Genomic DNA, 41,656 nt, shown 5'->3' on the forward strand with positions numbered 1-41,656 from the left:
ATGATTCTTAAGCAGTATCTTGAATTGGAAGATTTTGAAGTCAGCTGGTTTCAGAATCCGGAAGATATCGTACCATTGGTTCAGGCTGATTTTCCCTTTCAGATAGGAATTCTGGATGTGATGATGCCCAATATCGATGGCTTCTCACTGGCGAAAATGATCATTAAGGAAAGAAGTAATTTCCCTTTATTATTTTTAACGGCTAAAAATCAAAAAATAGACCGATTGACCGGATTGAAAATAGGTGCCGACGATTATATTTCCAAGCCTTGCGACCCTGAAGAACTTGTTTTACGAATTAAAAATATTCTGAAAAGAACACTTCCCGCCGTGATAGAAAGTCAGATAAAAATCGGAGAGTTTTCACTGGACACCACCAAACTTCTGTTGTCACATCCTAACGGAAATAATCGGTTGACTATACGGGAACAGGAACTTTTATTATATCTTCTGAAGCATAACCGGACGATCATCACCAGAGATAATATCCTGGATAATCTCTGGGAAACCAATGATTATTTTACCGGAAGAAGCCTGGATGTGTTTATCAGCAGACTTCGTAAATATTTCATCCATGATCCCCAAATAAAAATCCAATCCCTGAGAGGAATTGGATTTGAAATTGATTTTCCAACCAATTGATTTTTATAGAGAAAGATTCACAATCACCGGAAAATGGTCTGAAGGATACAAAAGATTTTCTCTTCTGTCATTGATGTGTCGGTGAGATCTTATTTTAAAGCCTTGTGTAAAAATATAATCTATTCTGTCTTTTGGAACTTCATTCACATTGAAGCCTGTGAAAGTTCCTACCGGGCCGTAATGCTTCGTCTCTGAATGATAGAAAGTATCTTTCATATTCTGGGAAAGGATTTTAATCGGTTCTGAATCATCTGTAAGGTTAAAATCTCCGCTCAGCGTTACCGGAAGATTTTTTGGATTCAGTTCTTTGATCTTTTTCAGAATCAATTCGGAAGATTTTACTCTTGCCACATTTCCTACATGATCAAAATGAAGATTCATGGCCAGGAATTCTTTCTTCGATTTTTTATCTTTAAATATGGCGTAAGTACAGATCCTGTTCAGTGCCGCATCCCAGCCTTTTGACGGTTTTTCCGGAGTTTCAGATAACCAGAACGTCCCGGATTTTACAATTTCTAGTTTGTTTGTGTCATAAAAGATAGCGGAAAATTCTCCTTTTTCTTTGCCGTCATCTCTTCCTACTCCTATATAATCATAGTTTTTTAATCCTGATTTAATATCTTTCATCTGTTCCGGAAGCGCTTCCTGTACTCCGAAATAATCAGGATAATAATACGTCAGTAAATCGGCAACGTCCTGCTTTCTTTTTGGCCAGGCATTGTCTTTATCCGACTCTACATTCAGTCTGATATTAAAACTCATTACGGTAAGGTCCTGTGAAAATCCCAATGCAAAAAACATCAGAAACACCATTGAAAATCTGAAATTCATATGTTATTTTATCATTAAGAGACAAAAATAAAACTTCTCTGTGACAGAAAAGCCTTATTGATGTGATTATATTGTTAAATTATCTTTTTCTTCTTCTATAGATATAAAATACTCCTGAAATTCAGACTCCAAAATGGAAATGTTACTTTCTAGCTTTACAACACCAATGGTTTTGTAGTGAGCAGCCAGTTTTATGCCTTTATTTTTGAGGAAAACTTCAAGCTTTTTTAAATTTATATCTTTCTTTAAAACTGCGAGATAAGTGATCATAAGTATATCTGTATTAAACCGTTTCCAATATCTCTGTATTTTATACCTTCAATAGGTCTTGCTTTGTTTTCAATCAGTTCCCAGATCTCTTTTGCTGATTTGTTAGGAAACTGTTCCATATACAAAGCGGCAAGTCCGGAAACATGTGGTGCAGCCATACTTGTACCGCTCATGCTGTAGTACAAATTACTTTTATTTTTTGCATTTTTAGGATACGAACTGATAATATCGACTCCGGGAGCACAGACATTGATACTTCCTCCTGTAGACGGGTTGAGGCCTGCATTTGAAAATCTTGCAATCTTCATCTGAGCGTCAATAGCTCCTACGGCCATAATTGATTTTGAATTGGCCGGCATTGAAACAGGTTGTGGAATCTGCGGTCTGTTGCTGTCATTTCCAGCCGCTGCGATAATAAGGCAGTTATTTTCCAGTGCTCTTTCTCCAATGGTTTCAAAAAGAACAGACGGCTGATCATCAAACTTCACCGGAGAAGCTAGTGAAAGAGACAATATTCTGAAATTCTTCGAAATGGCCCAGTCTATCGCATCAATGACACTGCTGGTAGTTCCTCTTCCATTATCTGCGAGTACTTTTGCTATTTTCAGGTTGCAATCCTTAGCTATTCCGTAACGTCTTCCGGTATCACTTCTTGTATTTCCTGTAGCTACACCTGCGCAGTGTGTACCGTGACCATTCGGATCTCTGTTCCAGTCTTCACCATCTATGAAAGATTTCCCTTCAATTTCTTCAGCGGAAAAATCGGGATGGGACGTTTCAAGGCCGGTATCAAGAATACAGATATCAATTCCTTTTCCTGTATAATTTGCATTTTCCAGTCCGATTGCTTTTAATCCCCATTCCATTTCAATGAATGATTTTTGAGGCAAAGGTTTATTTGTGATATATTTTTCAAGTTCTGAAATTTTTTCTGCAAGCCCAGCCGACTGCTTTTTAAGCTCATTAATCAATTGCAATTCATCTGCAGGAAAAAACTCTCTTTCTTTTTCGTAGTATACAATAGAATTGGATTCATCTTTCACAGCACTTTTCAATTGATCTTCATCCATATTTTCCACCACCAAAACCCCAAGATTTTTGTAAAGTACGCCATTGTCCTTATTAATGATTTCAAAAGAACGGTTTTCTTTAGACAGCAATTCTGAAGAGGTGATACTCACTTCCAGCTCTTTTTCAATTTTTTTAAGTGCATTTTTCTGCTGGTTCTGCAGCAGAACAATATATCTTCCGGTTTCCATAATGATCTTTTTTAAATTAATTTCAGAAATATCTTTTCGAGAATAAGAAAGATATCCTCCGGAATAATGGTCAGTCTGAGTTTCTTATTAATCCCGGATATCGCTGTATTCTGTTCAGCCAGTGAAGTCCAGAAACGTTCAATTTTAGGAACGGAATTCATATCTTTCAGCTTTTCATCGTCCAGAATTCCATTCTGATATAATGAGACAATGATTCCTGAAATAAGTTCTTCCGCATCCTCAAGTTTTTTGTTTTCCCTGGCATATATTTCCATGAGAATATCATAAATACTTTCCATCCCGTTAAATGAGAATCCTGCGAGCATTTCTCTTCTTCCCGTTATTATTTTTTCCATTTTAATAGGATTAAAGCCTCTTTTAACGGTAGAAATCATATTCATTACCTTCAGCACTTCAGATTCATGACTGGTGTTTCCTTTGGTACGGAAATACTCCAGAACCTCGTTGAGAAAAGCATCGAACCGGGCATCAAAGTCAAATGATTTTGACAGGTATAAAGCCTGAACTTCATTGAACTGTTCCAGCAGTTCTTTGATTTTCTGTACCGTAAAGTGAATAAGTTCCTGCATTACTCAAAAGTTATCTGTTCTATTTCGTTGCCGTCTTTATCTTTGTAAGACACAATTCTGATTCCTTCCTCCTCCATTTCCACATGAAGATTGATGAATAGTTTATCTTTATCTTCTGCTGCGCTTGTATTGGGATCTATGTAAATGCTGTTCAGCTTTGCATTCACCAGCGTATATTTATTCAGCAGAACTTTTGAAAAAATTTCTTTCAGTTCATCAGTTTCTTCTTCTGTTCCTTCCTGAGGTCTAAATATTCCGGAATTAAGAAGCTGCATTTTATTTCTGAGATCCAGTTTGAGCACTTCATTGGCTGGGAGCTGCCCGAATTTCTGATCATTTTTTTCCAGTTTACTGAACAGGGTTTTAAACTCTTCAGTTTGAATCTGTCTTTTATTTATTTCAGGAATATTAAATTTCTTCTCCTTATTCACCAGACGGATTCTTTCATTTATTTCTGTTACAAACTGATCTTCATTCAGTTTAAAATTATATTTGGAATCCGAATCGATATCAGTGATTTTAATCGGAATATCCATCTTTACACTAGGCAGAGCATAGCGCGGAACCTTAAAATACTTAAGATATTCATGTCGGGCATATTCTTTGGCAATAAGAACGGCATTCTCATCTGCTTTTTTACGAGCCTGAATTATCTCGTTATTGAGATAATCCAGGTAATCTGATAGTTTTATCATCTTTCGTAAAATCTTTTATTGTGAAAGAAGTCCAAGCACTTTTTCAAGCCCTGCAGGCATTTCGTCATTGGTGGCACGCACTTTTACCCCAAGAGAATATTCTTTTTCCACTTTGATTCCTGTACTGGAAGTTCTCTTATAGGATACGTCCACTTTGAATTTCACAGGTCCCCATCCACCGGATACTCCGGCATTGATCCCGAATTCATCACTTACGTCTTTTGTGTATGTAGAATTAAGTTTAACATTAAAGTCTACTTCACAGGTCTCAATTCTGAAGCTCGGAACATTCAGCAATGCAATAAAAGGCACTGAAATTTCCACGTCGTTCGGAATCGTTTTTGGGTTACTAGCACTTACCGGCTCATCTTCTTTAAAATCGGGATTCGGAATATTTTTTTTGTACTTGAATTCTGCCATTCTCAGTTTTTTAGGGCTGGCAGCATTGGCTGGATCTGTAAGCTCAAACCCGACTTCATTGATAAAATTAACGGTGGCAATAGAGGCATTAGACTGTGCTTTTACACAAGCATCCAAAGGTCCGCCAATAATAGTCGCAAAGTCGATGCTTCCCAATTCTGCTGCAAAATCTGCATTGGCAGCATCTGAAGTTCTGAAGATCTCCTCATCGGCAGCCATTCTACCGGCAATCAGTTTCATGATCTCAGAAGAGGCACCGGAAAAAGATTTTTCCCACTTTTCATCATAATTCTTTTTGAACTCGTCTACGATGGCTAATAATTCTTTATTCGTCAATGAACTCAGTTCTGAGGTTTCAATTCCTGACACTTTTTCATAGACTGCCGGAGTCAGTACTTTTTCTACTCCCGATAAAAGGTCGATTAACTCATTTTTTGTTTTTTTGGCGTGACTTGCTTCAAGCACTGATTTTAATGTTTCCATGTTTTTTGTTTTGATTAATATTGTGGGACAAAATTATATCACTGACTACCAAAACATTGTAGGGAAACCCCTCTACTTATCCCGGAAAAACACCCTAAAAATAAAAAGCCTGAACTTACTGTTGTAAGTTCAGGCTTTTATACTGCACAATTTTATCTTATATGAACTATGCAGGTCTTCTACTATTATTTTCCAGATTGACATCCGGAACAACAGAATTCGGATCCAGTTTCACCTCATCAATTTCCTTGCTGGATTCTACCTTGAATGTCCATTCAGTATTTCTTTTCCAAACTTCAACAGGAATTTTTACCATCTGTGTTGTTCCGTCTTTGAATTTGATTTGTACGGTTGTAGGCATTGGCAACTGTCCAATATTTTCAACCGTAATCTGAACGCCGTTTTTAAAGTTTCCGTTTACATATTGTACGTTCTTAACCGCCTGATCAATTTTCCATTTATTAAAGAACCATCCTCTCCAGAACCAGTTCAGTTCTTCTCCGGAAACGTTTTCCATCGTATGGAAGAAATCCCATGGCGTCGGATGTTTGAATGCCCAACGGTCAATATAGGTTCTGAATGCTTTGTCAAACTTTTCAGGTCCCAGAATTGCTTCTCTTAAAACTTCCAATCCTGTTCCCGGCTTATAGTAAGCCAATGCTCCGATACTTCTTTCTTTCATATTATCCGGACCTACCATTACAGGCTCCAGGCTGTCGGTTAGCAGATACGTTCCTGATCTTGCTAGATTCGGTTTACGGTAATATTCTCCTTTATTGAAAGCTTCCGTTGAAAGCCCGTTAATGAATGTATTGAACCCTTCATCCATCCATGCAAAAAGTCTTTCATTAGATCCAACGATCATAGGAAACCAGTTGTGTCCGAACTCATGGTCTGTAACCCCCCAAAGATCTTCTCCTTTGGAATCCATATGACAGAAAACAATTCCCGGATATTCCATTCCACCTTCGTTTCCTGTTACATTGGTGGCAGCCGGATAGGTATATTCATACCACTTTTTTGAATAATGCTCTATGGCCGCTTTAGTATACTCTGTAGATCTTCCCCACGCTTTATCACCGGCACTTTCTACTGGATAAGCAGAAATAGCTAAAGATTTCTTTCCACTGGGTAAATTGATTTTTGCAGCATCTAAAATAAATCCCGCAGATGATGCCCATGCAAAATCTCTTGTCTGATTAATTTTAAATTTCCAGGTCTTTGTTCCTGAAGTTTTATTTTTACCGATTTCAGACTCAGGGCGGATCATTACCGTTTTATCACTGTTTCTTGCCTCATTCCATCTGTTGATTTCTTCTTTGCTGTACACTTCTTTCTCATTCAGAAGTTCTCCGGATGCTACGACATAATGATTAGCCGGAACGGTAATATTGGCTGTGATATTTCCATATTCCAGATAAAACTCCGAAGCACCAAGGTAAGGAAGCGTATTCCATCCCATGACATCATCATATACGCACATTCTCGGATACCACTGTGCGATGGTAAATATTTTACCGTTTTTAGTATCCTGAACTCCCATTCTGTCTGAACCATACTCAGGAGAAATAAAAGAATATTCTATTTCTATCTTTGCCACACCTCCATTGGCTTTCAGCTCTTTGGGAAGATCAATCTGCATCCTTGTATCGGTAATGGTGTATTTTACATCTTTCTTACCATCCAGTTTAACTGATTTAATGGTATATCCACCGTTAAATTCTTCACCATGAGCTCCGTTTCTGCTCCCGGATAGCGGCACTACACCATTTCCTCTGGAATCTTTTGCAAACAGATTCTGATCCAGCTGCAGCCAGAGAAAACCTAATTTATCAGGACTGTTGTTGGTATAGGTAATCTGCGCTGTACCAGTAATTTCTTTTTTATCTTCATTCAGGCTGACGTTCAAATGATAATCTGCTGAATTCTGCCAGTAAGCATGTCCCGGCTGTCCGCTTGCAGAACGGGTAGCTGTACCTGTCTGCGGATAAAAGAACGGCTTAAATGCTTCTACATAATCATATTTCGGAGTCTGCTGTGCATATGCAGATCCTGAAAAGAGGACAACTGCAAGCGTCGAAACAAGGGTTGGAAGTTTAAATTTCATTTGAAAAAGTATTATTTAGTGTATAGGTAAAAAAAAATCCCGGATTTGTTACATATCCGGGAACTTTTTTAATATAAGTTTAATTTAATTTGACTTTTTTGCTTTAATCATGGCTTCCAAAGCATCCCACATTTCACGAGGAATCGCCTCAAGCATATTAAATTCTCCAGCTCCCTGAAGCCATTCTCCACCATCAATGGTTACCACTTCCCCATTCATATACGCTGAATAATCGGAAACCAGATAAGCCGCAAGGTTTGCAAGCTCCTGATGTTCCCCCACTCTTCTCAACGGAACTTTTTTCTTCATATCAAATTTCTCCTGCAGATCTCCCGGAAGAAGTCTGTCCCAAGCTCCTTTGGTTGGGAAAGGTCCTGGTGCAATGGCATTGAAACGGATTCCATATTTTGCCCATTCTACAGCCAGTGATCTGGTCATCGCCAGAACTCCTGCTTTTGCACAGGCTGATGGCACTACATAGGCAGAACCTGTCCATGCATAAGTAGTTACGATATTCAGTACTGTTCCCGGAGTTTTAGAATCGATCCAGTGTTTTCCTACTGAAAGGGTACAGTTTTTTGTTCCTTTTAAAACAATATCAAGGATAGAGTCAAACGCAGAGTGAGTCAGTTTTTCTGTGGGAGAGATAAAGTTTCCCGCAGCATTATTCAATAAAATATCAATCTTTCCGAATTCTTTCAGAGTTGCTTCTTTCATGGCTTCCACCTCATCCCAGTTTCTTACATCACAAGCTACACAAAGCACTTTCCCTCCTGTTTCCTCTTCCAGTTCCTTGGCTGTTCCCTGTAATTTTTCCAGGTTTCTGGAAGTAATCACTACTTTGGCACCCAGTTCAAGAAAGTATTTGGTCATTGCTTTTCCAAGGCCGCTTCCGCCTCCTGTTACAATCGCTACTTTATCTTTTAGTGCACCTTCGCGCAGCATAGGTTGTGTATATAGACTCATAAAATATTTTTTCTTAAAAATACTAAATATTGAAATGCAATCCTTTAAAATGGGTTGATAAATAATGCTACAAATAATTGTTCCTTATATTATTCTTAAATATAGATCAACCATTTTAAAAAAAAATAGCCTGATAATAATTACCCGGCTATTTTTTCATTTGTTAAAACAATATATTAAGAAGCTACCACTCCTTTGAAAGAAAGTGTCTTAGGAGTTTTGCTGTCACTAGTAGTAACGTTTACAGTCTTCATAAATGGTCCTACCGCTGCTGCGTTATAGCTGGCTTCTACAAATCCTTTTTTCCCTGGCTGAATAGGTGTTTTTGTATAATCCGCAGTGGTACATCCGCAAGAAGGAGCTACATTCTGGATAATGATTGGTTTTGAACTTGTATTCGTAAATTCAAATCTGATCAATTTCGGTTTTCCCTGAGGAATATTTCCTACATCGATAGATTCTGATTTCCATTTAATAGCATCTGCTACCATTTTCACAATGGATGGAGCGTCTGCAGTAAGTACATTAGCATAAAAAGGAGAGAATGCCAACACTGCCAAAAGAGCTGTAATTTTTAGTTTTTTCATGAGTATAAATTTTAATATTTGAAACTAATTATTTTCTTTCGATATAGCAAATGTAAAGCAGACTGTGATTACAACTTGTTAACCGTTATCTAACATTTGTTAACGAGTTGTTAATAATAAAAGATAAATAGATATTTTTGGATAATATTGTTTCAGGAAATGAAAATAAAAAGACTCAATATTATTATAACGCTTGGATTCGTTGCTATTATCGGAATTTTAATAGCACAATTGATGTGGACGATACAGGCTTATAATCTTGAAGATAAAAAGTTTAACCAAAAGGTCAATATTGCCTTAATGGAAGTCGCAGAAAAACTCTCAGGAGGAAAGACATCCTACACCGAAAATCCTGTACAGAATATTGCCAATGACTATTATGTGGTTAATATCAACAATGAATTTCACCCTGTTGTGCTTGAATATTATCTGAAAACAGAGTTTACCCGCTTCCAGATCAATACAGATTACGTGTATGCATTATACAATTGCCACAGCGATAAAATGATCTATGGAAAATACATGACCTCTCATCAGGAAAGTCCCGGCAGCAAGGTGATCAATTTTCCGAAGCATAAAAATCTGATCTATTACTTTTCCATACGCTTCCCGGACAAAACTACTTACCTGATCAGTTCATTACGGTTCTGGTATCTGCTTACATTTGCTCTTATTATCATACTTCTGGTATATGTATATTCTATCTATACCATTATTCAGCAGAAGAAGTTCTCGGAACTGCAGCGTGATTTTATCAATAATATGACTCATGAGTTTAAAACACCTTTATCCTCCATCCTGTTAGCATCAGAAGCGCTTAATAAACAGGAACTGGTACAGGATAATTCCAAACTGCAGACCTATACATCCATTATCATCAATCAAAGCCACAAGCTCAATAGCCACATTGAGAAAATTTTGAATATTGCGAAGAACGATGCAGCCGGACTATCATTAAAACCTCAAAAAATCCTGTTACAACCTTTTATTCAAGAGATTGCAGATAATATACAGCACAAAAATAAAGATCTCAGCATCGAAATCAATATTGAAAACAGTACTTCGGTAATGGCAGATGAATTTCACTTTACCAACATCATTTATAACCTGTTGGATAACTCCATTAAGTATTGTGAAATAAAACCTGTCATTAAAATTTCAGCTCACAAAGATTCAAAAGGATTATATTTAAAGTTTAAAGACAACGGAATGGGAATTCCCGCTAAAAATATTCCTCATATTTTTGAAAAATTTTATCGGGTACATACCAAAAGAAGTGAAGAAGTGAATGGTTTTGGTCTTGGATTATTTTATGTAAAAAAAGTAGTTCAGCAGCATCACTGGAAAATTTTTGTAGAAAATAATGAAGATAAAGGAATTACTACAACGCTCTTCTTCCCGTTTTCAAATTAATCTTGTGTAAGTATGGAGAAATCTAAAATTTTATATGCCGAAGATGACAAAACAATAGCTTTTCTGGTGGAAGACAGTTTGGAAAGTTATTATGATATCAGCTGTTATTCTGATGGAGAATCTGCGTTGGAAGCATTTAACAGCCAGGATTTTGATATCTGCCTTCTGGATATTATGATGCCTGGCATGAACGGATTTGAGGTGGCACAGCGAATCCGCAGTAAAAATGCTGAGGTTCCGATTATTTTTATCTCTGCAAAAGCATTAAAAGAAGATAGAATTAAAGGGCTTAAAATTGGAGCTGATGATTATCTGGTAAAACCGTTCAGTATTGAAGAACTGATGTTGAAAATTGAAGTTTTTCTGAAACGCACTAAGAAATCGGATACTTCCCCTCTACAATATAAAGTGGGCAAATATGATTTTGATCCAAAAAATTACACCCTGAAAGGTGCGGAAAACAATATTACCCTTACCCAAAGAGAGTCTGATCTTCTTTTATATTTTATCCGCCATAAAAATCTGGTGGTCAAAAGACAGGAAATCCTGAAGGCCATCTGGGGTGATGATGATTATTTCATGGGACGAAGCCTTGATGTATTTATTTCCCGATTAAGAAAAGTACTGGCTGAAGAGCAAAACGTTTTAATAGAAAACCTCCACGGAATAGGTTTCCGTTTTTCTGAAAAAGAGTAAATAGCATTCAAACTAATTTAAAACACAACAGAAAATGATGATTTTAATTAATTTTAAACTTTGAAAAATTGTCATTAATGAAAAATCGAAAGTCTATTGTTTTTCTTTCTCTAGCATTTTTAAGTGCAAACTTTTATGCCCAAAAATTTGAAAAATTAATACAATATGTCAATCCTCTGATCGGAACTGAAAAGATGGGACATACGTATCCGGGAGCCACCGTTCCTTTTGGTGCCGTACAGTTAAGCCCTGAAACAGACACCATTTCCTATGAACTCAATGGAAAATATAATGGTGAGGTTTATAAATACTGCGCCGGCTACCGTTATGAAGATAAAACCATTGTAGGTTTCAGTTCTACCCATTTCAGCGGAACAGGACATTCTGATCTGGGAGATTTTCTGGTGATGCCTACCATAGGAAAACTTCAGTTGAATCCGGGAACAGCTTCCCATCCGGAAAGTGGCTACAGAAGCAGATTTTCACACCAGAACGAAACAGCAGAAGCCGGATATTATAAAGTAAAACTGGATGATCACAATATCCTTGCAGAACTGACTGCCACACCAAGAGTAGGAATTCATCGCTATACTTTCCCGAAATCTGACCAGGCTCATATTATTCTTGATCTGATGGCTGGTATTTATAATTATGACGGGAAAAATGTATGGACATACGTTCGGGTAGAAAACGGAAATACCATCACAGGTTATCGGCAGACCAATGGCTGGGCAAGGACCAGAACCGTTTATTTCGCCATGAAGTTTTCAAAACCTTTTAAAGCTTACGGTCAGCAAAACTATGATGAAAAGCAGGTTTACAGAGGATTCTGGAGAAAATTCGACCAAAATCAGAATTTCCCGGAGATTGCAGGAAAGAACCTGAAAATGTATTTTGATTTTGATACCAATGAAAATGAAGCGATTGAAGTAAAACTGGCCATTTCTCCTGTAAGCCAGATCAATGCTTTGGAAAACCTCGAAAAAGAAGCCGGAAATATAACCTTCGATCAGGCTAAAACTCAAGCCCAGGACAATTGGAATAAGGAATTAAATAAAATTGTCATCAAAGGTTCTGATACGGAAAAAACCAACTTCTATACAGCAATGTATCATACCTTTATTAATCCTACCACTTATATGGACGTCAATGGAGAATATAAAGGGCTGGATCAGAATGTTCATAAAGCAGATGGCTTTACCAATTATACAACCTTCTCTCTGTGGGATACTTACCGCACGCTTCATCCTTTCTTTAATATCATTCAGCCTAAACGGAATGGTGACATGGTAAAATCTATGATGGCTCATTATAGTCAGTTTTCAATGAAAATGCTGCCCATCTGGTCACATTATGCTAATGACAACTGGTGTATGAGCGGATACCACAGTGTAAGTGTAGTAGCTGATGCCATTATTAAGGGAAATTATAAAGGTGATCCTGAAGAAGCATTGAAAGCTTGCATAGAAACTGCTAATAAAAGAAATTATGAAGGCATCGGACAATACATTGATCTTGGATATATTCCTGCTGAAAAGAACGGAACTTCAGTTTCCAATACATTAGAATATGCCTATGATGACTGGGCGATTGCTCAACTGGCAAAGTATTTAAACAAAACAGAAATTTATAATCAGTTTATCAAACGATCTGAAAACTGGAAAAATAATTTTGACAAAACCATCGGGTTTATGCGTCCACGTCTGGCAGATGGAAGCTTTAAGAAAGATTTTGATGTGCTAAGTACTCATGGGCAAGGTTTTATTGAAGGTAACTCGTGGAACTACAGTTTCTTTGTCCCGCAAAATCCTGATGAACTGATTACGATGATGGGTGGAAAGAAGAAATTTGCATCCAAACTGGACGAACTGTTCACCATGCATTTACCTGATGAATTCTTTGCAGACACTGAAGATATTACAAGGGAAGGAATTATCGGTGGATATGTTCACGGAAACGAACCTGCTCACCATGTTGCCTATTTTTATAACTGGGCCGGACAGCCATGGAAAGCACAGGCACAAATCCGCCGTATTCTTGAAATGCAATACAAAGCAACACCAGACGGGCTGGGCGGAAATGATGATGCCGGGCAAATGAGTGCATGGTATATTTTAAGTTCATTAGGTTTTTATCCTGTAGCTCCTGGATCAGAGAACTATTCTATCGGAAGCCCGGCGATTGATCACGCTGTACTGAATCTGGAAAATGGAAAAACTTTTGAAATTGAAGCGATCAATCAAGGTCCGGAAAATGTGTATGTTCAGAAAGTTCTTTTGAATGGAAAAGAGATTAAAAACTTTACATTAAAACATTCTGAGATTATGAATGGAGGAAAACTTACTTTTTACATGGGGAATAAAGCGAAAAGGTAAGATATTCTCGAAGATTGAGCGGATGAGCGGGTTTAAAAATCTGCGTAATCTCCTACATCTATGAGAATTAAGAATAGGTTTTGGCTGAAGCCAATGTGGGAGATCTAAAATAAAAAGAGCAGGCTAAAGCCCGCTCCTATTGAATTATAATATTTACTGATTAATCTCTAGGTTCAAAAAGCAATCTCTCTCCAAATTTCTCTTCTGCAATTGTACCATTGTCATACACCAAATGACCATTGACAAAAGTATGGGTAACTTTAGAGTGAAAATTCATCCCTTCCAATGGACTCCAGCCACATTTGTACAGTAAATTGTCTTTGGAAACCGTCCAGTCCTGGTTTAAATCTACTAAAACAAGATCAGCTTTATACCCTTCTCTCACAAAACCTCTTTTTTCAATTTTGAAAAGGATTGCCGGATTATGAGCCATCTTTTCAACAATTTTCTCAAGGGATATTTTACCGTTCTTATAGTTTTCAAGCATTACCACCAATGAATGCTGTACCAAAGGTGCTCCAGAAGGACATTTTGTGTATACGTTATTCTTCTCTTCTGCCGTATGCGGAGCGTGATCTGTAGCAATCACGTCTATTCTGTCGTCCAGTAATGCTTCCCAAAGAGCATCTTTATCTTTCTGGGTTTTTACAGCAGGATTCCATTTGATGAGGCCACCTCTTGTTTCATAATCTTCGTTGGTAAACGTAAGGTGATGAACACATACCTCAGCAGTGATTTTTTTATCTTTTAAAGGAATATCATTTCGGAAAAGCTCCATTTCCTTTGCTGTTGAAAGATGGAAAACGTGAAGTCTCGCTCCTGTTTTTTTTGCAAGCTCAATGGCTTTGGATGAAGACTTATAACACGCTTCTTCACTTCTGATCAAATGATGGAATTTTACAGGAATATCGTCCCCATACTCATCCATATATTTCTGTGTATTGGCTTTGATGGTAGCTTCATCTTCACAGTGCACAGCAATCAGCATTTTAGTATTACTGAAAATATTTTCCAGCGTTTCCGGATTATCCACAAGCATATTTCCTGTAGACGAACCTAAAAATAACTTGATTCCCGGAACATTTCTAGGGTTTGTTTTCAAAACTTCCTCCAGATTATCATTCGTTCCACCCATCATAAAACCGTAATTGGCATATGCTTTTTGGGAAGCGATCTCATACTTGTCTGCTAATAATTCCTGGGTTACTGCATTGGGAACAGTATTTGGCTGATCGATAAAACTCGTTATTCCTCCAGCTATGGCAGACCTTGATTCGCTTTCAATGTCTCCTTTATGAGTAAGTCCCGGCTCACGGAAATGCACCTGATCATCTATTACTCCGGGAAGAAGATATTTACCTGAACCATCAATAATCTGATCTGCATCTTCAGAAATGCCGGCAGCTATTTTAGAAATCAAATCATTTTCTATCAGGATATCACTTTCAAAGACTTTTCCTTCGTTAACGATATTTACGTTTTTTATAAGAACTTTCATTTCAATTTATTTCGCTGTAAAATTAAGATTTTAAGTTTTAATTCACCCCAAAATCGCAAAACGAATGCTTAAAGTTTTACATTTGCAAAAAAAATTCGGCTTTGTACAAGAAACTATTAGGACAGACCATCATCTACGGAGTAGGAGCAATAGCGCCAAGAATCATTCTATTCATCCTTAATCCACTTTTGATCTATAAGATTCCCAATGAAGGTTTTGCGATTTTCACTCAACTTTATGCGTGGATTTCATTTGTTAATATTATCCTTTCTTTTGGTTTTGAAACAGCCTATTTCAGATTTTCAGCAGAAGAGGATAACGAGAAAAAAACCTTCAATACCTCATTCTGGTTTTTATTTTCCACATCCACTCTTTTTCTTGCATTATGTTATTTGTTCAATCAGCCTATTGCAGATTATGCGGGATACCACAATAACCCTGAATACATCAGATGGTTTGCTATGATTGCCTTTTTTGACAATTTATTGGTGATCCCTTTTGCATGGCTTCGTTTCCACAATAAACCCATCAAATATTCTGCAGTAAGAGTTGTTCAGGCTATATTTCAGGCTGTTTTTACAGCCGCATTATTCTTCTGGATTCCGGAAAACATATCAAGAAGTATGGGGCTGGATCAAAATGTAGATTATCCGTTCTTCAGTAATCTGGCTGGAAGTGCCTTAGGCTTTTTATTATTACTTCCCATTATATTAAAGGTAAGATTTCAGTTTGTCACTTCATTGTTCGGGCGTATGATCAAATACTCCTTCCCACTGATGCTGGCAGGCCTTGCTTTTATGGTAAATGAAAATTTTGATAAATCCATACAGAGAAATCATATTTCAGACGAAGAAGCAGGCGCTTATGGAGGATGCTATAAACTTGCTGTACTGATGACATTATTTGTTACCGCATACAGAATGGGTATTGAGCCATTCTTTTTTAAACAGATGGATAAAGGTGATGCTAAAAAAACTTATGCCAACGTAGCGGAATACTTTGCCTTTTTTGCATGTGCCGTTGCTTTAGGGATCATTGCCAATATATCCTGGCTGAAAGCCGTTTTTATTCCTAATAAATCCTATTGGATCGCGATAGATATCATCCCGATTATCGTCATTGCCAATCTTTGCTTCGGAATCTATTATAACTTTTCAACCTGGTATAAAGTAACGGACAGAACCAGTATGGGAACTGTTATTTCATGGCTTGGGGCAGGGATCAATATAGGACTTAATCTTCTTGCTTTAAATTACTATCACAGCATGATGGGTTCCGCATGGGCTACTTTTGGAGCTTATATAATTATGATGATTGTTTCTTACCTTTTAGGTCAAAAATATTATCCTATTCCTTACAGAATGAAGAAAATGTCTTTCTTTATGATACTGCTTGGGGTTTTTAGTTTCATCATTGTAAAATATCTCAACTATAATATTCTAGCGAGTAATCTCCTCTTTTTCATCTTTACCGGAATTTTGATTTATTCTGAGAAAAACCTGATTTTATCGAGAATCAGAAAGAATTAAACTTTGGTCTTTATTTTGCTTGTACACCAACCTATTGTTAATTTAAACAATTATTTAAAAAGATATAAATCATACTTCGTTAAAGGTTTTAATTATTATCTTTAACCTAAATATTAAAAACAACTAATAAAACATCTTTTATACATATAATTTATGAAAATTATTGTCCCTATGGCTGGACGTGGTTCCAGATTACGTCCACATACACTGACAGTTCCAAAACCTCTTATACCTATTGCTGGAAAACCTATTGTACAGAGATTGGTAGAAGATATTGCTAAAGTTGCAGGAGAAAATATTGAAGAGGTAGCTTTTATCATCGGAGATTTTGGTCCTGAGATCGAAAGATCCCTTATTCAGATTGCTGAAAAGCTGGGAGCAAAGGGAAGTATTTATTATCAGAACGATCCTCTTGGTACAGCTCATGCGATCAAGTGTGCTGAGCAGTCTATGCAGGGAGATATCGTTATTGCTTTTGCAGATACTCTTTTCCGTGCAGACTTCCAACTGGATAAAAATTCTGATGGTGTAATCTGGGTGAAAAGTGTTGAAGACCCATCTGCTTTCGGAGTAGTAAAATTGGATAACTACGGCTTTATTACCGACTTTGTAGAAAAACCTAAGACTTACGTTTCTGATCTTGCTATCATTGGTATTTATTATTTCAACAGCGCTGAAAAGCTAATGGAAGAAATCAATTATATCATGGATAATGATATTAAAAATGGTGGTGAATATCAATTGACAACTGCTCTTGAAAACCTTAGAGCTAAAGGCGCTAAGTTTACCCTTGGAAAAGTAAATGACTGGATGGATTGTGGTAACAAAAATGCTACCGTAGAAACCAACAGCAAAATTCTTGAATATGAAAGAGAGGAAATGACACATTTTCCTGCTTCTGCTGTGATTGAAAACTCCCTGATCATTCAACCATGCTTTATTGGAGAAAATGTAAAAATATCCAATTCAAAAGTAGGACCTGGTGTTTCATTAGGAAACAATACCATCATTGTCAATTCAAATATTGAAAATTCCCTGATCCAGGAAAATACAAGAATCAACCATGGAAATCTATCCAATTCTATGATCGGTAATTCTGCACAATATTTCGGGGTTTCCAGAGAAATTTCTTTAGGTGACTATTCTGTTTTAGATTTTCTATCTAAATAAGAATAAAAATATTTAACTTAAACAACACATCATCAAGCCACACAAAACATTTTGTGTGGTTTGGCGTTAATATTGCAACGTATTTTTAATTAAAGATAAATACATGAAAAATTGGATCCCTTTTCTTTTATTCCTTCTTACCTTATCATCCTGTAAGACCCGTAATGCTGCTCAAAGCGATACTGATCATACAAGGGACAGCATCAATACTACAAAAGATAATGGAGATCCAAAAGACGTAAATGAACCGGTAAGCGACAAATTTACTTTCTATGAACATGTATTAATTCCACCAAAATTCGAGCAGATCAAAATAGACAGTAAAATAAAGGTAGAAACAGGAAGCTATGTCCCTACCCTCGATGCAACCATCTATATTGAAAATGATAAAAAGGTATGGATGAATCTCAGAGCCTTGTTCATTAATGCAGCCAGAGGTATTGCAACTCCGGAAGGGATAAAAGGACAGGACAAGATCAATAAAACCTTTATAGATTCTGATTTTGATTATCTTAATAATCTGCTGAATGTTAACTTCATTGATTATAAATCTCTGGAAAAAATCTTAATGGGAAGAACTTTTGTAAAAATAAATGACAAACAGTTTACGCTGACCCAAAATGCACAAGGATTCAAAATGGTTTCTAACGTCAATCAGAAAATTGTGACGGATGAAAAAAACAGAGAATATAAAATAGCCCTTCAGTACGATACCAATTATGATTTATTGAATGTCAATTTAAAAGATATTCTGTCTTCGGACGAGCTCGATATTTCTTACAGCGACTGGAATGAATACGAAGGCGTCCGTCTTCCGAAAAATGTTAAAATAATTATAAAAGGCTCAAAATCTAGTCAGATTTTAATGGAAAATACGAAATTTGACTTTTCGAGGATGGAAACACCTTATTCTGTACCATCCAGTTATAAGAAAATTGAGATTAAATGATTAAAAAATTTAGCTTTTTAATAGGTGTTTTGATGTTCGGACTGCACCAGGGACAGCAGACCAAAGAACAGCTGCAAAAGCAGAATGCCGAACTTAAAAAACAAATTGCACAAATAAATACCGATTTAGCCAAAACCAGAAGTGAATCTAAACTTTCCGTAGCCTACCTTTCCAATGTCAACCAAAAATTGGTTTTAAGAGAAAAGGTTTATAACAACACGCAGAAAGAAAAAAGGTTTATTGAAGATGACATCTATTTACGTCAGCTGGAAATTAACCGTCAGAATAAAGAACTGGCTGTTTTAAGAAAAAACTATGCTGAAGTTTTGGTGAATGCTTATAAAAACAAAGGTGTACAGAACAAAGTAACGTTTATACTTTCTGCTAGAAATTTAGGAGAAGCCATACGAAGAGTTCAATATCTGAAACAATACTCAGACTATCAGGATAAAAAAGCAGCTGAAATTACAGATGCCGCTAATCTCATCAAAAAAACCATCGCTCAGAAACAAAACTCTGTAAAAGCGAAGGAAAATCTATTGATAAACCAACAAAAAGACCTGGCAACAATCAATGCTGAAAGAGCTCAAAAAGAACAATTAGTAGCCGAATTCAAGAAAAATGAATCCAAATTAACAGCTGAACTGAAGCAAAAACAAGTTCAGTCTAAAGCATTGGAAGGACAGATCAGAGCTATTATTGCAGAAGAGATCAGAATTGCCAAAGCGGAAGAAGAAGCCAGGAAAAAAGCGGAAGCCGAAAAAATACGTTTAGCAAAACTAGCTGCTGAAAGAGAAAAAGCAAGAATCGAAGCCGAAGCTAAAGCAAGAGCTGAAGCCCTTGAAAGAGAAAGAAGACTGGCAGAAGCAGAAGCTAAGAGAGCCGCAGAACTTGCAGCAAAAAGAGCTGAAGAAGAGAGGAAACGTAATGAAGAAGCAGCAAAGGCAGAAGCCAATGCAAGAGATGAAGCCAGAAGAGTAGCTGCTAAAAAGGCCTCTGATGAAGCCAATGCAAGAGCTAAAGAAGCAGCTGATAAATTGACCGCAGCAAGAGCAGCAGAAGCAGCTCTTACGAAAAGAAAAGAAGAAGAGAAAAAAGCAGCTGAGACTAAAGCTATGACAAGCTACGGAGTTTCCACCGCTACTGGGAACAGTTTTGCAGATAGCAGAGGAAGACTTGGTTATCCTGCAGACAGAGCCGGACAAATTACCCACCGTTTCGGAAGACAGCCACACCCGGTTTTCAAAAATATTACTGAAGAAAATAATGGGATTAAAATTTCCGTTCCTTCAGGTACACGTGCAAAATCAGTGTTCCCGGGATCGGTATCTTCGGTTCTTGCCAATAATGACGGAACAAAGACTGTAATCATTAAACACGGCAGTTATTTTACCATTTATTCCAACTTAGGAAATGTAAGTGTTTCCAAAGGACAGCAGGTTTCCTCAGGAACTCCGGTAGGTACAATAGCTCAGGATTTTGATGGTGCTTATACCCTTGATTTCCAAGTATGGAACGGAAGTACACCAGTTGATCCATTAGGTTGGATTTCATATTAAAAAAAGTGTAACTTTGCAAAAATTTTAAGAGATGAATACACTAACAATACTTGCCTTATCTTGGCAGCACATCCTTATCGTAGCAATACTTTTGGTATTACTTTTTGGAGGAAAGAAAATCCCGGAATTAATGAGAGGAGTAGGTTCTGGGATCAAGGAATTTAAAGATGCAGTGAAAGAAGAAGACAAGCCAGGTGCTGAAAATAAATCTTCTTCAAACAACAACAATAATAATTCTTCAAGCAACTAAAATTCCTTAGAATTAATGAAATTTACTGAGACTGCATGGAAAGTCTTCAATCAAGCTATTGAAGACTATCACGTGTCTGATGACGTTAACACTCTAATTAATAACCCGTTCGAAAAAGATAGTTTGGAACGGATTTTGTATGCAAAGAACTGGATTGATACCGTTCAATGGCATTTGGAAGATATAATTAGAGATGAAAATATTGATCCGGCAGAAGCTCTTCAACTGAAGAGAACAATAGACGCCTCCAATCAGAAAAGAACTGATCTGGTAGAATATATTGACGGCTGGTTTCTTAATAAGTTTGAAAATATAACTCCTAAACCTGAAGCAAAAATAAATACGGAAACTCCCGCTTGGGCAGTAGACAGACTATCAATTCTTGCATTAAAGGTTTATCATATGTCGTTAGAAGCTAATAGAGAATCCGCTTCTGAGGAACACAGAAATAACTGCCAGGCTAAACTGGACGTTCTGCTTACTCAGAAAGAAGACCTATCAACTTCTATAGATCAGTTGCTTACTGATATTGAAAACGGTGACGTTAAGATGAAAGTGTACAAACAAATGAAAATGTACAACGATGAAAGTCTTAACCCAATCCTTTATCAAAAAGGGCAACAAAAATGAAACGACTATTTTTCTTTGGAGTACTTATCATATTAACATCTTCCTGCGCATCGGAGAAGCTTAATCTTTCTCCGTTGTCAAATAATTTTTACAGTGATGCTAAAGGGTCTGATTCAGACAGAAGCTCAAAGAAGAATTTTAATATCAATATCAAACAGAATGTCAATGCTTCTGAAATTTCAAACATGATCTCTACTTTTCCCAAGTTTAAAAACAACGGATTAAATGATGAGATTACCAGCTTGAAATATAGTCTTCAGAATTATTTATACGCTATTGATGCCAGCAATTCTGCAGGAAAGAGCAGGGCCCTTAAAAGCTTCGAAAAATCATACAAAAAAATTCAAAAGCTAAGGCAAAATCTTGACAGAGACGACGATGAAGTGCTTAACAGATATCTGGTTCGTTTAAAAACCAACATTTCTGTTATTGAAGATACTTTGCCAGGAAGTTAAAAACTAATTGAACTATCAATGATTAAAATTCAGGCGGAAGCCAATGTTCCCACAGAGCACGGCACTTTCCGAATGATAGCTTTCTCCGAAAACGAAAACGACTGGATGCCTCATATGGCCATTGTTGCTGAAAATACAGATTTTTCAAAACCGGTCAATGTTCGTTTCCACTCAGAATGTATTACCGGAGAAGTTTTCCATTCAAAAAAATGTGAATGCGGCCAACAATTGGATGCTGCAATGAAATATATCCATGAAAACGGTGGAATTATCGTTTACCTTCGTCAGGAAGGAAGAAACATCGGGATCATCAACAAGCTTAAGGCTTACTCACTACAGGAAAAAGGATTAGACACCGTACAGGCCAATCTGGAGTTGGGACTTCCTGCAGATGACAGAAACTTTGGTGTAGCCATTGAAATTCTGAATCTATTGGATGTAAAAGATATCAATCTTCTGACCAATAATCCTGAAAAGGTAAAGTATGTGGTAGACAGCAATATTCACCTTAATTCAAGAGTACCGCTACAGATTCCTGCCAATGAAATAAGCAAAGGATACCTGCAAACAAAAAAAGATTTCTTTGGACATCTTCTGGATGACAATGATAATTAGATAAAATAATAAAAGCCTCGGAAATTTCTGAGGCTTTTTATTAACATTTTCCGGCTCATACAAGCCCAAAATTACCTTCTGAATATCTGGCGGAAAGATTATATTAAGTAAAAAAAACTCTCATTAAAAGCTTAATTGGTCAATATCTTCCTTACCTATAATAATAAATCAAAAGCCCCGGAAGATATTCTTCCGGGACTTTTTTAATTATAAAAAACTGAAAAGATATTTCTAAATTATTTAGTCTTAATTTTAGACTCGTCGATATTATAATATTTGATTACACTCTTATAATCATTATAATCTACAGCAGTACCTTTAGCCATTTTTGCACCACCAGTTCCTGTTCCGTTTGCAGGAAGAATAAGAACTCTGAATTTTTTATTCTGATAGTATGATGGATTAGCTGTTAAGCTAAACGTATTGCTAGAATTAATATTTATAGTAGCAGCATACTTACTGAATTCATAAATATAATCTACAGCGTCATTATTGGCATTCCCTACATAATAAGTATATGGTAAAAGTTTCCATACAGGAGAATCTCCATCCATTCCAATCTGCATATAGATAAGTACCATATCGGATTGTATTAATGGCTTATTAAAATCATCACTCCATCTGTAAAGATTATCGTTAACTCTTGTAAAAGTAGGAGATATATCAAATGATTGGTTTATGGTATCATAATCTGTTCCTTGTACTACAGTATCATCACTATTATCACAGCTATACGCAGTAAAACCTACAACTCCTAGGAATAAGAAAAGAAGTATTTTTTTCATTTTTAGTAAAGTTTAGTTATTATTTATATTGCGTATTCAAATCATATACCAAAAATCTCAAAAACTTTGTTTTCCTCACTTTTTTAATTGTATTTTTGTTCTTATTCAAAAAAGTTATGAAGAAATTATTGTATACTTCACTCTTTATTGCCGCATTGATAAGCCCTAAAGTGAAAGCTCAGTATCAGCCAAAAAATGCTTCCAAGGAAGATGTAAAAAAAGCACAGCAATGGGTTGATAAAACATATAAAAATCTTTCTCAGGATGAAAAACTAGGACAGCTTTTTATTGTGGCATTGTATACCAACAGAGGGGAAGAGTATATCAGCCAGGTAAGAAATATTGTTACGAATGATAAAATAGGCGGTCTGATCTTAATGCAGGATGATGCCACAAGAGAAATCAATCTCGTCAATGAATTTCAGCAAAAGTCTAAAGTTCCTTTGATGATTGGTATGGATGCTGAATGGGGAATCTACCAGAGAATTGCTACCGCTCACAAATTTCCATGGGCCATGACATTAGGCGCTATTCAGGATAAAAATCTGGTGTATCAGATGGCGGCTAAAATTGCAGAAGATTGCCACAGAATGGGTATCAACTGGGATTTTGCACCTGTGGTAGATGTCAATACCAATCCTAATAATCCGATTATAGGGAACAGAAGCTTTGGCTCTGAAGTGAATAATGTAATCAGCTCTGCCCTATCCTATTCCAACGGTCTTCAGGATCATAATATCTTAGCTGCAATTAAACACTTCCCGGGACATGGAGATACCAGCACAGACTCCCACCTTGATCTGCCTGTAGTTTCTCACACTACTGAAAGGCTTGACGCCGTGGAATTGGCACCTTTCAAAGCATTGATGAATAAAGGAATCGGCGGCGTAATGGTGGCTCATTTATATGTTCCAAGCTTAGAATCAGGAAAAGGAATTCCTGCTTCTGTTTCTAAAAATATTATTACGGGATTATTGAAAGAAAAGCTGGGTTATAAAGGTTTAATCATTACTGATGCCTTAAACATGGCCGCTGTAGCTAATAAATACCAACCGGGCGAACTGGATGCTATGGCCTTTAAAGCAGGAAATGACATTATGCTTTTCTCACAAGGTGTTTCTGAAGGTAAAAAACTGATCCAGAAAGCTATTGATAAAGGAGAAATTTCACAATCCAGAGTAGAGGAAAGTGTGAAAAAAATCCTTTTAACCAAATATTTCCTCGGTCTTACACAATATACTCCTAAAAACCCTGAAAATATCAATAAGGATTTAAATAATGATTCTCATATCCAATTGGTACAGAATCTTTACTCCAATGCATTGACTTTACTAAAGGATGAAAAGAAATTACTGCCTCTCACGGGAAAACAGACTTATTATGTTCCTCTTGAAGAAGGTCCTTATCAGACTTTTGCCAACAGATTGGGTAACAATGTTATCATTAAAAAAGCAGGAGAAATTAATACAATTCCAGCTGGTTCTACAGTTATCGTAGGTTTCCATAAGGATAATTCAACAGCTTATAAGCCATATAAAATCTCAGCAGAATCTAAAAAAGTACTTTCTGATCTTACCAAAAATCAAAATGTTATATTGAATGTTTTCGGAAGTGCTTATGCATTAAAAGATATTGACATCTCAAAAGTTTCAACCGTTCTTGTTTCTTATGAAAACAATGATGATTCTATGAATGCAACTGCGGATGCTCTTAATGGAAAAACAAAAATATGGGGAAAACTTCCCGTACTGGTTAATGATCAGTTGAAGCCAGGAATGGGTATAGATCTTAATGTGACAACCTCAACAAAAACCAAATAATACAAAATTAAAACAACAATAATCTAATGAAAATAGGCATACTTTGCTATCCCACCTATGGAGGAAGCGGAATTGTAGCAACAGAATTAGGAATGTCTTTGGCCAACAAAGGCTATGAAGTACATTTCATCAGTTCTGCACTTCCTGCAAGATTAGATATCACCAACCCGAATATTTTCTTTCACAGGGTAAATGTTCAGACGTATCCCCTTTTCCAGTATCAGCCTTATGATATTGCGTTAAGCTCTATGATTTATAGGGTTGTCAATCTTTACAAACTGGATCTTCTTCATGCACATTATGCCATTCCTTATGCATATGCTGCTTTTACGGCAAAACAAATGCTCAAGGAAGACAATAATGATATTCCGTTGGTCACTACATTACACGGTACAGATATTACCCTTGTAGGGCAGCACCCAAGTTATAAACACGCAGTAGAATTTTCGATCAATCAGTCTGATGCTATTACTTCAGTTTCTGAAAGTCTGAAAAAAGATACCCTTCAGTTTTTCAATATCAAAAAAGAGATTCAGGTGATTACCAATTTTATTGATAATTCCGAATTTGATGACTGCTCTGAGTGCCAGAGAACCCAGTTTGCCAATCCGGATGAAAAAATCCTGATCCACGTGTCCAACCTTCGTCCTGTAAAACGTGTAGACGAAGTGTTGCAGATCTTTAAGAATGTGGAAAGAAAAGTGAAATCCAAGCTGATTATCATTGGTGAAGGCCCCGATATGGAAAAAGTAAATCAGTTTCTGGAAGAAAATCCCGATCTTATTTCCAAAATCCGCCTTTTAGGAAAGGTAAACGATCTATATAAAATCTTACAGCTTTCGGATGTATTTCTTCTGCCTTCCGAGCAGGAAAGTTTCGGTCTTGCAGCATTGGAAGCCATGGCAGCATATACTCCAGTTATAAGTTCCAATGCAGGTGGAATTCCTGAGGTGAATATTCAGGGGGAAACCGGATATCTTGCTGAAATCGGAAATGTAGAAGCTATGAGCAACTACACGATCAAGCTGTTGAGCAATGATGAACTTTTAGCCAAAATGAAGCAAAATGCGAAAGATCAGGCAATAAAATTCGATTTGAAAAACATTCTTCCTATCTATGAGAAAATGTATAGAACAACCATAGAAAATTTTAATAAGGAGCTGACGAAAGTATAATATTTCTATTATATTTACGTCACACTTATGACGGAAAAATTACTTCAATATCTTTGGAACTATAAGGTTTTCAAAAATTTTAACTTCAAGGATATTGAAGGAAATTCCGTTGAGATCATCCATTTCGGAAAATGGAATAAAAATGCTGGCCCTGATTTTCTTGATGCTAAAATCAAAATTAACGGCTTACTTCTCGCAGGAAATATAGAACTGCATGTACGCTCTTCAGACTGGATTTTCCACAATCATTCCCAGGATCCCAATTACCGGAATATTATTCTTCATGTGGTATTCCAGCACGACATAGAAATTCGTGAACTTACAGAAAAGCAAGTTCCAACATTGGAATTGCATAGTTACATTGATGAAAATATCATCTCGAAATATGAAAAACTGGTTGATGGAGAGGAATTTATTGCCTGTGAAAAAATTTTTGATCCGAAAAAATTACCTGTCAATTTTCATGAAGAAAGCATCCTGAAAAAACTGGATGAGAAATCTTCAGAGCTTGAACAGAGCTTACATCAATATAAAAATAATTTTGAAGCCGTTTTATTTCACAGTTTTGCCTACTCATTCGGTTTAAAAGTAAATGCTTCTATTTTCCGGCAGATTGCGGAAAGTATAGATTACAGTATTATCAATAAAATACGTCAGAATCCTCTGCAGCTTGAAGCCTTGTTATTTGGAATTTCGGGATGGCTTGAGAAACCACAGGACGGACAAATGAAAATATGGAAAAGAGAATTCGATTTTATTAAGGCAAAATTTTCAATTTCTGATTTAAAATTTCATCCCAAGTTTTTAAGACTGAGACCACCGAATTTTCCAACAATCCGGTTATCACAATTGGCTGACCTGTACAGGCAGCAGAATTTATTTTCAAAAATCATGGAAGCAAGAAGCGCAGAACAGCTGTACACTATTTTCAGCTCCGTAAAAGCTTCTGAATATTGGGATTTTCATTTTAATTTCGGAAGTATTTCTAAAGTACAGCCTAAAACATTGAGTAAAGATTTTGTAGATCTTCTCATTGTAAACACAATAATTCCTTTACAATATGCTTATTACAGATATCATCAGGAAGATATTGCAGACGAAATCATTGAGCTTTATAAGACAATTGATGGTGAGAAAAATACCCTCATTAATGGCTGGAAAAAACTTGGATTACAGGTCACCAACACTCTGGAAAGTCAAAGTCTTATTTATCATCATAAAACCTTTTGTGAACCAAAAAACTGTTTATCCTGCGCTATCGGATTCAAACTTTTAAAAGAATAACAGGATCTGAACCGGATATATCATTAAAAAACTTTGTAAAAAAAATTCCTTAACTTTGAGTATTAGATTAACTCTTAAATAACAATCTGGAAATGCTGAGTAATATCCGTCATAAAATGGAAAGAGAATGGTTTGGTGTACTGACAAGAACAGGTGCCAAGCTGGGAATTCCTGTTTCTAAATTGAGAATTTTCTTCATCTACTCTACTTTTGCAACCGCTGGGTTTTTCTTTCTGATCTATTTAGGATTAGCATTTACCCTCTGGATTAAAGATATTTTCATCACCAGAAGACCTAGTGTCTTTGATTTATAAATTATGGAATTTTTACCGATTACTTCTTCAGAAGATCCTAGAGTTCAGGAAATCTATACTTCTTACTCGACGACTTTTCCTGTAGACGAACAAAGAGATAAAGATCAGTTTGATAGCTTATTCTCAAATCCTTATGTAGAATTTATGTCTGTTATCCACGAATCGGAAGCTATCGGCTACCTCATCCTGTGGAAGCTGAGTTCTTTTGTTTTTGTAGAGCATTTTGAAGTGTTTGAAGCATTCAGAAGTAAAAAATTAGGTTCTCATATCATGAATCATTTATCGGACAATTATCCGCAGATTATCCTCGAAATTGAGCCTGCAGAGTTGAGTGAAGATGCTTCAAGACGTTATTCTTTTTATCAGAGAAATAATTTCAGCCTGATTGATACCACTCATGTACAGCCTAGCTATGGCGAAGGAAAAAAATCCTTGAATTTATGGCTGCTTGCTAACTACACTCCTGAAAATGTGGAGGAAGCTAAAAAAGAAATTCATAAAATTATTTATGCTTAAAATATAAAACGCCGGAAAGCTATTCCGGCGTTTTTCTTTTACTGAAATTTATGTTAATTTACTTCATACTCCAGTTTGATGGTAATACTGGCTTCTTTTTCTTTGGATGAAGTATTGAAAGTTCCACCGTAAGAGTAATCTTCATTGGAATTGGGTGCCGTAATCTGAATTACACCCATGGTTGCCTTTTTCAGATTTCCCAGACTGCTTCCCGAGTTTTCCGCAATTTTTTCAGCACGTTCTTTTGCGTCTTTTGTAGCACTGGCAATCATTTCCTGTTTCACTGTAGCCAGTTTGGTGTAGAAATAAGCTGGTGAAGAAGAAGTGAATTCAATTCCTCGGTTGATAATTTCGGTAATATTTCTGGACAGGTTTTCTATTTTTCCCACTTCTTTACTTTCAATAGAAACCTTTTGGGTAAGATTATATCCGGAGAATTCTCCCTGAACATAGTTTCCGTTTGAATCATTATAACTTCTGAACTGTTTTTGAATATCTACCGAAGAAAATACGATCTCCTTCTGTTGTATTCCCTTTGAAAGCAGATAGTCATTAATTACTTTTCTGTCTGTTGCCAGCTCATCATAGGCAGATTTGAGATCCACATTATTTTTGGAAAAGCTTCCGGACCAGGTGATCAGATCCGATGTAAACTGTTTGGTTCCTAATCCTGTCACGGAAATGGTGTTTTCAGATTTATTTCTGTTTTTAATAGCATTTCCTAAAAACCCGAGACCAATGACAAATCCTAGTGCTGCAATAGCTACTGCAAAAATGTTTTTATTCATAAAATTTAAGAATTTGGATTGTTATTTCATACTGTATCAATTTCTATTCCAATATTTTAAGAATTTATTAACATTCAAATTACTTTTGATTTTGCTGCAACCTCTCTATAAAAAGTGGAGCTGTCTCTTCCAACCTCAGCATAACGCCGGAAAGATTTCTTGCTTTTACATAGGTTCGTACCTGAGGTTTTGCTAAAAATGAAAATTGAATAAATTCAGAGATTCTGTCACCAGGAATTCCTGCTTTGATAAAATATTCATCCTCTATTCTGTCCCGAACCCAGGCAATATGTTCCTGAAGATCGTCATATCTGTATTGTCTCTTCTGCCTTCGGGCTTTCCCGCTGATCAGATCATACACTCCCTGAACATTAAGGTTTCCTAAAAGTATCGGTAAAAGAACACTTTTCACTTCTGCCGGCTTCTCCCTCATTTTCCCTACCGGCTGCGGAAGGCCAACGGCATCTCTTACCTGCTCTCCTTTATCTACTTTGGCTACTATCCGGGAATCTGTTTCCAGATCTCCGGTGAGCTTTTTCACAATTTTAACTTCACCCACATCTCTCGGAATCTGACGAAGTGTGATAAACAGAGGTAAGTTATTACCATTGGTCAGAACTCTTCCGGAGACTCTATTGAAATCTTCTTTTACAAATCTTAACTCATCGTTATGATTGGCTTCAATAGAAAATATACCATCAGAATCGGAATATACTTTCTTATCAGTAGACATATTAATCACGATCACTTTACTCAAATTTTCGCCATTGTCATCCACTATTCGCCCCGTTACTTTCTGTTGAGACCAAACAAAAGTACTGCAAAGAAGCAGCAGGAAAAGAAAAGTATTTCTTTGCTTTGATATTTCAATATTTTCAGTGATATAAGCCAACTTTTAATGTATATATTGTTCTTGAGTTCCTTCTAATTTATGGGTTTTACTATATTCTGCGAAGGCAACTTTAAGTTCATATTCAACGACATTTATACTAAAATCTTTTCGATATCTTTTTGCCAATAAACGCGTTTTATCAGCATACAGAAGAAATGCATCAATCTGTTCTTCATCCATTCCGTACTTTTTCAGGAAATTCAGGTTCACTTCATTTTTTACTCTCCTCAGGAAATCCTGAGTTTCAATGTAATTCGCTTTGGTAATTTTAGGTTGTGTTGCCTTCTTTACCAAACCTGATACAGCATTAAAAACGCCAAACAGATTTACCTGGCCCACATTAAAATCATGACCTGTAAAAGTTTTTGATATAGCATTATTGGGTAAGGGTTGATTCAATGGACTTTTCATATAATCATCCATATCTGATTTTAAGGCCTTAAGTTTTCTGGATTCATTATAGTGCTGATTATCTTTTGCCAGATTTCCGGTAGGCTTGTACTTAATTTTAACCTCGGGAATTTGAATTTCTATTTTCTTCAGAATAATATTGAACGGAGTATTGATCTCTTCTTTGGTCATTTTTTTATCAACACGATAATATCCTTCTTTTACAAATCTGATCTCATCATTTTCTTTGGCTTCAATTTCAAAATTCCCGGACATATCACTTAATGAGCTTTTATTCCCGGAGATATTCACAACGAGTACAGGTACTAAGTCCAGTTCATCTCCTGTTATTACCTTTCCTGATATTTTTTGTTGTCCCCACAATTTCGGGGTGATACAAAAAAGCACAAACAATAGAAATCTTTTGATATATCTTATTTCCATATTATCTTTGAGTTTGTGGAGCACGATAGGATGAAATTCTTGTCAGAACAAAACGCTGAAACCTGTTCAGATCTGCATCGCTACAGAACCCATATTTCAGGATCTTTTTCCTTTCAAAACCGCCTGCAAAAACATAATAAATAAAATGTTCTATCAGAGGTTTCTCAATTTTAAGATTGGTAAAATAATCATCACCAAGGCTTGCTCTGATATATTTCATTAAGTCTACATCATCCCATTTATTTTTAACTTTTCCTATAGAAAACCCTTCCCCTTTCGGCTGCACAAATTCTCCAGGTCTCGCCGCCAATATTCTTGGATCTGATTTCTGAGAAATATACCGATCCATTTCTTTGAGCAGTTTTTCAACCTTTTGAGGTTTATTATAAAGTTTCGAATCAATTTTAAGGTTTCCGGTAAGCCCTTGTTTTATTTCCACTTCAGGAATCTGGATGGTTTGGCGTACAAGCCTTATATTCATAGGAGACTCTGTATTTTCCTGAGAAACTATTTTTGTAAGACGTTCATAACCCGCTTTTATAAAACGTAATTCATCTCCCTGTCTTCCGGAAATCATAAAATGACCATCCCGGTTTGAAACCACTATTTCGTCTGTTCTGATATTGACAACATTCACATCCTGCATTTCAGTACCGCTTTCGGAAATAATTTTACCAAATATATAACTTTGGGCATGGGTATGGATAAAAAGAATAAAGGATAAGAAAAAGAATAGTTTAAGTTTCACGGGCTATTTTTTATAAAGCAAAGCTAAAATTATTTTTAATTTATCCCATAAGTTTAACCACAGTTAACGCGTTTTAATATTTCTTTTTAATTTTTGCCATCTAAACTGTTAAATCAGCTGATTAAATTGTTAAAATTTCTTTTAAATTTTAGCTAACTTGCAGTCTCAATTCTCTTTCAACAATGCAAAATTCTTACACAGTCATCAATGCTTCTGCCGGATCCGGGAAAACCTATGCTCTGGTACAAAGGCTTCTGATGATCTGTCTCCGCTATCCTAATCAGCAGCAGTCGATCAGGAATATTCTCGCACTGACTTTCACCAACAAAGCAGCCAATGAGATGAAGGAAAGAATTTTATCGTGGCTGGGAAATTTCTCAGCGAAAGATTATGCTGAAAATACAGATCTGAACAATATCCAGAAAGCATTTGAAGAACAGGGTTTAAAAATTACCATTGATGAACTTCATCACCGTTCTAAAAAATTACTGGACTACGTTCTCCACAATTATTCCACACTTAATATCGGAACTATTGACCGTTTTAACTCAAGATTGGTAAGAAGTTTTTCTTATGAACTGGGATTGGCGAAAAATTTTAATCTTGAAATTGAAGCTGAGCCGTTTCTGATAGAAGCCGTTGATAAAATGCTGGATCAGATTGGTGAGAATGAAAACATCTCCAATTCTTTCATGGATTATGTAGATTACAGTCTCGAAAATAATGAAAGGATTAACCTTAATAAAAACCTTTATGATTCTGCGAAGGAATTTGTAAAGGATATTCACTACGAGCATCTGAAAAGCAATAAAAGTTTTGACGATGCCAATTATGAAAATATAAAGAATACACTTCGTAAAGAGATTGTTCTCAACAAAAAACAGTCTGCAGAACTCGCTGCCGGTTCTATTGAATTATTCAAATCAAGAAATATTGATATTGAAGATTTTGCTCAGGGTAAAAACGGAATTGGGGGCTTCTTTACTAAGGTTATAGATTTTTATCAGCAGAAAAGAGCCGGATTTCCTTTTCCTACTACGCAGGAGGAATCTGTTATCAATAATTACAGAAAAGGAGCGTCTTCAAAATCGAAACATAAAGAAGCCGAAATTTTCGAAATCCTGGATCAGCTTCTCGACAACAGAATGAAACTGATTCTTCTGTATATTGAGACTCAAAAGAAAGAGAAAGTTTTATCTGCTCTTCTTCCTTTAAAGGTCAATAAGGATATTCAGGATGAGCTACAAAAAATTGAGGAAGAAAATGATCTTGTTCTGCTTTCTAAATTTAATATTCTGATCAATGAAAATCTTAAAAATGAACCTTCGGCTTTTATTTATGAAAAAGTAGGTTCACAGTTTCAGCATTATTTCTTTGATGAGTTTCAGGATACATCAGAACTGCAGTGGCAGAATTTTGTACCACTGAGAGATCATAGTGTTTCTACAGAATACACTTCATTTACATTGGTGGGTGATCCCAAACAGAGTATTTACCGATTCCGTGGTGGAGAAAGTAAACTGATGCTGGACATTATCAACAAAAAGGAGTTTTCACCTAAGGAAGCAGATCTTCTGGTATTAAAAGATAACTGGAGAAGTGCCAGAAACATTGTACAATTCAACAATGAGTTGTACCGTTTTCATTCTGAAGGACTACTTGAAGAGCATAAAAATATTTTTGGGGAAGATGCTGAGCAAAATCCAAAATCCAAAATGGATGGACGCGTAAGGGTAAATCTAATTGAAAATCTTACGAATGAAGAATTCTACACAGATACTTCGGAAAGAATGCAGAAAGATATTCAGGAATGTCTGGATAATGGTTTTAAGTTTTCTGATATTACGATTCTTTGCCGTGGAAATTTTGATATTTTCAGTTATTCTCAAAAGCTGGGAAGCTTAAAAGTTAAGTATAAAGGAGAAGAAACCAATATTAAAACGATTTCTGATAAAGGGCTTACGCTGGAACTTTCCAATACCTTAAAAGCGGTTATTGAATTTCTTCGCTGGGAGCTCAATCCAAAGAATAAACATTGTCTGATTATGATGATGTACCACCTGAATACATTGGGCAAGATTAATATGCCGGATTTCACTTTAGGAATGAAAGAAATTCTGGATATCGAAGGCCATGAAGAAATTCTGCAGTTTATTCAGCAAAAATATTCGCTACAGCTTAAACAGGATAATTTCCCAAGATTCAATCTTTATAATTTCATCGAATATTACATCAATGAATTTTCTGTTGAAAATAAAGAAACAGACTTTTTACTGAATTTCCTGGAAATGCTTTTCAACTTTACACAGAATGCAGGTGCAAGTACCAAAGAATTTCTGAAATATTGGGACGAAGAGGCTTCTTCATACACTATTCAGGCTTCAGAAAATATTGATGCTGTCCAGATCATGACGATCCACAAGTCTAAAGGGCTGGAATTTCCCATTGTTTTTATCCCTATGATGAACAAAAACCGGGACAGTGAATTTACCAACTGGTTTGATACCAATGAGAATGAAGCATTAAAATCAGTCAACATTAATCAGTTCAGCAAAAACCTGGAAGCTTATGATGACGAAATTCTGTTCTTCAACACTAAAAACTCTTATAAAAACCTGATTGACAGATTATGTCTTCAATATGTTGCGACGACAAGACCTGTTGAACAATTATTTTTTTATCTTCAAAAAGCCAATAAAACTTCTAATAATCTGGAGCTTTTGGAATTCCTTCAAACCAAAAATCCCGAGCAGGCTGATGAGTTTGACGTGTATGCAGTAAATCCTGAGATGCTGAAGAAATATTCAAAAGAGAAAAGTTCTTCTTTTAAAACCCAGAATATTGAGAATCTGAAGAACGTTAATGAAAAAAGTACTTCTATCAAGATTGCAACACCTTCAAAAAACTATCAGGTACGAAATGAAAAGGTAAGAATCGGGCTTTTTGTGCATGAACTTTTATCGAAAATCAATACGGAAAATGATATCGCAAAGGTATTGGATGGTTATGCTTTAGAAGGACAGATTACCCTGGAGGAGAAAAATGAAATACAGGTTACACTGCAGGAAATTGTCAGAACTTATGCAGAATTCTTTGATGAAAAATGGGAAGTAATCAATGAAAAAGATATCATGATTTCTGAAAGAGGAGAAAGCCATATATTCAGGCCAGACCGCATTCTAAAAGGCGAAGAAGGATATATCATTGTTGATTTCAAAACCGGTGAACAAAAAGCAAAGGATGAAGCACAGGTAGAAGGGTATAAAAATATTCTTGAGCGTCTGGGTAAAAAAGTGCTTAAAACACAGATTATCTATCTATAATTTAAACATTCCCAAAAGGTTAATATTATAATTCTTGTAAAAACCCTTCAAAATAGAAAAGGTTTTATTATTTTTATTCAGTACGAATAAAATATAACCTTTGATTATATTTTGATTAGAACTAACCAGCCATGAGAATATATTTAACTTCCTTTGTAATAAGTCTGATTATGATGTTGTTTTCTACAATGGTCATTTATCATATTATGGATTACTCAGATTCATCTGCTACAGAAGATAACCGTCATTATATGTCTACTGAAAACATTGCCAATTCATTGTTTCTGAGCTTTGTATTGGGAGCAGTCGTTTTTATTTCTGCAGTGAGAATACAAAGACCTGCGTATAAGAAATAACGATATAATCCTACAATAAAAAACCGCTATTCCTGAGGATAACGGTTTTATATTTTGAAGAATTTTGAATTTTAAGCAGTTGTATCAGGAGTAAATACTCTTTGAGACAATTCCTGATCAAAAAGGTATAATGCAGATGGATTATCACATACCATTTTGATTTTTGTTACATATTGAGAAGCACTTGCTTCTTCTTCTACCTGTTCGTTGATAAACCACTGCAGGAATGATGTTGTTGCAAAATCTCCCTCTTCATTTGCATTTTTTACAATATTGAAAATACTTTTAGTTACGATTTTCTCATGTGCTAATGCTTTTTCAAAAATATCTGTTGCATTTTCGAACTCGTGGGGTGGTTTTGGAATTTCCCCGATGATAATTTCGCCTCCTACATCATTCAAATAATCAAACATTTTATCTGCATGCATCAATTCTTCTTTGCTCTGTACTCTGAAATAGTTGGCAATTCCATCCAGGTCTTTTCCAGAAAACCATGCAGACATTGAAAGATAATATTGAGCAGCGTATTGTTCGTGGGCAATTTGTTCGTTAATTAATTTTGCAATTTTTTCGCTAACCATAAGTATTAAATTTATAGTCAAAAATAGGGAATAAAAGCCCGAAATCAAAAGTTTTAAAGAAAATTAATACAAAAAGGATGGAACAATATCCATCCTTAACACATTAAAAAACTAAAATTACAAGCTGTTATTTTACTTCAGCAGTTCCTGTATTCATCGGCTTTTTCATCATTCTTCTTTCTTTCATTGCCATTTTCATTTTTTCTGCTTTAGCTTTTCTGTCAGCCTGCCATTTATCATATTGATCAGGAGTAAGGATGTTTTTCATATCAGTATCCATTTGTGCCCTTTTGGCATGCATTTCCTGCATCTTAGCTTGTCTGTCTACTCTATTTTTGTCAAATTCCGCCTTCATTTCAGCTTTTCTTTTATCCTGAAGAGCCTTTATCTGTGCTACCTGAGATGGATTAAGATTAAGGTCTTTCTGCATCTGGTCTAGACGTTCCTGTTGTTTCTGTTCCATTTTCTGCTTCATTTCAACGGCTCTTGCCTGTCTGTCTTGTGGAGTTGTAGTTTGTTGTGCCATTGCAAAACCTCCTATTCCGATAAATGCTATTGCTAAAACTAATTTTTTCATCTTTTTAAAATTTAATTAATTGTTATTTTGTTATTATATCTTTTTGATTATGAACTAAAACATAAGTTAAATTGAGAAATTCATAAATAATGTTAAATTTTAATAAAAATAAATTAACAAAACATCAAAAAAAAGGACAGATTATAAAAACCTGCCCTTCACACCACTTAAATATAATATATGAAAATTAATTCCTTACTAAACTGCCTCTAAAACCGCCACCGCCATTACCACGGTTCTCTTGTCTTGGTGCAGAATTTTCAGATTTTTGTCTGAAACCTCCATTATTTCCTCTGAATCCGCCATTATCTTCTCTTTTAGGAGCTTCTCTTCTTACTTCACTGTTCCCTCTGAAACCGCCTCCATTATTATTTCTGAAGCCTCCGTTATCGGCATTTCCTCTGTTTCCTCCATTATCAGAATTCCCTCTGAAACCGCCTTCGCTGTTGTTTCTGAAACCACCATTATTCTCATTTCTGAAACCAGAATTATTGTTATTTCCGTTATTTCCACGGAACCCTCCTGAGTTTCCATTGTTTCTTGTGTTTCTGAAACCATTATCTGGTCTGCTGTCTCTTCTGATAATATCAAAAGTAGGATTCTCCATTCTGCGGAATCTTGATCGGTCTACCCTGTAAATATTGATATTAATATTTCTATATCTTGGCATTACAGTATATCTCGGTACATAATAAGTTCTTCTGTAATTCTGGAAATAAACTATCGGGCTGGTTCCTCTGTAATAGTTATTCTGGAAAACCACAAATACTCTTGGTCCTAAAATTCTTTCCAGAGCATAAAATCTGTCATAGTACCATCTGTCCGGATTATATCTGTAGAAATTATTCCATGCTGTAAAGCTTGCATACAGATTATTCAATCTCATAATCTGATCTACCTGCCATCTGCTTAATCTGTTCTGTACGAAAAAGCCGTTCCAGTCGATATTAATAATACTTCCTCTGTAGTCGTTATAATAGCTTTGGTAATAATTGCTTGGATAATAGTCCTGTGGATAATTGTAATAATAATCGTCAGGGAAATAATTTCTATCATCTTGATCACTGTAATAACCTCCATCATTCTGATAATAACCATCATCATCCCAACCATTATTTGGATACTGCTGAGCTGACGTCAAAACGCCTAACCCAAAAGCTAATCCCAAAAATATTTTTTTCATCTCTATAGTCGTTAATTGGTTAATATATAGCAGAATATCTTAATTCTATCTTTTTGATACAAATAAAAAAAAGAAGTTAAATCATAAGATTAAACTTCTTTCAAAATATTTACAACTACCTGATAATCAATTGTTAAATTTACACTCTCCCACTATCTTTTACCCAGTGAGCAATTTTTTGATTGAAAGATTTTTTCTCTTTCAGATCTTCAAGTTTGATATGCATTCTGTAGCGCCAATAATGGGGGAAAACGGCAGGGTTGTTGATTCTTTCGTTATCCATTTTCTTATTGGTAAGTTCTGCATCTGTGGCCAGAAACTCCTGAATCGGGAAAATAGCCAGCATAGCCTCATTATATAAATGCTGCTTCATGATGATCTCTGCAAGATGAGGATTGAGATCTTCAGGAGCTTTTCCATACTGGATCAGCTGTTGATTGTAGTATTTCTGTGTCAATACAGGATCTTCTTTCCACCATTGTCTCAATGTTGAACTGTCGTGAGAAGAGGCTGTTACTACATTCATGTAATTCGCATTCTTAGGATTATAGAATGGAATATTTTCAGAAGGCATTCTTTGTACTTTAAGTGCTATAATAGCCAATTCATCCATCACAATGGGTACGCAGGCAGGAACCATTCCCAGGTCTTCACCGCAGATCAGCATTTTAGTAGCATTCAGGATAACCGGAAGTTTCTCCATGGCCTTTTCAAACCATAAGTAATCCTGTCTTCTGAAAAAGTAATCATGGTAGAGGTCATAAATACTCTTTTGTTCTGCTTCAGGAAGGTATTGATAAGATTCTGTATTGTAAACATTGAATCTCGGATGGTAAACTGTTTTCCCATTTCTTTCTTCTGTTAAAAACAAAACGTTGGCACAAAGGGAAACTAATTTTTCTTCAAGAGAACCATGTTGTTTTTTCTTAAAGAAGTTAACGAGTTTTCTTTGAGTATCGAACTCTTCTTTGAAAGTATAAGTACCATCTTCATTACGGTTCATAAACTCAAGAGCTTTTCCGCTTTCTTCCCCAAAATAATCCCATAAGATCTTATTGTTGATAAAAGGCTTACAATACCTGTTAAAATTGAACGGAATCTGCCAGGCTTTAAATTCATCCGCTACAATAGGAACAGCCGGATAAAAGTACCCTAAAATTCCCTGTACAGCAGAAACCGGCATTCTCCATATTCTGAAGAATCCTAAAATATGATCAATTCTCATGGCATCAAAGTACTGTTCCAGAGCTTTGAACCTGTTTTTCCACCATTTGTAATCGTCTGCTTTCATCGCTTCCCAGTTGTACGTTGGGAACTCCCAGTTTTGTCCTAATTCAGTAAACTGGTCAGGAGGTGCACCAGCCTGGAAATCCATACCGAATAATTCCGGTTCTGTCCAGGCTTCTACAGAATATCTGTAAATACCAATAGGAAGATCTCCCTTCAACGAAACTCCCAGGTTATGGGTATAATCAACAGCATCCTTCAGCTGTACATGCAATTGATATTGTACCCAGGCATGAAGCATTGAAGTATCATAATCTTTATTTTTCGTTGTAAAAAACTGTGAGATCTTTCCGGCAATGTATTTTTTGTGGGTCTTCCACTCGTTGAAATTAGGTGTTTTATACTTGTCCCTCAAAACACAGAATGCAGAATAAGGAACAAGCCAGTATTCATTATCCTTGATGAATTTTTTGAAATTTCTGTCCTTATAAATTTTGTCTTTTTCCTTGTGGAAAACAGCAGTAAGATATTTCCACTTGCCTTCTATCATCTTTTCATAATCGATCAGATCCAAAGAGTTTAATTTCTCTTTTTCAGACACATACTCATCAACTAATTCTTTCGGTAAAGAATAATCAAGATTTTCTAAAGAGATATACTGTGGATGCAAAGCATATACGGATACAGCTGCATAAGGATAAGAGTCCGTCCAGGAATAATTAGCAGTTGTATCATTGATCGGGAGAATCTGAATAATTCCAAGATTGGTTTCTTTCGTCCAATCTGCCAGTTTTTTAAGATCTGTAAATTCTCCTACTCCAAATCCGTCTTCGCTTCTCAAAGAAAATACAGGAATTGCTACACCGGCATCATGATACATCTGATATCCTTTAAACCTGAAATAATGGTTGGAAACAACCTGTAAAACGTCGGATAATTGGTTAGCTACCGTGAATCTGTTTTCTCCGGTTTCTACATCTATAACCCTATTTTCTTTAGTATCGTAAACACAATATTTAAATTGGATAAATTCATTCTCCGGAATTTCAACGGAGGCTTCCCACATTCCAAAATCTGTCTGATTAAGATGAATAACTTTCTCATAACTCCAGTTTCCTAAAGATGCCGTACTTCCGAAAAGAACAATTCTCCAATCCGGATTATAAATAGGAGCTTCTATTCTAAAGAGATGGGTATGTCTTTTTAAAACAGTAACTTTTTCAGGAATAAAGTCGTGTAGTTTATTATAAAGAATTTTATTATTTAAATAATTCTCAGGAAAGTTTTTGTTATTCCATTCATCAAAAATGATAAACTCTTTATAATTATGTGGAAAACTCAAATGATGCCCCACAAATTCTTCCCTTAATACATTTCCTTTTTCATTCACTACGCGGTAATGATAGGAAATGAATTTTGAAAAATAGTCTACTTCACATTTCCATAAACCATTCTCCGCGTAAAACATAGTATGGACATGTAAGGTATTCTCCTCTTCACCAAATACCAGCTGCAGGTTTTCTCCAGCATTTACAATATATCCTACATTAAAGTATAGTTTCATCTATATTTTTTTATAAAAGTACATTTTAATATCGAAAAATAAAACTTATTGGATATCAAATAATCATTAAAAAACCTTCTCAAAATAATTTGAAAAGGTCTTTATATGCTGACTAATAGCATCCTATTATCTTGTAACTAAAATCTTTTTATTGAATATAACTTTTCCTGATTCATCGACAATATTTACAATATAAGCTCCTGTCACAAATCCTTTAAGATATACTTTTTCATCTAATGAACCCTCTTTCACAGATAGGTTCTGAGTCATTACATTTTTACCTGCCATATCAAAAATATTCAGTTTAATAGAACCTTTTACATTATTATTAATATGCACATTGATATAGTGCTCATCAACCCTTGTTGGATAAATATCTAGATTTGTAGCCAAACTATTAACTGCTGCAGATTTATCATTAGCAAAATATTTGCTTGCTAAATCATAAATATGAAGTCCCTGTTCTCCCTGAAGCTGTTTAGCCTGCAAAGTTGCCAGATCGACCTCATATAAAGCACCTCCTTTTGCACTTGCTACGACTACTTTACCCTGAGCATTTACTGCAGAACCGTTTACCGAATAGTTATCAGGAATACCTGTAATTTTACCTATAAATTTAGCTTTTAAATCCTTTGTCACAACTTTAAAAACATTCCCTGAAGCAGCAAATACATAGAAATTATTATCTGCGTCTGCAATCATATCACCTCCAAAACCGGTTTCCATTGCAGTAAATGAGTTTCTGCCATTTGAGGCATCATCTTTTATGATTCCAAGATCATTTACAGTGTATTGTCCGGCTTCTTTTCTGATTTCTAAAAACTGTGTTCCTGCATTATTTACAGCATAAATGTTTCCGTTATATCCGGTTGCCATTCTGGTAATATGAGAATTAATATCACATGAGGATACTCTTGCTATATTATTTTCCACTAAAGTAATTTCCTTTGTCTTTGGATTTAAAATATAAATATTAGAAGAAAACATCGGCATGTATACCAGATTATTATTCGAAGAATCATACGCAAGAGCAGCTAATGTCACAGCTTGAGAATGACTGTAAGAATTTCTGTCTTCCGCGACAATACCTTTTTTTGCTTGGGAAAATACTTTTGATGAAGCTTCGGCAGTAAAAAACTTCTCTCCTGAAGTTCCATTAGTTCCATCAATGGCACGAAAATCATTGAATGTAATACTTTGCGTATCTTTTCCTGTAATCGCAAAGAAATCCTGCTGTGCTTGAGCATTCACACCGAATAACAGTAAAAACAGAGGGAATAAATGTTTTTTCATATTATATAATTTAATATTCGTAATCGTTTTTATCTTACTAAGTTACATAATTTTTGAATTAGAAAACTAAAAATCCCTGGTATTTGAATAAAATTTAAATAGTGACCCTAGAGAAATTCCAAATGATGAATAATTTGGAATTCGAAATACGAGGTTTTCAAATTCGAGCTAGAATGATAGGTTTTAAATCTGGGTTTCTTCTCATTATCTATTACTCATTACTTCTGTTTCTGTTTGGATTTGTGTTAGTTAATTTAGGTAGTATGTTGAGTGGGTTTAGTGTTGGTGTAGGTGTAGGTATATAACAAAAAAACCTTTATCGTAAAGATAAAGGTTTTTTAAAAATAAAATAAAAACTGGCGGCGGCCTACTCTCCCGCGTTAGCAGTACCATCGGCGCTGGTGGGC

Annotated in this window: 39 protein-coding genes (1 of these 39 running past the window's edge); 19 read left to right on the top strand and 20 right to left on the bottom strand. The window is 35.8% G+C overall.

Annotation, left to right across the window (positions count from 1 at the left end; translation table 11 throughout):
• Window positions 1-642, top strand: partial view of a response regulator transcription factor gene (locus tag A1704_RS07930; protein ID WP_062672238.1) — the 3' portion only. 45 nt of this gene lie to the left of the window's left edge; only the last 642 of its 687 coding nucleotides appear in the window; its start codon lies off the left edge, out of view; it ends in the stop codon at window positions 640-642.
• Between the two features lie 3 nt (window positions 643-645).
• On the opposite strand, the gene A1704_RS07935 is transcribed toward A1704_RS07930, so the two are convergent.
• From A1704_RS07935 to A1704_RS07975, 9 genes are all read right to left on the bottom strand, one after another.
• Window positions 646-1,473, bottom strand: coding sequence for an endonuclease/exonuclease/phosphatase family protein (locus tag A1704_RS07935; protein ID WP_062672240.1), 828 nt, complete (start codon window positions 1,471-1,473; stop codon window positions 646-648).
• A 66-nt stretch (window positions 1,474-1,539) separates the two neighbouring features.
• Window positions 1,540-1,743 carry a hypothetical protein gene (locus A1704_RS07940; protein WP_062672242.1) on the bottom strand — a complete coding sequence of 68 codons (204 nt, stop codon included), beginning with the start codon at window positions 1,741-1,743 and terminating at the stop codon, window positions 1,540-1,542.
• The gene (locus tag A1704_RS07945) at window positions 1,740-3,002 is read right to left on the bottom strand and encodes a S8 family peptidase (RefSeq protein WP_062672244.1); all 1,263 of its coding nucleotides are present in this window, start codon (window positions 3,000-3,002) and stop codon (window positions 1,740-1,742) included. The genes A1704_RS07940 and A1704_RS07945 overlap by 4 nt, the downstream gene beginning before the upstream one ends.
• An 11-nt stretch (window positions 3,003-3,013) precedes the next feature.
• Window positions 3,014-3,592, bottom strand: coding sequence for a hypothetical protein (locus A1704_RS07950; protein ID WP_062672246.1), 579 nt, complete (start codon window positions 3,590-3,592; stop codon window positions 3,014-3,016).
• On the bottom strand, window positions 3,592-4,287 hold the full coding sequence (locus A1704_RS07955; protein WP_062672247.1) for a hypothetical protein: 696 nt from the start codon (window positions 4,285-4,287) through the stop codon (window positions 3,592-3,594). The genes A1704_RS07950 and A1704_RS07955 overlap by 1 nt, the downstream gene beginning before the upstream one ends.
• Window positions 4,288-4,302: 15 nt before the next feature.
• Entirely contained in the window at window positions 4,303-5,190 is an 888-nt protein-coding gene (locus A1704_RS07960) for a DUF2589 domain-containing protein (RefSeq protein WP_062672248.1), read from the bottom strand.
• A gap of 166 nt (window positions 5,191-5,356) precedes the next feature.
• Window positions 5,357-7,297, bottom strand: a complete 1,941-nt coding sequence (locus A1704_RS07965; protein ID WP_062672249.1) for a M1 family metallopeptidase — start codon at window positions 7,295-7,297, stop codon at window positions 5,357-5,359.
• An 84-nt stretch (window positions 7,298-7,381) separates the two neighbouring features.
• Window positions 7,382-8,263 (bottom strand): SDR family oxidoreductase, encoded by an 882-nt coding sequence (locus A1704_RS07970; protein ID WP_062672250.1) that lies wholly within the window; start codon window positions 8,261-8,263, stop codon window positions 7,382-7,384.
• A 176-nt stretch (window positions 8,264-8,439) separates the two neighbouring features.
• On the bottom strand, window positions 8,440-8,850 hold the full coding sequence (locus tag A1704_RS07975) for a DUF1573 domain-containing protein (RefSeq protein ID WP_062672251.1): 411 nt from the start codon (window positions 8,848-8,850) through the stop codon (window positions 8,440-8,442).
• Window positions 8,851-9,009: 159 nt separating this feature from the next.
• Here A1704_RS07975 and A1704_RS07980 point away from each other — a divergent pair, with 159 nt between their 5' ends.
• From A1704_RS07980 to A1704_RS07990, 3 genes are all read left to right on the top strand, one after another.
• Window positions 9,010-10,263 (top strand): sensor histidine kinase, encoded by a 1,254-nt coding sequence (locus A1704_RS07980; protein WP_062672253.1) that lies wholly within the window; start codon window positions 9,010-9,012, stop codon window positions 10,261-10,263.
• A 12-nt stretch (window positions 10,264-10,275) separates the two neighbouring features.
• Window positions 10,276-10,959 carry a response regulator transcription factor gene (locus A1704_RS07985; RefSeq protein WP_062672255.1) on the top strand — a complete coding sequence of 228 codons (684 nt, stop codon included), beginning with the start codon at window positions 10,276-10,278 and terminating at the stop codon, window positions 10,957-10,959.
• A gap of 77 nt (window positions 10,960-11,036) precedes the next feature.
• Window positions 11,037-13,334 (top strand): GH92 family glycosyl hydrolase, encoded by a 2,298-nt coding sequence (locus A1704_RS07990; RefSeq protein WP_082798735.1) that lies wholly within the window; start codon window positions 11,037-11,039, stop codon window positions 13,332-13,334.
• 160 nt (window positions 13,335-13,494) lie between these two features.
• Here the strand turns inward: A1704_RS07990 and A1704_RS07995 are convergent, their stop codons facing one another.
• Window positions 13,495-14,832 (bottom strand): dihydroorotase, encoded by a 1,338-nt coding sequence (locus A1704_RS07995; RefSeq protein ID WP_062672257.1) that lies wholly within the window; start codon window positions 14,830-14,832, stop codon window positions 13,495-13,497.
• Between the two features lie 101 nt (window positions 14,833-14,933).
• Here A1704_RS07995 and A1704_RS08000 point away from each other — a divergent pair, with 101 nt between their 5' ends.
• From A1704_RS08000 to ribA, 8 genes are all read left to right on the top strand, one after another.
• The gene (locus A1704_RS08000; RefSeq protein WP_062672259.1) at window positions 14,934-16,361 is read left to right on the top strand and encodes an oligosaccharide flippase family protein; all 1,428 of its coding nucleotides are present in this window, start codon (window positions 14,934-14,936) and stop codon (window positions 16,359-16,361) included.
• 153 nt (window positions 16,362-16,514) lie between these two features.
• On the top strand, window positions 16,515-17,531 hold the full coding sequence (locus A1704_RS08005) for a sugar phosphate nucleotidyltransferase (protein WP_062672261.1): 1,017 nt from the start codon (window positions 16,515-16,517) through the stop codon (window positions 17,529-17,531).
• A 103-nt stretch (window positions 17,532-17,634) separates the two neighbouring features.
• On the top strand, window positions 17,635-18,480 hold the full coding sequence (locus A1704_RS08010) for a DUF4292 domain-containing protein (RefSeq protein WP_062672264.1): 846 nt from the start codon (window positions 17,635-17,637) through the stop codon (window positions 18,478-18,480).
• Window positions 18,477-20,039 (top strand): peptidoglycan DD-metalloendopeptidase family protein, encoded by a 1,563-nt coding sequence (locus tag A1704_RS08015; protein WP_062672266.1) that lies wholly within the window; start codon window positions 18,477-18,479, stop codon window positions 20,037-20,039. Before A1704_RS08010 ends, A1704_RS08015 begins: the two co-directional genes overlap by 4 nt.
• Before the next feature lie 31 nt (window positions 20,040-20,070).
• Entirely contained in the window at window positions 20,071-20,289 is a 219-nt protein-coding gene (locus tag A1704_RS08020) for a twin-arginine translocase TatA/TatE family subunit (RefSeq protein WP_062672268.1), read from the top strand.
• Window positions 20,290-20,304: 15 nt separating this feature from the next.
• The gene (locus A1704_RS08025) at window positions 20,305-20,919 is read left to right on the top strand and encodes a DUF4254 domain-containing protein (RefSeq protein ID WP_062672269.1); all 615 of its coding nucleotides are present in this window, start codon (window positions 20,305-20,307) and stop codon (window positions 20,917-20,919) included.
• Window positions 20,916-21,374: a hypothetical protein gene (locus tag A1704_RS08030; protein ID WP_062672271.1), complete on the top strand. Its 459-nt coding sequence runs from the start codon at window positions 20,916-20,918 to the stop codon at window positions 21,372-21,374. The genes A1704_RS08025 and A1704_RS08030 overlap by 4 nt, the downstream gene beginning before the upstream one ends.
• Window positions 21,375-21,392: 18 nt before the next feature.
• A complete protein-coding gene (gene ribA / locus A1704_RS08035; RefSeq protein WP_062672273.1) occupies window positions 21,393-21,989 on the top strand; it encodes a GTP cyclohydrolase II in 597 nt (198 codons plus the stop codon).
• Between the two features lie 236 nt (window positions 21,990-22,225).
• Here the strand turns inward: ribA and A1704_RS08040 are convergent, their stop codons facing one another.
• On the bottom strand, window positions 22,226-22,774 hold the full coding sequence (locus A1704_RS08040; RefSeq protein ID WP_062672275.1) for a hypothetical protein: 549 nt from the start codon (window positions 22,772-22,774) through the stop codon (window positions 22,226-22,228).
• 116 nt (window positions 22,775-22,890) lie between these two features.
• Between A1704_RS08040 and A1704_RS08045 the strand changes: the two genes are divergently transcribed.
• From A1704_RS08045 to A1704_RS08065, 5 genes are all read left to right on the top strand, one after another.
• Entirely contained in the window at window positions 22,891-24,594 is a 1,704-nt protein-coding gene (locus tag A1704_RS08045) for a glycoside hydrolase family 3 protein (RefSeq protein WP_062672277.1), read from the top strand.
• A gap of 26 nt (window positions 24,595-24,620) precedes the next feature.
• Window positions 24,621-25,769, top strand: coding sequence for an N-acetyl-alpha-D-glucosaminyl L-malate synthase BshA (gene bshA, locus A1704_RS08050; RefSeq protein WP_034695707.1), 1,149 nt, complete (start codon window positions 24,621-24,623; stop codon window positions 25,767-25,769).
• Between the two features lie 27 nt (window positions 25,770-25,796).
• Window positions 25,797-27,053, top strand: a complete 1,257-nt coding sequence (locus tag A1704_RS08055) for a DUF2851 family protein (RefSeq protein ID WP_062672279.1) — start codon at window positions 25,797-25,799, stop codon at window positions 27,051-27,053.
• A gap of 92 nt (window positions 27,054-27,145) precedes the next feature.
• A complete protein-coding gene (locus A1704_RS08060) occupies window positions 27,146-27,367 on the top strand; it encodes a PspC family transcriptional regulator (RefSeq protein WP_034695702.1) in 222 nt (73 codons plus the stop codon).
• A gap of 3 nt (window positions 27,368-27,370) precedes the next feature.
• Window positions 27,371-27,883: a GNAT family N-acetyltransferase gene (locus A1704_RS08065; protein WP_062672283.1), complete on the top strand. Its 513-nt coding sequence runs from the start codon at window positions 27,371-27,373 to the stop codon at window positions 27,881-27,883.
• 53 nt (window positions 27,884-27,936) lie between these two features.
• Here A1704_RS08065 and A1704_RS08070 read toward each other — a convergent pair whose 3' ends face one another.
• From A1704_RS08070 to A1704_RS08085, 4 genes are all read right to left on the bottom strand, one after another.
• A complete protein-coding gene (locus A1704_RS08070) occupies window positions 27,937-28,671 on the bottom strand; it encodes an SIMPL domain-containing protein (RefSeq protein WP_062672285.1) in 735 nt (244 codons plus the stop codon).
• A 79-nt stretch (window positions 28,672-28,750) separates the two neighbouring features.
• Window positions 28,751-29,563, bottom strand: coding sequence for a carboxypeptidase regulatory-like domain-containing protein (locus tag A1704_RS08075; protein ID WP_238590589.1), 813 nt, complete (start codon window positions 29,561-29,563; stop codon window positions 28,751-28,753).
• 3 nt (window positions 29,564-29,566) lie between these two features.
• Window positions 29,567-30,397: a hypothetical protein gene (locus tag A1704_RS08080; RefSeq protein WP_062672287.1), complete on the bottom strand. Its 831-nt coding sequence runs from the start codon at window positions 30,395-30,397 to the stop codon at window positions 29,567-29,569.
• A gap of 1 nt (window position 30,398) precedes the next feature.
• On the bottom strand, window positions 30,399-31,145 hold the full coding sequence (locus A1704_RS08085; RefSeq protein WP_062672288.1) for a hypothetical protein: 747 nt from the start codon (window positions 31,143-31,145) through the stop codon (window positions 30,399-30,401).
• Between the two features lie 182 nt (window positions 31,146-31,327).
• Between A1704_RS08085 and A1704_RS08090 the strand changes: the two genes are divergently transcribed.
• Both A1704_RS08090 and A1704_RS08095 read left to right on the top strand, forming a co-directional pair.
• A complete protein-coding gene (locus A1704_RS08090; RefSeq protein WP_062672290.1) occupies window positions 31,328-34,468 on the top strand; it encodes a UvrD-helicase domain-containing protein in 3,141 nt (1,046 codons plus the stop codon).
• Between the two features lie 131 nt (window positions 34,469-34,599).
• Window positions 34,600-34,824: a hypothetical protein gene (locus A1704_RS08095; RefSeq protein WP_131797488.1), complete on the top strand. Its 225-nt coding sequence runs from the start codon at window positions 34,600-34,602 to the stop codon at window positions 34,822-34,824.
• 71 nt (window positions 34,825-34,895) lie between these two features.
• Here the strand turns inward: A1704_RS08095 and A1704_RS08100 are convergent, their stop codons facing one another.
• The 5 genes from A1704_RS08100 to A1704_RS08120 form a co-directional block, all read right to left on the bottom strand.
• Window positions 34,896-35,405 carry a ferritin gene (locus tag A1704_RS08100; RefSeq protein ID WP_002981834.1) on the bottom strand — a complete coding sequence of 170 codons (510 nt, stop codon included), beginning with the start codon at window positions 35,403-35,405 and terminating at the stop codon, window positions 34,896-34,898.
• A 127-nt stretch (window positions 35,406-35,532) separates the two neighbouring features.
• Window positions 35,533-35,982 (bottom strand): hypothetical protein, encoded by a 450-nt coding sequence (locus A1704_RS08105; RefSeq protein ID WP_062672294.1) that lies wholly within the window; start codon window positions 35,980-35,982, stop codon window positions 35,533-35,535.
• Between the two features lie 187 nt (window positions 35,983-36,169).
• A complete protein-coding gene (locus A1704_RS08110; RefSeq protein WP_062672295.1) occupies window positions 36,170-37,165 on the bottom strand; it encodes a hypothetical protein in 996 nt (331 codons plus the stop codon).
• A gap of 139 nt (window positions 37,166-37,304) precedes the next feature.
• Window positions 37,305-39,956: a 4-alpha-glucanotransferase gene (locus A1704_RS08115; protein ID WP_062672297.1), complete on the bottom strand. Its 2,652-nt coding sequence runs from the start codon at window positions 39,954-39,956 to the stop codon at window positions 37,305-37,307.
• A 126-nt stretch (window positions 39,957-40,082) separates the two neighbouring features.
• On the bottom strand, window positions 40,083-41,249 hold the full coding sequence (locus A1704_RS08120; protein WP_062672299.1) for a T9SS type A sorting domain-containing protein: 1,167 nt from the start codon (window positions 41,247-41,249) through the stop codon (window positions 40,083-40,085).
• Between the last annotated feature and the right edge of the window lie 407 nt (window positions 41,250-41,656).

It is taken from the genome of Chryseobacterium cucumeris (genome assembly GCF_001593385.1).
Lineage (GTDB): Bacteria > Bacteroidota > Bacteroidia > Flavobacteriales > Weeksellaceae > Chryseobacterium > Chryseobacterium cucumeris.

Bases quoted from the DNA above. Each gene is read 5' to 3' on its own strand.
- A1704_RS08115 (WP_062672297.1), bottom strand. From the start codon at position 39,956: ATGAAACTATACTTTAATGTAGGATATATTGTAAATGCTGGAGAAAAC.
- A1704_RS07970 (WP_062672250.1), bottom strand. From the start codon at position 8,263: ATGAGTCTATATACACAACCTATGCTGCGCGAAGGTGCACTAAAAGAT.
- A1704_RS07975 (WP_062672251.1), bottom strand. From the start codon at position 8,850: ATGAAAAAACTAAAAATTACAGCTCTTTTGGCAGTGTTGGCATTCTCT.
- A1704_RS08110 (WP_062672295.1), bottom strand. From the start codon at position 37,165: ATGAAAAAAATATTTTTGGGATTAGCTTTTGGGTTAGGCGTTTTGACG.
- A1704_RS08015 (WP_062672266.1), top strand. From the start codon at position 18,477: ATGATTAAAAAATTTAGCTTTTTAATAGGTGTTTTGATGTTCGGACTG.
- A1704_RS08080 (WP_062672287.1), bottom strand. From the start codon at position 30,397: ATGGAAATAAGATATATCAAAAGATTTCTATTGTTTGTGCTTTTTTGT.
- A1704_RS08040 (WP_062672275.1), bottom strand. From the start codon at position 22,774: ATGAAAAAAATACTTCTTTTCTTATTCCTAGGAGTTGTAGGTTTTACT.
- A1704_RS08095 (WP_131797488.1), top strand. From the start codon at position 34,600: ATGAGAATATATTTAACTTCCTTTGTAATAAGTCTGATTATGATGTTG.
- A1704_RS08105 (WP_062672294.1), bottom strand. From the start codon at position 35,982: ATGAAAAAATTAGTTTTAGCAATAGCATTTATCGGAATAGGAGGTTTT.
- bshA (WP_034695707.1), top strand. From the start codon at position 24,621: ATGAAAATAGGCATACTTTGCTATCCCACCTATGGAGGAAGCGGAATT.
- A1704_RS07990 (WP_082798735.1), top strand. From the start codon at position 11,037: ATGAAAAATCGAAAGTCTATTGTTTTTCTTTCTCTAGCATTTTTAAGT.
- A1704_RS07955 (WP_062672247.1), bottom strand. From the start codon at position 4,287: ATGATAAAACTATCAGATTACCTGGATTATCTCAATAACGAGATAATT.
- A1704_RS08100 (WP_002981834.1), bottom strand. From the start codon at position 35,405: ATGGTTAGCGAAAAAATTGCAAAATTAATTAACGAACAAATTGCCCAC.
- A1704_RS08045 (WP_062672277.1), top strand. From the start codon at position 22,891: ATGAAGAAATTATTGTATACTTCACTCTTTATTGCCGCATTGATAAGC.
- A1704_RS08065 (WP_062672283.1), top strand. From the start codon at position 27,371: ATGGAATTTTTACCGATTACTTCTTCAGAAGATCCTAGAGTTCAGGAA.
- A1704_RS08020 (WP_062672268.1), top strand. From the start codon at position 20,071: ATGAATACACTAACAATACTTGCCTTATCTTGGCAGCACATCCTTATC.
- A1704_RS08030 (WP_062672271.1), top strand. From the start codon at position 20,916: ATGAAACGACTATTTTTCTTTGGAGTACTTATCATATTAACATCTTCC.
- A1704_RS07950 (WP_062672246.1), bottom strand. From the start codon at position 3,592: ATGCAGGAACTTATTCACTTTACGGTACAGAAAATCAAAGAACTGCTG.
- A1704_RS07945 (WP_062672244.1), bottom strand. From the start codon at position 3,002: ATGGAAACCGGAAGATATATTGTTCTGCTGCAGAACCAGCAGAAAAAT.
- ribA (WP_062672273.1), top strand. From the start codon at position 21,393: ATGATTAAAATTCAGGCGGAAGCCAATGTTCCCACAGAGCACGGCACT.
- A1704_RS07935 (WP_062672240.1), bottom strand. From the start codon at position 1,473: ATGAATTTCAGATTTTCAATGGTGTTTCTGATGTTTTTTGCATTGGGA.
- A1704_RS07980 (WP_062672253.1), top strand. From the start codon at position 9,010: ATGAAAATAAAAAGACTCAATATTATTATAACGCTTGGATTCGTTGCT.
- A1704_RS07960 (WP_062672248.1), bottom strand. From the start codon at position 5,190: ATGGAAACATTAAAATCAGTGCTTGAAGCAAGTCACGCCAAAAAAACA.
- A1704_RS08055 (WP_062672279.1), top strand. From the start codon at position 25,797: ATGACGGAAAAATTACTTCAATATCTTTGGAACTATAAGGTTTTCAAA.
- A1704_RS08070 (WP_062672285.1), bottom strand. From the start codon at position 28,671: ATGAATAAAAACATTTTTGCAGTAGCTATTGCAGCACTAGGATTTGTC.
- A1704_RS08010 (WP_062672264.1), top strand. From the start codon at position 17,635: ATGAAAAATTGGATCCCTTTTCTTTTATTCCTTCTTACCTTATCATCC.
- A1704_RS07965 (WP_062672249.1), bottom strand. From the start codon at position 7,297: ATGAAATTTAAACTTCCAACCCTTGTTTCGACGCTTGCAGTTGTCCTC.
- A1704_RS08005 (WP_062672261.1), top strand. From the start codon at position 16,515: ATGAAAATTATTGTCCCTATGGCTGGACGTGGTTCCAGATTACGTCCA.
- A1704_RS07940 (WP_062672242.1), bottom strand. From the start codon at position 1,743: ATGATCACTTATCTCGCAGTTTTAAAGAAAGATATAAATTTAAAAAAG.
- A1704_RS08120 (WP_062672299.1), bottom strand. From the start codon at position 41,249: ATGAAAAAACATTTATTCCCTCTGTTTTTACTGTTATTCGGTGTGAAT.
- A1704_RS07985 (WP_062672255.1), top strand. From the start codon at position 10,276: ATGGAGAAATCTAAAATTTTATATGCCGAAGATGACAAAACAATAGCT.
- A1704_RS08025 (WP_062672269.1), top strand. From the start codon at position 20,305: ATGAAATTTACTGAGACTGCATGGAAAGTCTTCAATCAAGCTATTGAA.
- A1704_RS07995 (WP_062672257.1), bottom strand. From the start codon at position 14,832: ATGAAAGTTCTTATAAAAAACGTAAATATCGTTAACGAAGGAAAAGTC.
- A1704_RS08090 (WP_062672290.1), top strand. From the start codon at position 31,328: ATGCAAAATTCTTACACAGTCATCAATGCTTCTGCCGGATCCGGGAAA.
- A1704_RS08060 (WP_034695702.1), top strand. From the start codon at position 27,146: ATGCTGAGTAATATCCGTCATAAAATGGAAAGAGAATGGTTTGGTGTA.